General features: G+C 29.4%; 52 protein-coding genes and 1 tRNA gene (1 of these 53 running past the window's edge). 27 read left to right on the top strand and 26 right to left on the bottom strand.

The window, feature by feature from the left end; genetic code table 11:
• On the bottom strand, window positions 1–193 hold the 5' end (the start) of the coding sequence (locus L8X38_RS06105; RefSeq protein WP_263660591.1) for a phosphatidylserine decarboxylase. It extends 617 nt beyond the left edge of the window; only the first 193 of its 810 coding nucleotides appear in the window; its start codon is at window positions 191–193; its stop codon lies beyond the left edge, outside the window.
• Window positions 194–1,324 carry a metallophosphoesterase gene (locus L8X38_RS06110; RefSeq protein WP_263661563.1) on the bottom strand — a complete coding sequence of 377 codons (1,131 nt, stop codon included), beginning with the start codon at window positions 1,322–1,324 and terminating at the stop codon, window positions 194–196.
• A 70-nt stretch (window positions 1,325–1,394) separates the two neighbouring features.
• Here L8X38_RS06110 and L8X38_RS06115 point away from each other — a divergent pair, with 70 nt between their 5' ends.
• Genes L8X38_RS06115 through L8X38_RS06145 form a run of 7 tightly spaced genes read left to right on the top strand, consistent with a single transcriptional unit; the run spans window position 1,395 to window position 8,134 of the window.
• Window positions 1,395–3,332 carry an ABC-F family ATP-binding cassette domain-containing protein gene (locus L8X38_RS06115; protein WP_263661564.1) on the top strand — a complete coding sequence of 646 codons (1,938 nt, stop codon included), beginning with the start codon at window positions 1,395–1,397 and terminating at the stop codon, window positions 3,330–3,332.
• Window positions 3,333–3,385: 53 nt separating this feature from the next.
• Window positions 3,386–4,573: a M48 family metallopeptidase gene (locus L8X38_RS06120; protein ID WP_263661565.1), complete on the top strand. Its 1,188-nt coding sequence runs from the start codon at window positions 3,386–3,388 to the stop codon at window positions 4,571–4,573.
• Window positions 4,573–5,373 (top strand): HemK/PrmC family methyltransferase, encoded by an 801-nt coding sequence (locus tag L8X38_RS06125; protein ID WP_165955269.1) that lies wholly within the window; start codon window positions 4,573–4,575, stop codon window positions 5,371–5,373. The genes L8X38_RS06120 and L8X38_RS06125 overlap by 1 nt, the downstream gene beginning before the upstream one ends.
• A gap of 30 nt (window positions 5,374–5,403) precedes the next feature.
• Window positions 5,404–5,871: a DUF4149 domain-containing protein gene (locus tag L8X38_RS06130; protein WP_263661566.1), complete on the top strand. Its 468-nt coding sequence runs from the start codon at window positions 5,404–5,406 to the stop codon at window positions 5,869–5,871.
• A gap of 33 nt (window positions 5,872–5,904) precedes the next feature.
• Window positions 5,905–6,654, top strand: a complete 750-nt coding sequence (locus L8X38_RS06135) for a flagellin (RefSeq protein WP_263660586.1) — start codon at window positions 5,905–5,907, stop codon at window positions 6,652–6,654.
• A 38-nt stretch (window positions 6,655–6,692) separates the two neighbouring features.
• Window positions 6,693–7,568 (top strand): tRNA 5-methoxyuridine(34)/uridine 5-oxyacetic acid(34) synthase CmoB, encoded by an 876-nt coding sequence (gene cmoB, locus L8X38_RS06140; protein ID WP_263660585.1) that lies wholly within the window; start codon window positions 6,693–6,695, stop codon window positions 7,566–7,568.
• A 2-nt stretch (window positions 7,569–7,570) separates the two neighbouring features.
• Window positions 7,571–8,134, top strand: coding sequence for a hypothetical protein (locus tag L8X38_RS06145; RefSeq protein ID WP_133319302.1), 564 nt, complete (start codon window positions 7,571–7,573; stop codon window positions 8,132–8,134).
• Here the strand turns inward: L8X38_RS06145 and L8X38_RS06150 are convergent.
• Both L8X38_RS06150 and L8X38_RS06155 read right to left on the bottom strand, forming a co-directional pair.
• Complete coding sequence (locus L8X38_RS06150; protein ID WP_263659349.1) at window positions 8,114–8,299, bottom strand: hypothetical protein; 186 nt, start codon at window positions 8,297–8,299, stop codon at window positions 8,114–8,116. The genes L8X38_RS06145 and L8X38_RS06150 overlap by 21 nt on opposite strands.
• 8 nt (window positions 8,300–8,307) lie before the next feature.
• Window positions 8,308–8,832, bottom strand: coding sequence for a thermonuclease family protein (locus L8X38_RS06155; protein ID WP_263659348.1), 525 nt, complete (start codon window positions 8,830–8,832; stop codon window positions 8,308–8,310).
• Window positions 8,833–8,885: 53 nt separating this feature from the next.
• Between L8X38_RS06155 and L8X38_RS06160 the strand changes: the two genes are divergently transcribed.
• Entirely contained in the window at window positions 8,886–10,154 is a 1,269-nt protein-coding gene (locus L8X38_RS06160) for a M20/M25/M40 family metallo-hydrolase (RefSeq protein WP_263661567.1), read from the top strand.
• A 134-nt stretch (window positions 10,155–10,288) separates the two neighbouring features.
• A complete protein-coding gene (locus L8X38_RS06165; protein ID WP_263661568.1) occupies window positions 10,289–11,683 on the top strand; it encodes an anaerobic C4-dicarboxylate transporter in 1,395 nt (464 codons plus the stop codon).
• 33 nt (window positions 11,684–11,716) lie between these two features.
• Here the strand turns inward: L8X38_RS06165 and L8X38_RS06170 are convergent, their stop codons facing one another.
• From L8X38_RS06170 to L8X38_RS06185, 4 genes are all read right to left on the bottom strand, one after another.
• Complete coding sequence (locus tag L8X38_RS06170; RefSeq protein ID WP_263661569.1) at window positions 11,717–13,573, bottom strand: aryl-sulfate sulfotransferase; 1,857 nt, start codon at window positions 13,571–13,573, stop codon at window positions 11,717–11,719.
• A gap of 21 nt (window positions 13,574–13,594) precedes the next feature.
• The gene (dsbI, locus tag L8X38_RS06175; RefSeq protein ID WP_263659343.1) at window positions 13,595–14,332 is read right to left on the bottom strand and encodes a protein-disulfide oxidoreductase DsbI; all 738 of its coding nucleotides are present in this window, start codon (window positions 14,330–14,332) and stop codon (window positions 13,595–13,597) included.
• Between the two features lie 13 nt (window positions 14,333–14,345).
• Window positions 14,346–15,008: a thiol:disulfide interchange protein DsbA/DsbL gene (locus L8X38_RS06180; protein ID WP_039663243.1), complete on the bottom strand. Its 663-nt coding sequence runs from the start codon at window positions 15,006–15,008 to the stop codon at window positions 14,346–14,348.
• 196 nt (window positions 15,009–15,204) lie between these two features.
• A complete protein-coding gene (locus L8X38_RS06185) occupies window positions 15,205–15,855 on the bottom strand; it encodes a thiol:disulfide interchange protein DsbA/DsbL (protein WP_133319309.1) in 651 nt (216 codons plus the stop codon).
• Between the two features lie 174 nt (window positions 15,856–16,029).
• Here L8X38_RS06185 and L8X38_RS06190 point away from each other — a divergent pair, with 174 nt between their 5' ends.
• The gene (locus L8X38_RS06190; RefSeq protein ID WP_087699453.1) at window positions 16,030–16,410 is read left to right on the top strand and encodes a YbgC/FadM family acyl-CoA thioesterase; all 381 of its coding nucleotides are present in this window, start codon (window positions 16,030–16,032) and stop codon (window positions 16,408–16,410) included.
• Here L8X38_RS06190 and L8X38_RS06195 read toward each other — a convergent pair.
• From L8X38_RS06195 to L8X38_RS06205, 3 genes are read right to left on the bottom strand one after another with little or no spacing between them, the layout of a single operon-like run.
• A complete protein-coding gene (locus tag L8X38_RS06195; protein ID WP_263661570.1) occupies window positions 16,388–17,605 on the bottom strand; it encodes a hypothetical protein in 1,218 nt (405 codons plus the stop codon). The two genes, L8X38_RS06190 and L8X38_RS06195, sit on opposite strands and share 23 nt — an antisense overlap.
• Window positions 17,602–18,213 carry a uracil-DNA glycosylase family protein gene (locus L8X38_RS06200; protein ID WP_263661571.1) on the bottom strand — a complete coding sequence of 204 codons (612 nt, stop codon included), beginning with the start codon at window positions 18,211–18,213 and terminating at the stop codon, window positions 17,602–17,604. Before L8X38_RS06200 ends, L8X38_RS06195 begins: the two co-directional genes overlap by 4 nt.
• On the bottom strand, window positions 18,213–18,686 hold the full coding sequence (locus L8X38_RS06205) for a GNAT family N-acetyltransferase (protein ID WP_263660624.1): 474 nt from the start codon (window positions 18,684–18,686) through the stop codon (window positions 18,213–18,215). Before L8X38_RS06205 ends, L8X38_RS06200 begins: the two co-directional genes overlap by 1 nt.
• Before the next feature lie 141 nt (window positions 18,687–18,827).
• Between L8X38_RS06205 and rpmH the strand changes: the two genes are divergently transcribed.
• Genes rpmH through L8X38_RS06260 form a run of 11 tightly spaced genes read left to right on the top strand, consistent with a single transcriptional unit; the run spans window position 18,828 to window position 29,889 of the window.
• A complete protein-coding gene (gene rpmH / locus L8X38_RS06210) occupies window positions 18,828–18,962 on the top strand; it encodes a 50S ribosomal protein L34 (RefSeq protein ID WP_012661270.1) in 135 nt (44 codons plus the stop codon).
• The gene (gene rnpA, locus L8X38_RS06215) at window positions 18,959–19,285 is read left to right on the top strand and encodes a ribonuclease P protein component (RefSeq protein ID WP_082018444.1); all 327 of its coding nucleotides are present in this window, start codon (window positions 18,959–18,961) and stop codon (window positions 19,283–19,285) included. The genes rpmH and rnpA overlap by 4 nt, the downstream gene beginning before the upstream one ends.
• Entirely contained in the window at window positions 19,273–19,656 is a 384-nt protein-coding gene (yidD, locus tag L8X38_RS06220) for a membrane protein insertion efficiency factor YidD (RefSeq protein ID WP_039664776.1), read from the top strand. The genes rnpA and yidD overlap by 13 nt, the downstream gene beginning before the upstream one ends.
• On the top strand, window positions 19,620–21,203 hold the full coding sequence (yidC, locus tag L8X38_RS06225) for a membrane protein insertase YidC (protein WP_263661572.1): 1,584 nt from the start codon (window positions 19,620–19,622) through the stop codon (window positions 21,201–21,203). Before yidD ends, yidC begins: the two co-directional genes overlap by 37 nt.
• The gene (locus L8X38_RS06230; RefSeq protein WP_263661573.1) at window positions 21,187–22,032 is read left to right on the top strand and encodes a Jag N-terminal domain-containing protein; all 846 of its coding nucleotides are present in this window, start codon (window positions 21,187–21,189) and stop codon (window positions 22,030–22,032) included. The genes yidC and L8X38_RS06230 overlap by 17 nt, the downstream gene beginning before the upstream one ends.
• Window positions 22,029–23,357, top strand: coding sequence for a tRNA uridine-5-carboxymethylaminomethyl(34) synthesis GTPase MnmE (gene mnmE, locus L8X38_RS06235; protein ID WP_263661574.1), 1,329 nt, complete (start codon window positions 22,029–22,031; stop codon window positions 23,355–23,357). The genes L8X38_RS06230 and mnmE overlap by 4 nt, the downstream gene beginning before the upstream one ends.
• 13 nt (window positions 23,358–23,370) lie before the next feature.
• Entirely contained in the window at window positions 23,371–25,548 is a 2,178-nt protein-coding gene (purL, locus tag L8X38_RS06240) for a phosphoribosylformylglycinamidine synthase subunit PurL (RefSeq protein WP_263661575.1), read from the top strand.
• Between the two features lie 2 nt (window positions 25,549–25,550).
• Window positions 25,551–26,318: a DnaJ domain-containing protein gene (locus L8X38_RS06245; RefSeq protein ID WP_133319317.1), complete on the top strand. Its 768-nt coding sequence runs from the start codon at window positions 25,551–25,553 to the stop codon at window positions 26,316–26,318.
• Window positions 26,318–27,850, top strand: a complete 1,533-nt coding sequence (gene purH / locus L8X38_RS06250; protein ID WP_133319318.1) for a bifunctional phosphoribosylaminoimidazolecarboxamide formyltransferase/IMP cyclohydrolase — start codon at window positions 26,318–26,320, stop codon at window positions 27,848–27,850. The genes L8X38_RS06245 and purH overlap by 1 nt, the downstream gene beginning before the upstream one ends.
• Window positions 27,851–27,865: 15 nt before the next feature.
• Window positions 27,866–29,458 (top strand): methyl-accepting chemotaxis protein, encoded by a 1,593-nt coding sequence (locus L8X38_RS06255; RefSeq protein WP_263661576.1) that lies wholly within the window; start codon window positions 27,866–27,868, stop codon window positions 29,456–29,458.
• Window positions 29,459–29,475: 17 nt separating this feature from the next.
• Window positions 29,476–29,889, top strand: a complete 414-nt coding sequence (locus L8X38_RS06260) for an META domain-containing protein (RefSeq protein WP_133319320.1) — start codon at window positions 29,476–29,478, stop codon at window positions 29,887–29,889.
• Between the two features lie 10 nt (window positions 29,890–29,899).
• Here the strand turns inward: L8X38_RS06260 and pyrF are convergent, their stop codons facing one another.
• Genes pyrF through L8X38_RS06290 form a run of 6 tightly spaced genes read right to left on the bottom strand, consistent with a single transcriptional unit; the run spans window position 29,900 to window position 34,568 of the window.
• Window positions 29,900–30,583, bottom strand: coding sequence for an orotidine-5'-phosphate decarboxylase (gene pyrF, locus L8X38_RS06265; RefSeq protein ID WP_263661577.1), 684 nt, complete (start codon window positions 30,581–30,583; stop codon window positions 29,900–29,902).
• Entirely contained in the window at window positions 30,580–30,978 is a 399-nt protein-coding gene (gene nusB / locus L8X38_RS06270) for a transcription antitermination factor NusB (protein WP_133319322.1), read from the bottom strand. The genes pyrF and nusB overlap by 4 nt, the downstream gene beginning before the upstream one ends.
• A 1-nt stretch (window position 30,979) precedes the next feature.
• Window positions 30,980–31,450, bottom strand: a complete 471-nt coding sequence (ribE, locus tag L8X38_RS06275) for a 6,7-dimethyl-8-ribityllumazine synthase (RefSeq protein ID WP_012661257.1) — start codon at window positions 31,448–31,450, stop codon at window positions 30,980–30,982.
• Window positions 31,451–31,462: 12 nt separating this feature from the next.
• Window positions 31,463–32,266, bottom strand: coding sequence for a 3-deoxy-8-phosphooctulonate synthase (gene kdsA, locus L8X38_RS06280; RefSeq protein WP_263661578.1), 804 nt, complete (start codon window positions 32,264–32,266; stop codon window positions 31,463–31,465).
• An 18-nt stretch (window positions 32,267–32,284) separates the two neighbouring features.
• A complete protein-coding gene (locus L8X38_RS06285) occupies window positions 32,285–33,646 on the bottom strand; it encodes a uracil-xanthine permease family protein (protein WP_263659331.1) in 1,362 nt (453 codons plus the stop codon).
• The gene (locus tag L8X38_RS06290; RefSeq protein WP_263661579.1) at window positions 33,636–34,568 is read right to left on the bottom strand and encodes a DMT family transporter; all 933 of its coding nucleotides are present in this window, start codon (window positions 34,566–34,568) and stop codon (window positions 33,636–33,638) included. The genes L8X38_RS06285 and L8X38_RS06290 overlap by 11 nt, the downstream gene beginning before the upstream one ends.
• Window positions 34,569–34,667: 99 nt before the next feature.
• Here L8X38_RS06290 and der point away from each other — a divergent pair, with 99 nt between their 5' ends.
• From der to L8X38_RS06315, 5 genes are read left to right on the top strand one after another with little or no spacing between them, the layout of a single operon-like run.
• Window positions 34,668–36,053, top strand: a complete 1,386-nt coding sequence (gene der / locus L8X38_RS06295; RefSeq protein WP_263661580.1) for a ribosome biogenesis GTPase Der — start codon at window positions 34,668–34,670, stop codon at window positions 36,051–36,053.
• Window positions 36,037–36,534, top strand: a complete 498-nt coding sequence (locus tag L8X38_RS06300; RefSeq protein WP_263659328.1) for a shikimate kinase — start codon at window positions 36,037–36,039, stop codon at window positions 36,532–36,534. Before der ends, L8X38_RS06300 begins: the two co-directional genes overlap by 17 nt.
• Window positions 36,531–37,490 carry a tryptophan--tRNA ligase gene (gene trpS / locus L8X38_RS06305; protein WP_263659327.1) on the top strand — a complete coding sequence of 320 codons (960 nt, stop codon included), beginning with the start codon at window positions 36,531–36,533 and terminating at the stop codon, window positions 37,488–37,490. The genes L8X38_RS06300 and trpS overlap by 4 nt, the downstream gene beginning before the upstream one ends.
• A gap of 11 nt (window positions 37,491–37,501) precedes the next feature.
• On the top strand, window positions 37,502–38,737 hold the full coding sequence (gene serS, locus L8X38_RS06310) for a serine--tRNA ligase (RefSeq protein WP_263661581.1): 1,236 nt from the start codon (window positions 37,502–37,504) through the stop codon (window positions 38,735–38,737).
• A gap of 8 nt (window positions 38,738–38,745) precedes the next feature.
• The gene (locus tag L8X38_RS06315) at window positions 38,746–41,148 is read left to right on the top strand and encodes a tetratricopeptide repeat protein (RefSeq protein WP_263661582.1); all 2,403 of its coding nucleotides are present in this window, start codon (window positions 38,746–38,748) and stop codon (window positions 41,146–41,148) included.
• A 102-nt stretch (window positions 41,149–41,250) separates the two neighbouring features.
• Here the strand turns inward: L8X38_RS06315 and L8X38_RS06320 are convergent.
• From L8X38_RS06320 to secA, 7 genes are all read right to left on the bottom strand, one after another.
• Window positions 41,251–41,325 (bottom strand) — tRNA-Asn (locus tag L8X38_RS06320).
• Window positions 41,326–41,392: 67 nt separating this feature from the next.
• Window positions 41,393–42,301, bottom strand: a complete 909-nt coding sequence (locus L8X38_RS06325; RefSeq protein ID WP_263661583.1) for a radical SAM protein — start codon at window positions 42,299–42,301, stop codon at window positions 41,393–41,395.
• Complete coding sequence (hemE, locus tag L8X38_RS06330) at window positions 42,298–43,320, bottom strand: uroporphyrinogen decarboxylase (protein WP_263661584.1); 1,023 nt, start codon at window positions 43,318–43,320, stop codon at window positions 42,298–42,300. Before hemE ends, L8X38_RS06325 begins: the two co-directional genes overlap by 4 nt.
• 14 nt (window positions 43,321–43,334) lie before the next feature.
• Window positions 43,335–43,841, bottom strand: a complete 507-nt coding sequence (locus tag L8X38_RS06335; RefSeq protein WP_087699510.1) for a YqhA family protein — start codon at window positions 43,839–43,841, stop codon at window positions 43,335–43,337.
• A gap of 11 nt (window positions 43,842–43,852) precedes the next feature.
• On the bottom strand, window positions 43,853–44,869 hold the full coding sequence (locus L8X38_RS06340) for an aspartate-semialdehyde dehydrogenase (RefSeq protein WP_263661585.1): 1,017 nt from the start codon (window positions 44,867–44,869) through the stop codon (window positions 43,853–43,855).
• 12 nt (window positions 44,870–44,881) lie between these two features.
• Window positions 44,882–46,171: a sigma-54-dependent transcriptional regulator gene (locus tag L8X38_RS06345; protein ID WP_263661586.1), complete on the bottom strand. Its 1,290-nt coding sequence runs from the start codon at window positions 46,169–46,171 to the stop codon at window positions 44,882–44,884.
• Window positions 46,172–46,179: 8 nt separating this feature from the next.
• Window positions 46,180–48,771 (bottom strand): preprotein translocase subunit SecA, encoded by a 2,592-nt coding sequence (secA, locus tag L8X38_RS06350; protein WP_263661587.1) that lies wholly within the window; start codon window positions 48,769–48,771, stop codon window positions 46,180–46,182.
• Between the two features lie 119 nt (window positions 48,772–48,890).
• Between secA and lolA the strand changes: the two genes are divergently transcribed.
• Window positions 48,891–49,397, top strand: a complete 507-nt coding sequence (lolA, locus tag L8X38_RS06355; protein ID WP_263661588.1) for a LolA-like outer membrane lipoprotein chaperone — start codon at window positions 48,891–48,893, stop codon at window positions 49,395–49,397.
• On the opposite strand, the gene L8X38_RS06360 is transcribed toward lolA, so the two are convergent.
• Together L8X38_RS06360 and L8X38_RS06365 are read right to left on the bottom strand one after the other, a co-directional pair.
• Window positions 49,398–50,048 (bottom strand): flagellar basal body-associated FliL family protein, encoded by a 651-nt coding sequence (locus tag L8X38_RS06360; RefSeq protein ID WP_263659318.1) that lies wholly within the window; start codon window positions 50,046–50,048, stop codon window positions 49,398–49,400. It lies immediately after the preceding gene.
• A complete protein-coding gene (locus L8X38_RS06365) occupies window positions 50,045–51,391 on the bottom strand; it encodes an ATP-dependent DNA helicase (protein WP_263661589.1) in 1,347 nt (448 codons plus the stop codon). Before L8X38_RS06365 ends, L8X38_RS06360 begins: the two co-directional genes overlap by 4 nt.
• Window positions 51,392–51,430: the final 39 nt, after the last annotated feature.

Genomic DNA, 51,430 nt, shown 5'->3' on the forward strand with positions numbered 1-51,430 from the left:
ATTCTCGCTCATTTAATAAAGTTCTTGTAAATAAAGCATTTAAACTCTCATATTCTTCTAAAGGTTTAAATTCACTCATATTGATATTAAAAGCATTTACATAAGCTTTATTAATATTTTTTTGTATAATTTTTGGAAATTTATATTTTGCTATGATTCCAAACATTTTTGAAGCACTATTGCTAAATCCCACTCATTCTCCTTTTAATCTAATCAAAGCTATCTCACTAGGGGCTAAAAATCTCACAGCAGGCCCCCAAAATCCAGCTCCACTACTTACATAAAGCAAACTATCTTTGCTTAATTTATAAAGCCCATACACAAAACCTTGTTCTAAATATACTAGCAAAGAAAAAGGGAAAATTTGTCCTGCATGTGTATGTCCTGATAAAATCAAATCAAACCCACTTACATCATAAGTTTTTACATACTTTGGTTGATGAGTGATTAAAATATTAACCTTTTCTTGATTGATTTGAGTTTTGATTTTTTCTATATTGCTTTCTTTAAAGCCCAAACGCTTGGCAGCCAAATCCAAAGTCCCACTTAAAGTAAAATCCCCAAAATCAATACTTTCATCTTCCAAAACTTTGAAATTTTTAAGAGTTTTAAGCTTTTTGCTTATTGCATTTATATCATTATAATACTCATGATTTCCATAAACAAAATAAGTACCATATTTTGATTTAAAATTTTCTAATAAATTAATATAAGGCATACTAGCAATATCTGCATCGATTAAATCCCCAGCTATAATGACTATATCAGCATTTAAAATATTAACTTCATCGATTAAAGTTTTTAAAAAATCTTCTCCTAAATTTTTTCCCAAATGCACATCAGAAAGTAAAACTATATTTAAATCTTCTTTTAAATTTTTAACTTTAATATCTACCTCATTAACCTTAGGTGTGCTAATAGCATTTACAAAACCTTTAAATACCATACTAACGCTAAGTATAATAAGCCAAGAATCAAAAATTAATTTTAAAAACTTTCTTCTTTGGACATTGAAAATTTGCTCTTTTTTATTTTCATTAAAAAAAATCCAAGAGCCAATTTCAAAAATCACTCCAAAAAGCAAGAAAAAGCAAGTAATAGTAGGAAAAATAGCTAAAATATAATAAAGCTTTTCATGTAAAAAGTCCCCGCGCATATTTATAAAAAAGATTAATTCACATGCAAAAACTATTAAAATAAAAGCTAATACAAACTTCTTATAAGGTTTTAAAAAATCAACCCTACTTAAAAATCTTTTATAAATATACCAATTTGCCAAAGCAAAAAATAAAACTAATAAAGTAAAAAAAACAAATGCTCTCATGGCGTAATTTTATTTAAGCAAAATTAATACTTTTTAAAGTAAAATCGTAAAAAACATTTGGGAAAGAAATTTGGCTTTAATAGATTTAATCGACGCAAATAAGAAATTTAATACAAAAATAGTTTTAGAAAATGCAAATTTTAGTGCAAATTTAGGAGAAAAAATCGCCATTATAGGCAAAAATGGTGAAGGAAAATCAAGCTTTTTAAAAGCCCTTATGGGGACTTTAAGATTAGACAGTGGTAGAGTAATTAAACAAAATAACACTAGTATAGGTATGCTAAGCCAACAAGTAAGCTTTGAAAGCACCTTAAGCGTAAGCGAAGCCATCAAAAAAGAACTTGAAGAAATTTACCAAGCCTTGAAAGAATTTGAAAGCTATAATGAAAAACTAGCTTTTGATCCTGAAAATAAAGAATATTTAAAAAAAGTAGATGAATTAAGTTTATTTATAGATTCAAAAGACGCATGGAATTTAGACCAAAAAATACAAAGAATATTAGAAGAATTTAAACTATTAGAATACAAAGACAGAACACTTTGCTCTTTAAGCGGGGGCGAAATAAGACGCGTAGGGCTTTGCACACTTTTGCTAAAAAATCCTGATATATTATTGCTTGATGAACCAACTAATCATCTAGATGTATATATGAGTAACTTTTTAGAAGAAAGGTTAAAAACCTCTAAAATGTGTGTTATTTTCATCTCTCATGATAGGTATTTTATCGATGCTATAGCGCAAAAATGCGTAGAAATAGAAGCGGGAAAATTAAGCATTTTTGAGGGTGGATATACGCAATATCTAGAAAAAAAAGTAGCTATTTTAGCTTCCTTAGCTAAAAGCCATGAAACCTTGCTTAAGCAACTAAAAAGTGAGGAAGAATGGCTAAGAAGAGGAGTCAAAGCTAGGCTTAAACGCAACGAAGGACGCAAAGAACGCATTTTTAAAATGCGTGAAGAAGCTAAGAAAAACCCAGGAGCTATCAAGCGCTTACAACTTGAAATCAAAAGAGCAAGTAAAAATTTTAACCAAACTCAAAGCCAAAACCGCAAAAAAATGCTTTTTGAACTTAAAAATATCTCAAAGTCTATTGCCAACAAGACACTTTTTAAAGACTTTAATGCACGAATTTTACAAGGTGAACGCATAGCCATAGTAGGTAAAAATGGCTGTGGAAAATCTACTTTCTTAAAGATTTTACTTGATCAAATTCCGCTTGATAGCGGAGAGATTAAAAGAGGTGAAGTTAAAATAGGCTATTTTGATCAAAGCAGGAGCTTATTAAATACTGATAAAAAACTTTTAGAAATTTTTTGCCCAAATGGTGGCGATCACATTCAAGTGCGTGGTAAAAATATGCATGTTTATGGGTATTTAAAACAATTTTTATTTCCAAAAGAATTTTTAGAGCAAAGTGTGAGTGTACTAAGTGGGGGCGAGAAAAACAGAGTTGCTCTTGCCTTGCTTTTTACTAAAGAATATGATGTATTAATCTTAGATGAACCAACAAATGATTTAGATATAGCTACAATAAATATCTTAGAAGAATATTTACTTTCTTTTGAAGGTGCGATTTTGCTTGTATCACATGATAGATATTTTGTTGATAAAATAGCAACTAAACTTTATGCTTTTGAAGATAATGCAAATATTAACATAGAAGTTCTTTCTTATAGTGAATATTTAGAAAATGAAAAAGAATACAAGGACTTTGAAGAATTTTCTAAAAGTTTAGAAACAAACACTACAACAAGTGTAAAAACAAAAGAAAAATCAAGTAAAAAACTAAGCTATAAAGAAAATGAAATTTTAAACTCATATCCTGATAAAATTCATAAATTAGAAGAAGAAATCAAAGAAATCAAAAATGCTCTAAGCAATCCTGCAATCTATCAAGAACTAGGTATAAATACCCTTTATGAAAAGCTAAACTCTTTAGAAAATGAACTTAGTATTTTAGAAGAAGCTTATTTTGAGGTTTTGGAAAAAAGTGAAAATATTGATTAACTTTATATATTTTAAATAAGATAAAATTACTCAAATTTATTTAAGGAAAAACTATGACTTTGATAACTATTTTATGTATTTACACAGCTTTTTTGGTTTTTATATCTTGTGTGCAAATTTCTTTTTTAAAAAAAGAAAGAGAAAAACAAGCAATTATTTTAAATGAACAAGATTATAAAAATGCTGCAAATATCGCCATAGAAAATGAAAAATACAAAATCTTTTCTAATCTTTATAATCTGATGATTAACATTTCTTGGATTAGCTTTGGCTTTTTGTATTTAAAAGAAATTTTTATAAAAGAAAATTCTACCTTAGAAAATACTTTATTTTTGCTTGCATTTTTATTTATTATTAGTATTTTAAATTTACCACTTAGCTATTATGAAAGCTTTATAAAAGATAAAAAACACGGCTTTTCAAATATGACTTTAGCACTTTTTGTTAAAGACAGCATTAAATCTTTAGCTCTAATGCTTGTTTTTGGCTTTTTAATCATCTATGCCTTAGTATTTTGCTTTGAATTTTTTAACACATACTGGTGGGTAGTGGCTTTTGCTCTAAGTTTTATAATTATACTTATTATAAATCTCATCTACCCTACACTTATTGCACCTATGTTTAACAAAATGAAAAAACTTGAAGATGAAAATTTATTAGAAAAAATCACTAATTTAATGCAAAAATGTGGCTTTAGTGCAAATGGTGTTTATGTTATTGATGCAAGCAAAAGAGATAAAAGATTAAATGCTTATTTTGGTGGCTTATTTAAAAGCAAAAGAGTAGTACTTTTTGATACACTTTTAAATGCTTTAAAAGAAAAAGAACTCATTGCTGTTTTGGGTCATGAGCTAGGACATTTTGTGCATAAAGATTTGCTAAAAATGTTATTTGCTAGTGCTTTGATGCTTTTTGCTTTATTTTTCATCTTTGCACATTTACCAAGCTTTTTTTATATTGAAAGTCATTTAAATGGAGTGAATGCTGGAGTTTTTGTACTTTTATTGATTTTTGGAAATATTTTTACTTTTATTATTTCTCCACTGCTTAATAAAATGAGTCAAAAAAATGAATTTAATGCTGACTTACACGGAGCAAAACTAAGCTCTAAAGAAGATATGAAAAATGCTCTCATAGCTTTAGCAAAAGAAAACAAAGCCTTTGTTAAAACAAGTAAAATTTATACTTTCTTTCATCTAAGTCATCCTTGTATTTATGATAGAATCAAAGCTTTGCAATGATTTCAATCAAACAAGCTTTAAAGCAAGCTTACGCAAAAGATCCTACTCACAAAGAATATATACTTTTTATTCTTTGTGAGCTTTTGCAAAAAGATAAAGCTTGGATTTTTTTAAATCCTGAATTTCAAATCAATGAGAAAGTTTTTTTAGAATATATAGATAGATTTTTAAATGGTGAGCCTTTTGAGTATTTATTTCAAAAAACACAATTTTATGGTTTTGATTTTTTTACTAAAAAAGGGGTTTTGATACCGCGTTTTGATAGTGAAATATTACTTGAAAGATGTTTAGAAATTTTAGATCATAACTCTTTTAAAAATATACTTGAAATTGGCTTTGGAAGTGGAATTTTAAGTATTTGCTTAGCAAAGTTAAAACAAATTTTTATACAAGCTTGCGATATTAATCCAAAAGCATTAGAGCTTGCTAAAAAAAATGCAGATTTTCATAATGTTTCAAATTTAATCAATTTTCAACTTTGTGATTTTAAAAATATACAAGGAAATTTTGACTTTATTTTTTCTAATCCTCCTTACATAAAAAATGACTATCCTTTAGATAAATGGGTTCAAAACGAACCACACAATGCTTTGTTTGGTGGAGATAAAGGTTGGGAAATTTTACATGAAATTATTCTTTTTGCCAAAAATCACAACACAAAAGTCTTAGCATGTGAGTTTGGCTATGATCAAAAAACAATTTTAAATAAAATTTTAAAAGAAAATGATTTTAAAGCTACTTTTTATCAAGATTATAATGGATTTGATAGAGCCTTTGTTGCATGGAATTTAAAAAATTAGACTATAATTATCTTTATTATAGGAGAAAATATGAAATCAATATATTTATTTTTACTAGCAAGCTTAATTGGGATTGAAATTAGCATAGGTGTATTTTTAGCTCCGACTATATTTTATCCTGCTAAATTCATAGGTGAAGGGGTTTTAACTCATTTTCAAAGTGGGCTTTTAATGACACACATTTTTGTACAATTTGGCTATGTTTTGTTAAGTGTGAGTGTTTTGTCTATTTTAATAGAAATTTTTTCATTTAAAGACAAAAATTTAACTTTTAAAATAAATTTTTCAAAATTTATGCTTTCTTTGATCATTTTGGCACTAAGTTTGCTTTTTATATTTTACTTCACTGCTTATGTTTTAGAAGCACAAAGTTTAGGAGAAGAAGCAACTAAAACTCAAGAATTTATAAAAATTCATGGTGCAAGTGAAGTTGTGATGAAAATTATCATGTTATCACAAGTAATTTTGTTTTTCTTAAATTTTAAAACAAAAAAATGATATAATAAAATAAGTCTTTAAAAGGAGTCAAAGATGAAAATAGGCGATATAGGAACAACTCAACAAAATCACTACTTAAATCAAGCTCAAAAAAGCCAAGAAAAAGCTTTAGAAAACATAGCTGCAATCCGTGCTATAGATGGGAGCGATGGAGCAAATTTAGCCATAGCTGATTCTTTAAGAAGTCAATATAGCACTATAGATCAAGGTATTTTAAATGCCTATGATTCCATAGGAGTTTTACAAATTGCTGATTCAACTTTAAATAACATTTCAGCTACTGCAGACAAACTCAATGAACTTTCAGTGCGCTCAAACAATGCTGCTTTAAATGACAGACAAAAAAGTATGCTAAATTCTGAAGCAAGCAAACTTGTAACTTCAATCAATGATGCTTTTTCTAATGCGACTTTTAATGGAAAAAATGTATTTCAGAGTATGGATTTTGTTGTTGGTACTGGGGTTGAAAGTATTAATTTAAATCAACCAAGCACAGCAAATTTAAGCCTTGAAAATCAAGACGGAATTCGTGATTTTCAAGATCAAGTAGGTTCTTTACGCGCAGATATTGGTGCTGGAATTAACGCTATCCATTCTAATATCAACTCATCTTTGCAAACTAGTATTAACACTAAAGAAGCTGAAAGCAAATTACAAAATAATGACTTAGCTCAAAATATCAATGATTTTAATGCAAATTACCTAAAAGAAAATGCATTTTTATTTGCAAATGCTCATTCAAATGTAATGTTACAAACTAAACTGGCAAGCCTACTTCAATAATAAAAACTCCCAAATAAGGGAGTTTTTCAAGGAAAAATATGCAAAATAATGCTTTATTTAAGCAAGTTTTAAAACATCCTTTATATGAAAAAATTCAAAAACTTAGTGAAAAAATTCAAAATTCAAATTACCTTATAAATGAAAGTTTTGATATTTTTTGTGATAAAAGTTTAGATGATGAGATTAAGAATATCACTTTAGAATTAAAACCTTGGCGTAAAGGACCTTTTAAAATTAATGATTTATTTATAGATACAGAATGGCAAAGTTTTATCAAATTTAATATTTTAAAGCCTTATATGCAAGAAATAAAAGGCAAAATAGTAGCAGATATTGGCTGCAACAATGGTTATTATATGTTTAAAATGCTTGAATTTAATCCTTCAAAGCTCATAGGTTTTGATCCTTCTATTAAGTATTATTTGCAATTTTTACTTTTAAACTCCATTGCAAAAACTCCTATACAATATGAGCTTTTAGGCGTAGCTGATGTACCAAATTATGGCATAAAATTTGATGTGATTTTTTGTCTTGGAGTGATTTATCATCGTAGTGATCCCATAGCCATGCTAAAACAACTCAAACAATCTTTAAATAAAGATGGCATAGTCTTTTTAGACACTATGTATATAGAAGATGAAAGAGAAATAGCACTTATTCCTCAAAAAACTTACTCAAAAATACCAAATATTTTTTTCATTCCGTCGATATTAGGTTTAAGAAATTGGTGTTATAGGGCTGGATTTAGTGAATTTGAAGTTATAACAACTAAACAAACCGATCTTTTAGAACAAAGAAAAACACAATGGATTGATTCTTATTCTTTAGATCAATTTTTAGATAAAAATGATTCAAATTTAACTTGCGAAGGCTATGAAGCACCAAAAAGAGTTTATGTTAAATTAAAGGTGTAAAAATGGCAAGAACAGTAAGTGCTGTTACTATAGAAGAATTAATAGACCCAGAAGAGTTAAATCGTATTAAATCAGAACTTATCACTTGTCCAGGGATAAACAATACTTTAGCAGGAAGTATTTCTCATATAGAAAAAAATTTCGCCAAAGGTATTTTAATCACAACCCATGATATGGCAGTAGATGAACTAGGATTAGTGCATAGTGGCTTTGTATTTAATGCAGCAAATTACATAGCACAAGCTGCAATTAATAAAGAATTTAGCGTCTTAATAGGCTCAAGAAGCTTTTTTTATGCTCCTTTAAAAGTGGGAGATATTTTAAATCTTGAAGCGAGTGCTTTATTTAGCGATGACTCAAGAAAAAGAGAGGTTAAAGTAGCTGGTTTTGTAAATGAGATTAAAATTTTTGACGCATCTTTTCAAGTTATTACTACAGATGATCATATATTTAAACTTAAACAAAATCAAGCCGCTACAAATAATAATCAAAATCAGCAAGAAACAACTAAACAAGAATCAATGCAAGAAGAACTTAATGCAGTCTTAAAAGGAATCGGGGGTTAAAGGTAAATCCACCCAATTCTTTGGACATTCTTTATGATAAGTCCCGCTTGCATCATAATATTCTTTACAATCATCATAAAAGCGATTTGAAACCCCTCTTTCATTTACAAAACAACCGCTAAAAAATAATGCTAAAAATCCAAACAATAATATTTTTTTAAACATCTTATATCCTATTTTAATCTTATTTGTTTACGCCATTTATAAGGCTCTATAGGATTTTCACTTTCCCATAATCCTTTTTTATTTATCTTGGCATAATTTTGCTCATTTATATACAAATCACTATAATGCTCATATGCCCAAGCAAAACCATTTTTAACCATAACTTGATTAATATCTTTATCATTTAAATATACAATGGCTAAAATTCTACCATATTTATCCTCATCTTTTACATTCAAAACTACTTCTTTATTTAATACAATAGCTTTTAGAAATTGCGTAGCCATCTTTCCATAAGCTTGATCACTCTCAGGTGCATCTATACCAAAAAGTCTGATTTTAAGTTTTTCATTTTCGAATTTAGCCTCAATAGTATCTCCATCTACTACACGACTTACTTTAGCATTGATATATGAACCACTATCATAGTTTAAAACATAAGCAAAAGCAACTAAAAAAAATGCGATTAAAAATTTCTTCGGATCTTTTAATAAGTTTATAAATAATTTAATTTGTTTCCTAGAAAATTTCATTTAAACCTCATCTATATAAAAATATGCCATAATTACAATAAAAAGGAGAATTTATGCAAGAAATTATACAAAATTTTAAACAAATTGCTCAAATACCTCATTGTAGTTTCAAAACCGAAGAATTGAAAAATTTTCTCATTGATTTTGCTAAAAGTCAAAATTGCCAAGTAAGCGTTGATGAAGCAGGTAATATCCACGCACACAAAGGAAATCCTAAAATTTGTTTACAAAGTCATTATGATATGGTTTGCATGGGAGAAGCTCCAAATATACAAATATATGAAGAAAACGGATATTTAAAGGCTAAAAATTCAAGCTTAGGTGCAGATAATGGCATAGGAGTATCACTAATGATGCAAACTTTAAAAGATTTTGAAAATATAGAATGTCTTTTTACTAATGATGAAGAAGTTGGACTTTGTGGAGCAAACAATCTCACCCATACTTTGATCTCAAGCAAGCTTTTAAATTTAGACCACGAAAGCGATGATGAAGTTGTTATAGGTTGTGCTGGTGGGGTAGATATTTTTGCTAGTTTAAACTTAGAAATAGATGAAAAAGAAGAAAATTGTTATGAGATAGAAGCAATTGATTTTAAAGGTGGGCACTCGGGAATTGATATTGTTAAAAATATTAAATCTTCTATTAAAGAAGTGAGCTATTTTATCACTCAAAATCAAGGAGAACTTTGCGAATTTAAAGCAGGTGAAAGAATAAATTCTATACCAAAACATGCTAAAGTTATAGCATTTTTTAAAAATCCTCCAAAAGAAAATGATCATTTTAAAGTAAATTATATAGGTAAAATCAAAAGAACATATTATAAAAATTCTCAAGTTATTTTAAATCTCATTAATGCTTTTGCACAAGGAGTTAGAACTTTTAATCATCAATTAAAATTAGTTCAAACAAGTATCAATCTTTCACTAGCTTATGAAAAAGATAGCAAATTTCATTTTGAGCTTTTTGCAAGATCTAATGATTTACAAGAACTTAAAAACATAGAATTTGAAACCTTAACTTATTTTAAGATGCAAAACTGCGAAGTTTCAAGTGCAAATTTTTATCCACCGTGGGCTAATAAAGATACTAAATTTGGAGAAGAAATTCTAAGTTATTTTAAAAAAGAAAACCCAAATGCCAAGCTTTACACTATACATGCTGGTTTAGAATGTGGTATTATAAGTGAAAAACAACCTTTAGAATGTTGCTCAATAGGACCAAATATCCATAGCCCTCACTCAACAGATGAAAAATGTGAAATAGCTTCTATTGAAAAAATCAGTAAAATTCTTTATGCAATCTTAAAATATTATCAATAAATATAAAATAACCAATATTTTGATAAATAAATTCAAAATATTAGTAAATATTTATTTAAATAATAAAAAATTTTATTTACTATTAATAAAACTTGGATTATACTCTCACATATTTCAAAAAATAAGGAGAGAGTATGGAAATACTAACTAGCCTTAGCGAAGGTGTTCAATTTAGTATCCAACTAATTGTTGTTCTTATTTGTCTTTTTTATGGGGCAAAAAAAGGCGGTATCGCTCTAGGCTTATTAGGCGGTATAGGTTTATTAGTTTTAAGTTTTGGTTTTGCTGTAGCACCTGGAAAACCTTCTATTGATGTTATGCTTACCATTTTAGCTGTTGTTGTTGCTAGTGCAACTTTGCAAGCTAGTGGTGGTTTGGATGTAATGTTGCAAATTGCAGAAAAAGTTCTAAGAAAAAATCCTAAATTCTTAACTATTTTGGCGCCATTTGTAACTTGCATTCTTACCATGCTTTGTGGAACTGGGCATGTTGTCTATACTATGATGCCTATTATTTATGACATTGCTATTAAAAATGGTATTCGCCCAGAAAGACCAATGGCTGCTTCTAGTATTTCTTCACAACTTGGTATTATCGCAAGTCCTGTTTCAGTTGCAGTTGTAAGCTTAACAGCCCTACTTTTAAATCCAGAAATTAATAAACATCCTTTAGCAGGATTTGATGGCTATGTAGATTTACTTGCTATTACTATACCTTCTACCTTAGTAGGTGTTTTGGCTATAGGAATTTTTTCTTGGTTTAGGGGAAAAGATCTTGATAAAGATAAGGATTTTCAAGCTAAGATTAAAAATCCAGAACAAAGAGAATATATCTATGGCGATAGTAAAACTCTTCTTGGACAAAAACTTCCAACTATCCAATGGGTAGCTATGTGGATTTTCCTAGGTGCTATTGCTATAGTAGCTATACTTGGAGCTTTTCCAGAGCTTAGACCACAATTTACCTCAAAAGGCGTTACCAAACCTATGAATATGGTAGCAACTATTCAAATGTTTATGCTTTTAGCAGGTGCAGCGCTAATCATTTTTACCAAACTTGATGCAAGCAAAATTGCAAAAAATGAAATTTTTAAATCCGGTATGATAGCCTTAGTAGCTGTTTTTGGAATTTCTTGGATGGCAGATACAATGTTTGCAGTGCATACTCCTATGATGAAAGAATCTTTAGGTAATATCGTTATAGAACATCCTTGGACTTATGCTATTATGCTTTTACTTATTTCTAAATTTGTTAATTCTCAAGCAGCAGCAATTGCAGCTTTTGTGCCACTTGCACTAGGAATTGGTGTTGAACCAGGTATTATCATTGCTTTTGCAGCAGCTTGCTATGGATACTACATTTTACCAACTTATCCAAGCGATCTTGCAACTATACAATTTGATAGATCAGGTACTACAAAAATAGGTAAATTTGTTATCAATCATAGCTTTATCTTACCAGGATTAATTGGTGTGATTGTTTCTTGTATAGTAGGTTATTTTTTAGCTTTAGGTGCAGGATATTTATAAAAATTAAAAGGGCTTTAAAAAAGCCCTTTTTTCTTATTTAAATGCTTTTTCTAAATCAATAGGCATAGCTTGATAACCAGTACTTGCTCCGCTAAAGCGAATTTGTACTGAAGGTTCTTTAGCTCCCCATTTAAATTCATCTATTTCAGGTTTTGGCTCACCTACAGCAGCACCCTTGCTTAAGTCAAATGACATTCCAGCAGTAGCACTATAAACCATGATGGAATTTTTATCTTTATGGTATTCTGCTAAAGAAGTGACAGGTGAAAACCATTCATTGCCTCTTTGCTTTCCATACTCCCAAATTTGTTCTACGGTTTTATTTTTTTGATCTATTTTATACACAACTGCTCTTGAGTATTTCATTGAAGCAAAAGCAGGTTGCTCTATACCTCTTGCATCGCCATTATCAAAAGCTGTGATATAAATATATCTTTTGTCAGATTTTTCATCTATTCTAAAAGCAGTATGCTGTGTCCATGTAAAATCAAAACCACCTTCTTCGTTTTCATATCCTGGACATTTGCTATACTCATCTTCACAAACTATCTTTTTACCATTTTTATCAACAGGTTGCAAAAGTGTTTTTTTATATTTTTCTCCCCATCCTTTGTGTGCTCCTAATATCCATTTTACTTTTTTATCGCGTCCTATTTTTATAATAGCACTTTGATGACGACTTGAAATAATAATACTATCATCACTTGGATCATAATCTACGCTATTTACATGAGCCCAGTTACGCCCTACTCCAGTGCCTGCTATATCGCCAAAAGAATCACTTGCATCCATTTTAGCTAAATCCTCATCACTTAAAGTAACCCCTGCTTTACTCGCATCAATATTTAAACAAACAGCACCTTGATCTAATGCTTTGATTACATTTGCTCTATATGGATCTAAAATTTCAAACAATCTCCACTCATCTACTACATTACCATTTTTATCAACTTCTACTATCACATCGCGCACTGAACGCACATTTTTACCATCAGGACGCTTAACATTGGCAGAAGCCACCCTTAAAAGATAATTTCCATTTTGCATATTATCCATAGAATGAGAAAAATCTATATAAGAAGAAGGTAAAAGACGATTGAAAATTTCTCTACCCATTAAATCATATTTAACATATCTTTGTCCAAAACCCCAAGTTAAAGCCCCATCAGTATTTTGCCTAAATCCCATCATAATACCACGGTTGTAAATATTATTCCAATCCATTAATTTATCATTGTCAAAATACCAACGAATTTCACCTTTTGTATCAATGATAAATGCATTTGAATTCTCATCCCATTCCATTGCACCACCTGCTGGGTTATTCCAAACAGATTGAGAGCCTTTTCCACTTTGTTTCCCTGGAGCATTATTAACCAAATACAACCTATCTTCAAAACCTTTATCTACTTTAATCACTTCTACTTTTTCAAAAGGCACACCTCTTTGCATAATACTTCCACTTGGCTCTATATTAACTCCACCAGTTGCTATTTTATATACCTCATCTACTACTTTTTCACTCTTTCCAAAAGCAGTTTTGGTATAACTTACTTTTACTGTATTAAAATATGATGGATAAAGTCCAAAAACAGGAATTCCTCCATAAGTTTTAATTTTACTAGGGCTAACCTTATAAGATATAGTTTGCCCATTTGGTTTTGGAACTATAGTTACGCTTACATCACTTAGTTTATATCCACCATCCATAATTACAGCACTAAGCGGAGATAAACCATAAGGATTCATCTTTACTGCGCCAATTTTGCCTTGAATTTCCCAATCAATTTTAGCACCACTAGGTCCACCCATAGCCAAAGAAACACTAGGTACTACCATAACAACACTGCTAGCAAGCAAAATACTACTTACAATTTTACTAATCTTCATTTTTTCTCCTTTTTTATATTATTAAGCTATTTGCACACTTGGCTCACCTAAAATTTTTAGCAAAACTACTAATATCAAAACAATCAAAGCATAAAATTTAGCCTTAGAATGTGAAAATGTATAAGAAACAAACATGCTTCCTAAAATCACCAAACAAACAACAAAAGCCAACAAACAACAAATCGCCATATTCATAAATTCCATACTAGGAATCAAATACCAACCATTACTATACAAACCATCTTCAAAATTTGGAGGATTTCCAACAAAAAATTTCTGAAAAGCATTTAAACTACCATAAACATCTTCAGGCACTATAGGTGTATCCATACCACACTCACCTGTTGGTAAAAACCATCCTGGTGCCCATTCATGCAATGGTAAATTAAAAGGATATATAGGAATTTCTCTACACCCATCAACACCAGCAAAAGGATTTTCTGAATGTACTACCTCATGGATATGATTAAGAGTAATACAATACTCTATACCAAGCCATATACCCCAAAATACAAAAGTATAAGCAAAAATTTTTAGATAATCATTTTTAGGATCTATCAAGGCTAAAATACCACCAAAAGCCATAGTTAACATAGCAAATCTTATATAAACACACTGCTCACAAGGCTCCATATAAAGGTATTCTTGAAACAAAAAGTGTGCTATAAAAGTTAAGCCTACCATAGCTATAACCATTATCAACCAAGGAACTCTTGTATTTTGCCAAGTGGTGATTTTACTAATAGGACAAGAACTCATAAAATACCTCAAATCACATCTTGCTTAATTCTTCTGTTATTTCTATTAAAGCTTGTGGAGATGTGATAGCTTGTGGTATGATTTGGTATTTACCATTTACCACAAATGCAGGTGTACCATAGTTTTTAGAGATATCATTAGCATTTTCATAAGATTTTAAAATTTCACTAGCCTCAGGAGTTTTTAAAAAGTTATCTAAATCTTCTTTGCTTGCTGAAATTGCTTTTAATCCTACTTCATAAAACGCTTCAGGATTGGCTCCATTTCCCCATCTTTGTTTTTTCTTAAAATAAGCATTAAAATATGCTTCAGAAGCTTTATGAGTTAAACTATTTTTATCGCTTTGACTTACTTTATTTTGCTCATCTTTAAAAGCAGCAAAAGCAAAAATTTCATTAGCTTGCTTACCATAATCACCCATAGAGCTAACAGGATAAAATTTATAAGTTAATTGTGGTAATTTTTCTTTGACTTTTGACATGGTATTAAACTTATGATGATCATAACAATGTGTGCAACGATAAGAAAATACTTCTATTAAAGAATTTTGAGCATTTGGGATAGGTGTTTTTAAAACCACATACTCTTTACCCTCACTAAGTGCATTTGCACTCACACCAAGAACAAAAGCAGCTGCCGCCATTGCTTTTGACAAATTATTTAAGTTGAATTTCATTTTATTTCTCCTATTTGTATTTTATATATAATAAATATTTGCAATTTATTATAAACATGCTTAAGTTATATTAATATAACTTAAATATTAATTAAACAATAAGAAAAAATTTCAAAATGAAAATATAATTATTAAAAAAATAAAAAATAATAATACTTTATCACAAAAATTACAAAAAGTAATGCTTAAAAAAGCATTACTTGGTAGAAAGTTCTTTAACTATACGGATTAGTTCTTCTAAAGAAGTGATATACTCAGGATTGATTTGATATTTGCCATTTACTACAAAAGCAGGCGTGCCATAATTTCTTGAAATTTCATTAGCTACATCATAAGCAACTAAAAGCTCTTTGGCTTCTTTAGTTTGTAAAAATTTTTGCAATTCTTCTTTACTAGCACCAATGGCATTTAAACCTATTTTATAAAACAAATCAAGATTATTTAAATTTAATTTTTTTTCAAAATGACTTACAAAATACACATCAGCAAGCTTATAAGTAAGACTTTTTTCACTAGTAACATCTAAACCTAAAGCTTTTTCTTTAAAAGAAGCTAAAGCAAACATCTCATTTAAAGCACCACCGTACTCGAGCATAGAACTTACCGAGAAAAGATCATATTTTAAATTTGGTAAAGCTTGTTTAACTTTTGCTAGAGTGTGAAATTGATGATGATTATAGCAATGAATACAACGATAAGAAAATACCTCTATTAGAGAATTTTGTGCATTTGGGATAGGTGTTTTTAAAGTAATATACTCTTTACCCTCACTAAGTGCATTTGCACTCACACTAAAAACAAAAGCCATAATAGCTAGCAATTTAAACATTTTTTGCAAAACTTGCATGATTTTCCTTTTTTCAATGATATAAAATACAATTTTAACATAAGATATAAAATCAAGAATGTTTTATGCTTTTCTTATGACATTTTAAGTAGAATTTCAACAAATTTATCAATAAAAAAAGTTGATTGTAAGCGATATTTTCCGATCAATATATAATAAAATAAAAGGTCTAAAATGCAAATACGAATTTATTATGAAGATACCGATGCAGGTGGAGTGGTATACCATAGCAACTACTTAAAATTTTGCGAAAGAGCAAGAAGTGAGATATTTTTTCAAAAAAATGCAAAAATTTTTGATAAAAATACAGGACATTTTCTACTTACAAAAGCAAATTGTAACTTTTTAAAACCCGCTAAACTTGGAGATCTTATAGAAGTAAAAACATTTATCACAAAGCTTAAAAAAGCCTCAGTTTGTATAAAACAAGAGATTTATAAAGAAAATACCAAGCTTTTTGAAGCTGAATTTACCCTAGCTTTTTTAAAAAATGAAAAAGTAGCCCCTATAGATGAGACTATAACTAAGGTTTTTACTGATCTTGCAAAGGAGTAAAACCTAAGCCTTGCGAGCGAATGATTTTAACCTTATAGTCAAATTGATTATCATTTAAACCCTCATCAAAAATTCTTTGAGAATCTTTATCTAAAAACTGCGTATAAAAATAATCAAGGCCCACGCTAGTTGCATAAGCTATCCAGTTGTAATTAATATTTTGCGAAAAAAGCTCATTAAGATAGCTTAGAGTTTGATCCTCATTAGAAATGGAATTTGCTAGCAAAAGTTTTTTTCTATCATTAATTTGCGTTAAACTTAGCAAAATAGGATTATAATTAATCTGGGTTGATAATAATACAAAAGGCTCTATATCATAAGTTCTTATTTGTGAGCTTATGAGTGCTGTTTTAATCAAAGAAGTATTTAAAATAATACTAGAATCTTGAAAACTTCTATTTTGATTTAAAATACTTCTAAAATCAAATTTAGAACTATTAATAGTATAAATTTTCTCACTACCATTACCTGCGTTTAAAACATTCTCATCTAAGCGATTTGCCAAAGGTGTTCCATCTGAAAAAATAATATTTTTACCATTGGAGTATTCCAAAAGTTTTTGGATTTGTTTTTGATAATCTATACTTCCAAAATACACATTTTCATTTTGCGTATCAAAATTTCTTTTGTGTGCAGTAGGAATAAAAACTTTTACATTAGAATCAAGGCTTTCTTTTAATAAATTTTTCACACCTTTATCTGTAAAACCTGCGATAATATAATTAAATTTCTCATCTTGAGCTTGTTTAAAAGCTTTAGTTATCTTGCTCTCATCTTCTGTACCTATTAAAAACACCTTTACTTTTATTTGCGCTCTTTGTCTTAATAAATACGCTATGCTTGAATTTATAATAGTATTAGAATAACTTTTAATCGTTTGCTCAGGTATAATAATAGCTAGTTTTATGCTAGCATTTTTTTGAATTCTTTTTTCAAAATCTATAATAGAATTTAAAAGTTTGGTATAGATATTGACTAAAAGCTCATTTGCATTATCATTATTAAATCTTGATAAAAAATTAAAATAAAGTCCTGTTTCCAACAAAGTAAATAAACAATCATTATCACAATTTTGAAATTCTAAATTAGGATAAAAAGACTCACTAGGTTCTATGGGCGATGGCTTTTGCTCTTTTGCAAAAACACTTAAAGTTAAAACAAAACTCATCATCAAACAAACTAAACTTTTTCTCATAAATAACCTTTTATTTTTTTAATATCTTCTATAAATTCAGCATAAAAGCTAGGATTTTTACTCAAAAAATTCAAATCATAGCTTGGCAAAAGTAAGGCATTATTATAATACATACATTGTCCTTTATATTTTTGAAAATTCTCAAAACCCAAACTTGTAAAAGCTTCTTGGCCAAGACATAAAATAATCTTTACTTTTATAAAATCAAGCTCATTATAAAAATACGGCAAGCATAATTTTAATGCTTGATCGTCTATTTTAAAATTACTAAAACATTTAAACATATAAGAAAAATATATCTCATCATCTTTTAAATTTAAAAGCTCCTTGCATAATTTCAAAAGTTCTTGTTTATTTTTAGAAGCAAAAAACTTTCCACTTTCATTCTCTTCCTTGTCAATAAAGGTCTGATAAATCAAAATTTTAGCATTTTTGGCTTCTTTTTCCATTAAACTATGCTTTCTTAGTCTAGAAAAATGACAAAGATTGCAGGTTTTTACCCTTTCGTTTAATTCTTTAAAACTTAAATTAAAATGCCTAATTTGTTTTTGCTCGTTAAAATATTCATAGCCAAAAGCTTTTAAATAATACAAATTACGCTTATTCATTACATCAATGCTTCTAAATTTTCACCCTCTAAACGATAAGTTCTCCACTCATTCATATGCTTTGCATTTAATTTAGTATAAAACTCAATCCCTAAATCATTATCATTCAAACATACCCATTCTAATCTTTTAAGATTTTTTTCTTTACAAATTTGTGCTAAATATTTAAAAACAGCTTTTGCATAGCCTTTTTTTCTATGTTTTGCTTGTATATAAATATCTTCTAGATATAACCCACCTAAACCCCAAAAAGACGAAAAAGTAAAATAATACATTGCATAACCTATGATTTTACCATCAACTTTTAGACTTAAAGCCTTAGCATATTTATTTTCAAAAAAAGATTCTTCAAGTTCTTTAGTTGTGCATTTTACATCTTCAAGCATATTTTCATGGATAGCAAGCTCTTTAATTAATTCTAAAATTTTTTCTAAATCTTCTTTTTTACTCTCACAAATTTCAAAACTCATGATTTTTCCTTAAAATACATAAAAATAAAACAAAAATTTAGCAAAAACTTTTAAAATAACTCTTAATTAAAAGCAGATTTAAGTAAGATTTTGATAAAATACACGCTTATTATTTTGTTTTTTATTTTAAGTTAAGGAAAGAATATGAAAAGAACATATCAACCACACAAAACTCCTAAAAAAAGAACTCATGGCTTCCGTGTGCGTATGAAAAGCAAAAATGGTCGCAAGGTAATCAATGCTAGACGCGCTAAAGGTAGAAAAAGATTAGCGGTATAAAAGATTTTCTAAGTATTAACGACTTAGGAGAGTTTGCAACAATTTATAAAGAAGGTAAAAAGTGGCACTGTGAAGGTGTAATCATCTTTTATACTTTAAGTAAAGAAAAAAAATTTGCTGTTGTTGCTAGTAAAAAAGTTGGAAAAGCTGTCGTTAGAAATAGAGCCAAAAGGCTCTTAAGATCAGCTTTTTTTCAGGTTAAAAATCAAGTCGAAAACGGGAAATACATACTTGTAGCTAAGACAAGTATTACTGAAATTCCTTTTTTAAAATTAGAAAAAAACTTGAAATGGGGTTTGAAAAAAATAGGATGTATAAAATAGCTTGTTTAAAACTTATTAGATTTTACCAGCTCTTTATCAGCCCTTTTAAGCCACAATGCTGCAGGTATTATCCAAGTTGTTCTGAATATGCCTTATGGCAATTTAAAAAAAATAATATTTTTAAAGCATTTGGTGCAGTTTTTTTAAGAATTTTAAAATGCAATCCGTTTTTTAAAGGTGGTATTGATTATCCTAAAATACGCAAGAATACTCTAAACTCAGGTGTATGTTTTAAACCTAGTTTTAATGCTTTAAAACAACTCAATTATTTTTATATCCCTTGCAATGATAATCAATTTTTTTTAATTAAGATTATATTTCCAAAGGACAATCCGTGTCAGAAAATTTATCCCAGCAAAAACGCATATTAATTGCCGTTGTATTATCATTTTTATTTTTTGTAGTTTATGATTATTTTTTTATTCCAAAAGCACCACAAAATGAGCAAAATATCACTCATATAGAACAAAACAATTCAGCTCCACAAACTACAACCGCAAATACAAATACACAAGCTCCAAAGACAGAACTTAGTGTTAATCAAAAAGAAGAAATAGCAGTTGTTAAAAGTGAGCATTTTGAAGCACATATTGACTCTTTAGGTAGAATAGCTAAATTTTATCTAAGCGATGAAAAATATAAAGATGAAAATGGTAAAAGCATTAATCTAGTAGATACTTCTTTATCACCTTTGCCACTAGAAATAAGATTTAGTGATGCAAAGATAAATCAAGAGGCATTCAATACAGTATATACAGCTAGTCAAAAAACTATCAATGTAAATGATGAAAATACAACATTAATTCTTACTCAAAATTTAAATGATCTAATAATAACTAAAAAAATCACTTTTCACAAATATGGAAATTATGATTTAGAAGTAAATCTAAGCAAAGATACAGCTTATTTTATCACTCCAGGTTATCGTCCAAATATAGCAGTTGATAGTTATACAGTACATGGAGTTTTAATCTTAGATAAAGATGATAAAATAACAATGTTAGAAGATGGTGATATAGAAAACGATGAAAGTTTTTCTAATGTAACCCTTATGGCAGCTTCAGATCGCTATTATAGTACTTTCTTTTATAATTTTGAAAAACCTTTAAATGCAGTAGTTACTAAAGATAATCACGAAAATTCTATCGTTTTTGCAAGTGCAACTAATAATTTTAAAGCAACCGGATATATAGGTTCAAAAGAGCATGAAATTTTAAGAAGCATTCATGCGGATTTAGATGATGTGGTAGAATATGGTTGGTTTACTTTTATAGCTAAACCTATGTTTGAATTTTTAAATTTCTTACATGGTTATTTGGGTAATTGGGGTTGGGCTATCGTAGTGATGACTTTAATTGTGCGTATTATTCTTTTCCCACTTACTTACAAATCAATGATTTCTATGAATAAACTCAAAGATTTAGCACCAAAAATGAAAGAAATTAGAGAACGCTACAAAGGTGATCCACAAAAAATGAATTTACATATGATGGAACTTTATAAAAAACATGGTGCAAACCCAATGAGCGGATGTTTACCTATACTCATTCAAATTCCAATTTTCTTTGCAATTTATAGAGTTTTACTAAATGCCATAGAACTTAAAGCTGCACCTTGGGCTTTTTGGATTACAGATTTATCTGTGATGGATCCATGGTTTATTTTACCTATATTTATGGGTCTAACTATGTTTATCCAACAACTTATTACACCAATGGCTATACAAGATCCTATGCAAGAAAAGATTATGAAATTCTTACCATTAATTTTCACTTTCTTTTTCTTAACATTCCCAGCAGGTTTAACTTTATATTGGTGTGTAAATAATATATGCTCACTTATCCAACAAGTAATTGTTAATAAGCTTTTCAAAAACCACAAAAAAGAGGAAATAGCTAAACATGAACATAGAAGCTAAAGACTTACAAACTGCACTCATAGAAGCTTCAAAACAACTTGAGTGCTCTGTGATTGACTTAGAATACGAAGTTATTCAACATGCTAAAGCAGGATTTTTTGGCCTTTTTAAAAAAAATGCGATAATCTGTATTAAAGGACATAAAAAAACTCAAAAAGTCCATAATGAAAAACCTAAAAAAAATCAAAATGAGAAATTTAACAAATATTCTCAAAAAAATTTTGAAAAAAATGAATATAAAAAAGAATATAAAGAAAATTTTCAAAAACCAATTGAAGATATTGCTCAACCTAAAGAACATTACAAAGTAAAAAATGATGCTATTTTTGATTCTTTCCATAAGGAGTCTTCAGAAGAAAAAAACATTGTTTCTTATATAGATGAGATAAAAATTTCACTAGAAAATTTATTAGCAACTTTTGATTTTGATATTAAAGTTGTGCAAGTTAGTGTTTGGGATGAAACCTGTGTTTTAATTAAACTTGATGGAGAAGATGCAGCCTTGCTTATAGGCAAAGAAGCTCACAGATATAAAGCTTTTTCATATTTACTTTATAATTGGCTTAATGCTAAATATAAAATTCAACCAAGACTAGAAATAGCACAATTTTTGGAAAACCAAACCCAAGCTATTGATAGTTATTTAAAAATTCTCATAGAAAAAGTAGAGAACACTGGAAGAGTTCAAACAAAACCACTAGATGGAATTTGGCTAAAACTTGCGTTAGAAAAATTAAGAGAACGCTTTCCTGATAAGTATGTAGCTATCAAACAAAATGACGATCAAAGATATATCGTTGTGAATGATTTTTTGAAGAAAAATGAATGAATGACACGATAGCTGCTATTGCTACAGCTCACGGAGTGGGCTCTATAAGTATTATTAGAGTAAGTGGAAAAAAAGCTTTAGAACTTGCATTGAAAATTACCCACAAAAAAGAACTCACACCACGCTATGCACGCTTGTGCAAACTTTATAAAAACAATAATGACTTTTTAGACGAGGCTTTAGTAATTTATTTTAAAGCACCCTACTCTTTTACAGGAGAAGATATTGTAGAATTTCAACTTCATGGCGGTTTTTCTTTGAGTGAAATTTTACTCGATGAGCTTGTTTTAGCAGGCGCGCGCCTTGCTAATCCTGGAGAATTTAGTAAAAGAGCTTGCTTAAATGGCAAAATGGATCTTTTAAAAGCTTTAAGCATACAAGATGCTATCATGTCAAAATCAACAAGTGCTGCAAATATCATAGCAAAAAATATTAAAGGTGATTTAAGTAAATTTTTAAACGCCATTCGAATAGACCTTGTTCAAACTCTTGCTTTTGTAGAAACTAGCATTGACTATGCAGATGATGATTTACCACAAGATCTACTTGATCAAATCATTACCATGTGTGAAAGAAATTCAAAACTTTTAAGCGATATAGTAGATATTTCTTTAAGTAAAAAAGGTCTTATAGATGGCTTTAAAGTTGCTATTATAGGTAAGCCAAATGCCGGAAAAAGCTCATTGTTAAATTCGCTTTTAGCATTTAATAGAGCCATTGTTTCTGATATTGCAGGCACCACAAGAGATCGTATCGAGGAAAGTTTAAAAATAGGCTCACATTTAATTAAAATCATCGACACAGCAGGTATAAGAAACGCAGATGATGAGATAGAAAAAATCGGAGTCAACTTAAGTTATGAAAGCATTAAAGAAGCAGATATCATTATAGCTGTTTTTGACGGATCTAAAGAATTTGAAGAAGAAGATGAACATATTTTACAAGCTTTAAAAGATTGTGATAAAAAAATCATTTATGTTTTAAATAAAAGTGATTTGGCTACCAAATTTAAACATGAAATTAGCACTTCTTGTATACGCATTTGCGCCCAAAAAAACACTCAAGCCATTAAGGAAAGTTTAAATGAATACTTAAATACTTTAGATGGCGATGGAATGCTAATTAGCAATACCTTAATACTCAATGCTTGTAAAAATGCTAGTGAAGCTATTTTGCGTGCAAGGGATTTATTAAAGGAAAGTTCTTTAGAACTTTTTGCTTTTGAATTAAATTTAGCCATAGGAGAAATAGCTCAATTTACCAAAAATTTTGAAAGAGATGAAATTTTAGATGCAATGTTTAGTAATTTTTGTTTAGGAAAATAAAAAGGAGATAATTATGGATAAAGAAGTTATAAAACAACACAAAATTAGCGATGAGGAATATCAAGAAATTTTAAATATACTAGGTAGAGAACCTAATTTATTAGAACTTGGAGTAATTTCTGCAATGTGGAGTGAACATTGCTCATATAAATCAAGTAAAAAATACCTTAATGGCTTTCCAACTAAAGCTCCTTGGGTAATCCAAGGTCCTGGTGAAAATGCTGGAGTAATAGATATAGGCAAAGGAATGGCTGCTGTATTTAAAGTAGAAAGTCATAATCACCCAAGTTTTATAGAGCCATTTGCAGGTGCAGCTACTGGTGTGGGTGGAATTTTACGCGATGTTTTTACCATGGGCGCTAGAGTTGTTGCAGGTATGAATTCTTTAAAATTTGGTAATATCCATGATGAAAAAATAGGCAAACATCAAAAATATTTAGTTAAGGGTGTAGTAAGTGGAATTTCACACTATGGTAATTGTATGGGTGTTCCTACTATAGGTGGAGAATGTGCTTTTGATGAGTGCTTTAATGGAAATATCTTAGTTAATGCTTTTGCACTTGGAACTTGCAAAATCGAAGATATTTTTTATGCAAAGGCTGAAGGTATAGGAAATCCTGTAATTTATGTAGGCTCAAAAACTGGTCGTGATGGACTTGGTGGAGCTGTAATGGCAAGCGATAGTTTTAATGAATCTAGCAAAAGCTTAAGACCAACTGTTCAAATTGGTGATCCATTTGCAGAAAAATTATTAATGGAAGCTTGTTTAGAACTTTTCAAAACTGATTATATAGTTGGAATTCAAGATATGGGTGCAGCAGGACTTACTTCAAGCTCTTTTGAAATGGCAGGACGCAGTGGTAGCGGGATGAAACTTTACCTTGATAAAACTCCTATGAGAGAAGAAGGTATGACTCCTTATGAGTTAATGCTAAGTGAATCTCAAGAAAGAATGCTAATTTGTGCTAAAAAAGGCTATGAAGAAAAAGTTATTGAGATTTTTAATAAGTGGGGGCTTGATGCAGCCATTATAGGCGAAGTTACAGATACTGGCAAAATGGAATTATTTTGGCATGATGAATTAGCTGGTCTAATCCCTATTGAACCACTAAGCGAAAAAGCACCTATACTTGATAGACCTGTGGCTAAGCCAAAATACTTAGATGAAATAAAAAACTATCAATTTAAACTTAGCATTCCCACTCAAGAAGCCTTTGAAAAACTTCTTGCAAATGAAAATATCAGCAATAAAGCTTATATTTATGAGCAGTTTGACTCAAGCGTACAAACTAACACCTTAAAAAGCGATGGGGCTTTAGGAGCAAATAGTATTAGAATTAAAGAAAATAATTGCTTGCTTTCTATGGCCATTGAGTGCAACTCAAGATTAAACTATGTAAATCCAAAAATCGGTGCAGCAGCAGCCGTTGTAAGTGCAGGAAGAAAAATAGCATGCTCGGGAGCTAGACCTTTGGCAATTAGTGATTGTTTAAACTATGGCAACCCACAAAACCCTGAAGTAATGTGGCAATTTGCTCAAGGCTGCGAAGGTATTAAACTAGCTTGTAAAGAACTCAATACCCCTGTGGTAAGCGGAAATGTTTCTTTATATAATGAAACCGATGGAGTAAGTATTTTTCCAAGTCCAACCATAGCTTGCGTTGGTATTCACGAAAAAGCAGAAAATGTTTTAAAATCATACTTTAGTAAAGAAACGCAAGCTATTTATTTAATAGGAAAAAGCAAAGGTAGTTTTGGTGGATCTTTGATTGCTAAAGTACTAGATCAAAAAGTCGCAGGAGAGCTTGAAGATATAGATTTTAAAGCAGAATTAAAACTATGGGATTTCTTACTAAAAGCAAACGAAGCAAAGTTACTTGATTGTGCTAATAGCATAGGCATAGGTGGTCTTGCTATGACTTTAGCCAAAATGAGCGCAAAGGCGAATTTGGGTGTAAATGTAAAAACAAATTTTAAAAACAGAAGTTTTATTTTTGAAGAAAGTCCAACTAGAGTTGTAATTGGTGTTAAAAATGAAGAAAATTTTATTGAATTTGCAAACAAAATGAAAATTAATTTTGCAAAACTTGGAATTTTAAATGAAAAAGATTTCGTTTTAGATGATATTAAGATATCTTTAGTAAAACTACAAAAAATTTATTTTGATAAATTTAAAGAATATTTAGGATAGAAATGCTTTTTGTTTTATTAGTATTAGCAATTCTTGCATTTTATTGGTATTATAAAACTTGGGGTAAAGATGATCTTTTAGGCTCTTTCAAAAAAGGAGCTAAAAGCTTCTCTCAAGGCTTTAAACAAGGCTATCATGAAGAAAGGATTGATGGCTTTAAAAGGAGATTAAACTATTATGTTATAGCGCTTTTAGCAAAAATAGCAAAAAGTGATGGTAGAGTTAGCGAGAATGAAGCAAACATGATCTCACAAATTCTTGATTATAATGCTAAAGATAAAAAAGAAAGAGATTTTTTAAAACAATGTTTTAATGAACATAAAAACACTTTAAATGATACTTTTGATATAGCCAAAGAGTTTATCAAAGAAGTGCCTTTACCACAACAAGAAAGAATTAATATTTTAAATGTCTTAGTAGCAATGGCTTTGATTGATGGAGAACTTAACAATACCAAAAAAGATGTCTTAAGAGCTATCATTAGAGCTTTTGAACTTGATGTAAATATACTTGAAAAACTTTTAAACTCTATGCAAACACAAAATACAGGTATGAATTTACAAAAGGCTTGTGAAATTTTAGGCTTAAATGAAAATGCAAACTTGCAAGAGCTTAAAAAACGCTATAGAGAACTTGCCAAAAAATACCACCCTGATATTTTAAACGCAAACAATAGCGATGAAGAAAAAATCAAAGAAGGTGTTAAAAAATTTCAAGAAATTAATGAATCATATGAATTTTTAAAACAATATATAGAAAGGAAAAATTAATGAAAGCACTAATTAGTGTGAGCGATAAAGAAGGTGTTGTAGAATTTGCTAGCGAACTTACTAAATTAGGTTATGAGCTTTTATCCACCGGAGGTACTTATAAGCTTTTAAAAGAAAATAATTTACAAGTACAAGAAGTTAGTGAATTTACTCAAAGCCCTGAAATGTTTGAAGGGCGTGTTAAAACATTGCACCCAAAAATTCATGGTGGAATTTTATACAAAAGAGAAAATGAAGATCATCAAAAACAAGCCAAAGATTACAACATCGAAAGCATAGACTTACTTTGTGTGAATTTATATCCTTTCAAAAAAACTACAATTTTGACCCAAGATTTTGATGAGATTGTAGAAAATATCGACATTGGCGGTCCTGCTATGATACGCAGTGGTGCAAAAAACTTTAAAAATGTCATTGTCGTTTGTGATATTTTAGACTATGATAAAATCATACAAGCTTTAAAAGATAATACCTTAGATCTTGATTTTAGAAGAGCATTGATGATCAAAGCTTATGAGCATACAGCAAATTATGATGCTTACATAGCAAATTATATGAATGAGCGTTTTAATGGTGGCTTTGGTGCAAGTAAATTTATCGTAGGTCAAAAAGTGTTTGACACAAGATATGGAGAAAACCCTCATCAAAAAGGTGCTTTATATGAATTTGATGACTTTTTCACACACAATTTTACAACCTTAAAAGGTGAAGCAAGTTTTAACAATCTAACCGATATTAACGCGGCTTTAAATTTAGCAAGTGCTTTTGATAAAGCTCCGGCAGTAGCCATAGTCAAACATGCAAATGCTTGCGGATTTGCCATAAAAGAAAACTTACTCCAAAGCTATATCCATGCTCTTAAATGCGATACCTTGAGTGCTTATGGAGGAGTTGTTGCTATCAATGGAACTTTAGATAAAGAATTAGCGCAAAAAATCAATGAAATTTATATAGAAGTAATCATTGCAGCAAATGTAGACGATGATGCTTTGGAAGTTTTTAAAGATAAAAAGCGTATTAAAATCTTTACACAAAAAGCGCCATTTTTAACTAGAGCTTATGATAAATATGATTTTAAGCACATAGATGGTGGTTTTGTATATCAAGATAGTGATGAAGTTAAAGAAGATGAATTAAAAAATGCGATTTTAAAAAGCGAAAGAAAAGCTAATGAACAAGAATTAAAAGATCTTGAAATAGCTATGAAAATTGCTGCATTTACTAAATCAAACAATGTAGTTTATGTAAAAAATGGAGCTATGGTAGCCATTGGTATGGGTATGACAAGTCGTATCGATGCAGCTAAAGCAGCTATTAATAAAGCCAAGGAAATGGGGCTTGATCTAAATGGTTGTGTTTTAGCAAGCGAAGCTTTCTTTCCATTTAGAGATAGTATAGATGAGGCTAGCAAAATAGGAGTAAAAGCCATCATTGAACCGGGTGGAAGCATAAGAGATGAGGATATCATCCAAGCTGCTAATGAGTATGGTATCGCATTATACTTTAGCGGCATAAGACACTTTTTACACTAATAAAAGGAGTTTTAAATGTTTAAAAGCATAGGTACAAAAATATCTTTAGCAATGATTTCTACATTGCTAATTAGTTTTATTATCATGCAGATTATCTTACAAAAAGATTCTCAACAAACTACAGATAGAATCAGCCGTGCACATTTAGATACTTTAAGTACTTCTGTTTTTCAAACATTAAGAATGGCAATGAATTTGGGCGATCCTGCTATTATAGAACAAGCTATAAAAGATGCTGGTGAAATAGAAGGTATAAAAGATATTAAAATTTATCCTTCAAAAAGCACAGTTGAGCTCTTTGAAATACAACATTTTACAAAAAGTGATGAGAGTATTATCAACGAGCAATTTAACAAGCCAGAAATTAAAGCCGTTGAAATCAATAACGAACAAGGACATTATCTAAGACTTATACGCCCACTTATCGCCAATAAAGGTTGTCTTGCTTGTCATGCTAATGCTAAAGAAGGTGATGTTTTGGGTGTTATGGATATGTACAATGATTTAAAACATGTAGATGATGATTTGGCAAGTTCAGCTAGAACCTATATTATAATCTTTAGTGTTGCTTTACTTTTTACCGTTTTTGCTGTACTTTATATTTTAAAAATAGTTGTAGGTAATCCTGTTTTAGATCTTTTAAAACATGCCAAAGAACTAGCTAGCGGCGATGGAGATTTACGCGCAAGAATTAATATAAAAAGCACCGATGAAATAGGTAAAGCTTGCACCTACATCAACCAATTTATTGAAAAAATTCAAAATACAGTGATTTCTACTAATGAAAATTCTCAAATGGTAGATAAACAATCTAAACTTTTAAATGCTAATGCACTTGATCTAGCAAATAGAACTAAAGAAGGTCATACAAAAACTGATGAATCTTATCATTTAAGTGAGCAAATTCATACAGAATTACAAGATCTTGCTGAACTTTCAAATAACGCAAATAAAGCCAATACAAAATCTTTTGAAGTTTTAAACACTATGCTTGACTCATTAAATCAAGTAGTAGATAAGGTAAAAGTTGTAGCTGAAAATGAAGATATATTATCTCAAAAAGTAGAAGTTATGGAAAAACAAGCAGAAGAGATTAAAAAAGCTTCTGACATGATGGGAGAAATTGCTGATAAAACCAATCTATTATCTTTAAATGCAGGTATTGAAGCTGCGCGTGCTGGAGAATTTGGTCGTGGCTTTTCAGTTATTGCTGAAGATGTAAGAAATCTTGCTCAAAATTCAGAAGAATTTTTAAAAAATATTGCCATCGTAACCAAACAATTAGTAGATAGTATCAATGAAGTTTCTAAAGAGTTAAAACACAATGCTAACGAAATTAACTCTTTAAATCAAGATGCAAAAGAACTTGTAGAAGGAACCAATGAAGTAAAAGTTTGCAATGAAAATGCAAGAGATTTAGCAAATGCTTGCATGCAAAAAATTTCAAGCACACAAGAAACTTTGCAATCTTTGCTTGATAAAATGCAAGAAACGGTAAAATTAAGTGATAAAAATGAAGAAATTTCAAAAATTTTATTAGATGTTGCTCATGAGTTAAATATAGTTTGTCAAAATTTAGAGGATGAATTAAAACATTTTCATGTATAAATCAAAGGAGTATAAAAATGAAAAAAATAATCACATTAAGTATAGCGAGCTTAGCTATTTTTAGTGGGTGTTCTGTGGCAAATTTAAGTGTTGATGATTTACAAAATAAAGAATTTACTATAAGTTCTTATGAAGCTAATGGAAAAAATCATGAACTTCCTCAAAATACTAAAGCAAGCATTAGTTTTGATAATAAAGATAAAAGAGTTTTTGGTGTATCAGGATGTAATAGATTTTTTGGAAACTATAAAGATCAAGGAAGTAGTATCAAAATAGAAGATAATCTTGCTTCGACAAAAATGCTTTGCGATCAAGAATCTATGAAATTTGAAAACGACTTCTTAAGATATTTTAATGGAGAATTTCAAATTATTAGTGATGATGATGGAATTATTTTAGAAAATAAGAAAATGAAAATTTATTTAAAATAAGCCTCTAGGCTTATTTTAAATGCTCTAATATATTCTCACAAACCATTCTAGGTTCTTTTGCCTTATAAATAGGTCTTCCAACCACGATAAAATCTGACAGATTATCCTTAGCACACTGTATATCAGCTACTCTTTTTTGATCATCTAAATTTTCTTTAAAAGGACGAATTCCAGGAGTTAGTGTAATAAAATTTGTATTTGTATTTTCTTTAATCAATAAGCTCTCATATACCGAACAAACCATACCATCAAGACCGCTTTCATAGCTAATTTTAGAAAATTCCTTAACGGCTTGTTTGATATTTTGTCTATATATACTAAAAAATTCTTGCTCATCAAAACTAGTTAAAGCAGATACAGCAAGCACCAAAGGTCTTTTGCTTAAAGCACTTAAACGCTCCATAATCATACACATAGCACTTTTACCTGCACTTGCGTGGATATTAAACATATCCACATCAAGTTTAGCAAGCTCTTCGCAAGCATCTGCCATGGTATTTGGTATATCATAAAGCTTTAAATCTAAAAAGATTTTAAAATCATCCACTTTTTTAATCGCCTCTAAAAGCTTTGCTCCATCTCTTAAATATGATCTAAGCCCTATTTTAACCCAAAGATCTAAACCTTTTAATTCTTTAGCCAAACTAATACACTCATCATAACTTGACACATCAAAAGCCACACAAAGTTTCATTGCTTTTCCTTGTTGATTTTATCCAACACCCCGTTGATAAATTTAGGAGCATTATCTCCTGCCATTTCTTTTGCAAGCTCTATAGCCTCATTAATGATAATCGCTTTTTGTGTAGAAGTAAATAAAATCTCATAAGTACCCAAACGCAAAATGGCCTTTTCTATACTAGCTACTCCATCTAATTTGTGCTCTTTTAAACACTCATTGATTTTCTCATCAAGCAAAGTAAGTTGCTCATTAATACCATTATATAAATCTAGAGTGAATTTTCTTTGGTCATTGCGAATTTTTTTCTCATCCAAAAATTCATTGATAAAATCTTTATTTTCTTGATTTAACTGTGCTGCATAAAGCAAAGAAACTATACTTTGTCTTACTTGGTGTCTAGTAGCCATTTTAAGCCTTAATTTTTTGGATTAAATTAAGCATTTCAACCACAGTAAGCATAGCTTCAAAACCCTTATTACCTGCTTTACTACCTGCTCTTTCTATGGCTTGCTCTAAGGTATCAGTTGTTAAAACTCCAAAACTCACAGGCACATTAGCTCCAAGCCCTACACTTGCTATACCTTTGGTAGTTTCAGCTGCTACATAATCAAAATGTGGTGTACTTCCACGAATTACTGCTCCAACACAACAAATTCCATCAAATTTTTTACTCTCACAAGCTTGTTTTAATGCAAAAGGAATTTCAAAAGCACCTGGCACTAAGATAAGACTTAAGTTTTCTTCCTTGCCCCCATGTCTTAAAAAAGCATCTTTAGCACCTTCAACTAAACGATCTGTGATGATATGATTAAATCTTGCATTGATAATCGCAATTTTCTCATCACCTTTTAAACTTAAATTTCCCTCTATTATCTTCATAATTTTCCTTTTTTAAATGATTTCTTGAATTTTTAAAAGCGTATTTACGCAGTTTTTAAGTCTTGAAAGATCAAGCATATTTGGTCCATCGCATAAAGCTTTGCAAGGATCAATGTGCGTTTCAAAGAAAAATCCATCTACGCCTACACTAGCAGCAGCTCTTGCTAATGGCTCTACAAATTCACTTTTGCCTCCACTACTGCCACCATTTGCTCCTGGCATTTGCACACTATGAGTAGCATCAAAAATAACCGGAGCATATTTTCTCATGATAACCAAACTTCTCATATCTACAACCAAATTTCCATAGCCAAAACTCGAACCCCTCTCAGCTACAAAAACTCCATTTTCTTTGGCTATTTCAAAACCTTCTTCATTAATGCCTCTAGTTTGTAAAATTTTAGCTACACTGTATTTAATATCTTCAGGGTTTAAAAATTGCCCTTTTTTTACATTTACTTTGGCTTTTGTTTTAGCAGCAGCTACTAATAAATCAGTTTGCCTGCATAAAAAGGCAGGAATTTGTAAAACATCTACAACCTCAGCCGCAACACTCGCTTGAGAACTCTCATGAATATCAGTAAGAATTTGCATGCCAAATTTATCTTTCACTTTTTGCAAAATTTCCAAGCCTTTTTCAAGACCTGGCCCTCTAAAACTATTAATACTAGTTCTATTTGCTTTATCAAAACTTGATTTAAAATAAAAATGAATTCTATCATCTTTTAAAAAGCATTCAAGCTCTTGTGCAACTTTAAAAACAAGTTCTTCATTTTCTATTACACAAGGACCTGCTATTAGTATCATTTTTTTCATTATTTTTCCTTATTTTTATTATTTTACTTTATTTTTTTCATTTTCTTCAAGCGGAAAAACGCAATTTAAAATAATAGCCGTAATCCCACCTGCTGCAATCCCTGAAGAAAATAAAGTTTTAAACCACATTGGCATAAATTCTAAAATATCAGGATTATTAGAAACTCCAAGCCCTATACCCAAACTCATAGCTATGATGATAATAGAACGACGATTTAGATTTTCCTTAGAAATAATCCTAACTCCCGTTGCAGCTATAGTACCAAACATTACTAAAGTTGCTCCACCTAAAATAGGCTCTGGAATTTGTAAAGTAATATCAGCCACAATAGGAAATAAACCCAAAATCATCAACATAAAAGCTACAATAAATCCAACATATCGACTTGCAACACCTGTTAAAGCTATAACGCCATTATTTTGCCCAAAACATGAATTTGGAAAAGTATTAAAAAAGGCTGAAACAAAGGAATTAAAACCATTAGCCAAAACCCCGCCTTTTAATCTTTTTGCATAAAGTTCGCCTTTAACTGGCTGATTTGAAACTTCACTAGTAGCACTAATATCGCCGATAGTTTCTAAAGAAGTTACCATAAAAACTAAAATCAAAGGTAAAATAAGATTATAATCAATACTCAAACCATAATGTAAAGGATCGGGTAAAAACACTAAAGGTAAATTTTCATTAAAATTAAAACTAAAATTTTCAAAAGTCATAGCTACTAAAAGCCCTATTATCATAGCTATAAATAAAGAAGAAATTCTTATATAGGCATTATTAAAACGATTTAAAACAATAATACTTAAAATCACAACTCCAGCTAATAATAAATTTTGCAAAGAACCAAATTCACCACTTACCTTAGCCGCAAATCCACCTCCTGCACTCACAAGGCCAACATTAATCAAACTAAGACCTATAATCATCACAACTATACCTGAAACCAAAGGCGAAATCACTCTTCTAATAAAAGGTAAAATTTGTGAAATAATCATTTCAGTAGTAGAACAAAGCATTAAAGTGCCAAAAATGGCTCCAAGCATTGCTTCTTGCGATAAACCATTATTTTTTAAAACAAGCCCACCTAAAATAATAGGTGCAACAAAGTTAAAACTAGTCCCCTGAATAGATAAAAGTCCACTCCCTATAGGACCCCAAGTTTTAATCTGCAAAAGCGAAGCAACACCTGAAGCAAAAAGCGACATACAAATAATTCTAGCCGTATTAGTATCATCTATCCCAAGACCTTTGCAAATTAACAAAGCAGGTGTAATCACAGCAACAAACATAGCCATTAAATGCACTAATGCAGCAAAAAATGCCTTAGCAAAAGGTGGTCTATCTTCTAAACCATAAATTAAATCTGTTTTATTTTCCATTTTTCTTTCCTTTTGTTTGCTTACTAACCAAAATAATTCCTCCTAAAATAATGCTAAAAATTCCTATAAAAACCATTAAGCTAGGAAATTTATCTCCTAATAATATGCCCAAAAATAAAGTAAAAACTACATCTATATAGCTAACTCCCGCAACAACTCCTGCCTTTTTTGCTACCCCATAAGCTTTAGTAACATGAATTTGATACATTGCTCCAAAAATTCCCATCAAAACAATAAAAATCCAAGCTTTAAGACTAGGCATAACAAAAGGAGCAATTAAAAAATCAAGCTCTTTTATTTCATAAAAAGAACCTACAATCATAGACATTAAAGGCATAAGAGTACCAATTAAAACAAAAGATAAAGCTATAAATGGCGCTGGGTATGATTTTCTAAGCTCTCTTACGCTAGTTAGCGCCAAGGCTGCACAAAAACCGCTTAAAATTCCTAAAATACTATTTTTTAAATCAAAACCTGAATGCGTAGTGCTATCTGCAAAAGGCTGACAGATTAATAATACTCCTATAAAAGCAATCAAAATCCCAAAACAAGCTTTTAATCCTAAACTTTCTTTAAAAAACAAAAAAGCAATCAAAGCTATAAAAATAGGTGCTGTTTTTTGAAAAGCAAAAGCCCCACCTAATGAAATATTAGAAACATTATAAAAAAAAAGATATAAAGCGATCGTTCCTATAATACCTCTAAAAATAAGCAGTCCAAGATGTCCGCCACTTTTATGAAAATTTAATTTTGAAAGCGCATAAAGCATAAAAGCTGTGCCTATAATATTTCTAAAAAACATAATTTCAATCGATGATAATTCTTCACTAAGAATTTTTGCACAAGCACCTACAAATGCAAATTCTATAGAAGCAATAATCATAAAATATATACCTAAATTCTTTTTAACTATTCTTAACATATAAATTCCATATAAAATTCCTGTTATTTTAGTCTTTTTTGCTTAATTTTAAGGCAATTTTTATATAATCACAAATAAAAATTTAAAAAATGAGTATTAATGCAAAGTATTATTTTAATAGGAAAACCAAATGTTGGCAAATCAAGTCTTTTTAATAGACTTGCAAGAAAGCGCATTGCAATAACTAGTGACATAAGTGGAACTACAAGAGATACTAATAAAATAGAAGTAGAAATTGATGGCAAAAAAGCTTTATTGATAGATAGCGGCGGGCTTGATGAGAGTAATGAGCTTTTTAAAAATGTCAAAGCAAATTCGCTTAAAGCTGCTAAAAATAGTGATATTATCTTTTATATGGTGGATGGAAAATTTTTACCTGATGATGAAGATAAAGCTTTTTTTTATGAAATGAAAAAACTCAACAAACCCATAGCTTTAGTAATCAATAAAGTCGATAACAAAAAAGACGAGGAAAGATCTTGGGAATTTTCTAATTTTGGAGTAAAAGAAGTTTTTAATATCTCTGTAACACATAATATAGGCATTGATGAGCTTTGTATGTGGGCTAGTAAGTTTTTAGATGAAAGTTATTTAAATGCAGATGAAGAAGAAGACTTTGAAAGTTATTTAGAAAATTTTGATGAAAATAGCGGAGATTTTAAGCTAAAAACTATTAATGAAAATCATATTAAAGTGGGAATTATCGGCAGGGTTAATGTAGGAAAATCAAGTCTTTTAAATGCTTTAGTAAAAGAAGAACGTAGCGTGGTAAGCGATATAGCAGGCACTACAATTGATCCTGTTAATGAAAGCATTATGCATAAAGATAAAATCATCGAATTTGTAGATACTGCGGGTATTAGAAAACGCGGGAAAATACAGGGCTTAGAGCGTTATGCACTTAATAGAACTGAATATGCCCTAGCCAATGCTCAAATTGCACTTTTAGTACTTGACGCAGCTGAAGGCTTTAACGAACTTGATGAGCGTATTGCAGGACTTGCTGCTAAACATTGTTTAGGTGTGATTATTGTACTTAATAAATGGGATAAAAGCGAGCTTGATTTTGATAAAACTTTAAAAGAATTAAAACTAGATCGTTTTAAATTTCTAGCTTATGCGCCCGTTGTAAGCGTATCAGCTTTAAGTGGAAAAAGAATACATGTGCTTTTGGATAAAATTTTAGAAGTTTTTGCAAATTTCACCCAAAAAATTCCAACAGCAAAATTAAATGCTTTGGTAGAAGAAGCCACAAGAGCCCACCCGCTACCACATGATTATGGTAAATTAGTGAAAATTTATTATGCGGTTCAATACGACTTAGCACCTCCAAAAATAGCTCTAATTATGAATAGACCAAAAGCTTTACATTTTAGTTATAAACGATATTTACAAAATCAAATTAGAAAACAATTTAACTTTGAAGGTGTACCTTTAATTTTAGCTCCAAGAAAAAAAGGTAGCAAAGATGAGCAAGAAAACTAACCTCCTTTTTGTAGGATTTATGGGCTGTGGTAAAACAACTATAGCAAGGACTTATGCAAAAAAATATGATAAATTCTTTTTAGATACAGATGTTTTAATCAAAGAAAAATTTAATCTTGAAATTAGTGAATTTTTTAAAACATATGGAGAAAAAAAATTTCGCAAAGAAGAAAAAAAACTTGTTTCGTTTTTAACTTATGTGCAAAATTGTTCTATTGCAAGCGGTGGTGGCTTCATAGAACAAAAAAAATTAAAAAATATTGGTACTATCGTTTACTTAAAAGCAAGTTTTGATTATCTCTTACAAAGACTAAATAAAGAAGAATTGGCCGCAAGACCCTTATTTTCAAACACAAACAATGCTAAAATACTATTTGATCAAAGAATTAAAAAATATGAAAAAAAAGCAAATATCATTATAAATATTGAAAACAAAAATATCCAAGAAATAATTAAAGAAATCAAAAAAGAGGTAAAATGAGAATTATTACAGGATTACAGCCAAGTGGGGATTTACATATAGGAAATTATTTTGGCTCTATAAAACAAATGCTAAATATGCAAGAAGAAAATCAAATGTATATGTTTATAGCAAACTATCATGCTATGACTTCAAATTTTAATGGAGAAAAACTTAAACAAAATTCACTCAAAGCTGCGGCAGCTTTTTTAAGTTTAGGAATTGATCCACAAAAAAGCGTATTTTGGTTACAAAGTGATGTAAAAGAAGTGATGGAGCTTTATTGGATTCTTTCTCAATTTACCCCAATGGGACTTTTAGAAAGAGCACATAGCTATAAAGATAAAATTACCAAAGGTTTAAATGCCAACCATGGGCTTTTTTCTTACCCTGTTTTAATGGCTGCAGATATTTTACTTTTTAATGCTCAAGTAGTTCCTGTAGGTAAAGATCAAATTCAACATGTTGAAATAGCAAGAGATATAGCTTTAAAAGTAAATAATGAATGGGGTGAAATTTTTACCCTACCTCAAGCTAAAATTAATGATGAAGTTGCAGTAGTACCTGGTACTGATGGAGCTAAAATGAGCAAGTCTTATCAAAACACAATCGATATTTTTAATACACCAAAAGCTATTAAAAAACAAATTTCTTCCATTATCACAGATAGTACAGCTTTAGAAGATCCAAAAGATTGGCAAAATTGTAATGTATTTAAAATCGCAAAATTGTTTTTAGACAAAACAAAACAAGAAACTTTAAAAAGTCGTTATGAAAAAGGTGGCGAAGGTTATGGGCATTTTAAAATGTATTTAAATGAAATCATTAGTGAGTATTTTGCCTCGGCTAAGGAAGAATATGAAAAATTACTAGCTAATCCTTCTAAAATCGATGAGATTTTAGAATTTGGAGCAAGCAAAGCAAAAAAACAAGCCCGAGAAACAATGGAAAAAATTTATGCTAAAATAGGACTATAAAAGGAGTTAGAATGTTAGATTTAAAACTTTTGCAAAATAATTTTGATGAAATTGCGCAAAAACTAAAAGCTAAAAAAGTAGATGAAAATTTACTCAAAGAACTTAGCGACTTATTTATAAATTTAAAAAAAGAAAAAGCACTTTTGGAAGAATTTCAAGCTTTTCAAAATAAATTTAGTAAAGAGCTTGCAACAGCACAAGATAAAGAAAGCTTAAAAGCGCAACTAAGCCAAAATAAAGAAAAAATCAATACTCAGTCAAAAATCGTTAGCACGCTAGAAGAAAAACTAGAACAAATTGCCCTAGCAATACCAAATATCCCTGATGATTGCGTGCCTTTTGGAGGAGATGAAGATGAAAATATAGAATTAAAAAAAGTTCTGACACCTCCTAGTTTTGATTTTGAAATCAAAGAACATCATGATTTGGGAGAAAAATTAAACTGGCTTGATTTTACAAGAGGGGTTAAAATCTCACAAAGTCGTTTTTGTGTACTTAAAAATGAAGGAGCTTTACTAAGTAGAGCCTTGGTAAATTATATGATTGATTTTAATAGAAGTAGAGGTTTTGAGCTAGTCAATGTACCATTTTTAGTAAATAGCGCAACCATGTATGGCACAGGACAGCTTCCTAAATTTAAAGATGATATGTATAAGGTAGAAAATGATGATTTATATCTCATCTCAACTTCTGAAATTCCTGTAACTAATCTTTATTCTAATGAAATTTTAACTCAAGAAGAACTACCCTTAAAAATGACCTGCTATAGTGCTTGTTTTAGACAAGAAGCAGGAAGCGCGGGTAGAGACACAAGAGGTATTATAAGACAACATCAATTTGAAAAAGTAGAGCTTGTTAGTATATGCAAACCTGATCAAAGTGAATTGATGTTTGAAGAAATGTTAAATTGCGCCAGTGATTTACTAAGCTCTTTGGGTCTAGCACATAGGCATTTAATGCTTTGCACGGGAGATTTGGGCTTTTCTGCTGCTAAAACAGTAGACTTAGAAGTATGGCTTCCATCGCAAAACAAATACCGTGAAATTAGCTCTGTGTCAAATTGTAAAGATTTTCAAGCAAGACGCGCAAAGATCCGTTTTAAAAACGATAAGGGCAAAAATGAATTAGTTCACACACTTAATGGTTCTTCACTAGCTGTTGGTAGAACCTTGGTAGCTATTATGGAAAATTATCAAGAAAAAGATGGAAATATAAGAATTCCTGATGCATTAAGAAAATACTTTTAAGAGAAAATATGGCCGAAGAAGTAACACCTAAAGAACAAGATAATCAAGAAAAAGCTTTTTCAGAGATTGATGAAAATCCAGGAGTGGAAGAACAAACTATCCCTCCTGGCACAATACCTCCTGAATTAGAGGAAGAAGAAAGTACTTTTCAAAGAGTAGAGGAAGAACCTCAAGCATCACAACCTGAAGAAAAGAAAAAGCTTTTTGATAAAAAATTTCTTATTTTGATTTCAACACTTGGTGCTCTTGCTCTAATTTTACTTATTATTTTAGTTTTACTTCTTGTTTTTAAAGAAGATAAAAAAGTAATCACAAATAATCCAATTTTAGAAGATAATGTTAGTACAAGTATCACAAAGGTGAAACAATCTGCTTTAGATCTTGTAGTACAAAAGGCAAATTTATTATATGAAAAAGGTGATATAGAAAGTGCTTTAGAGCTTTATAATAATATTAATATTTTCAATCAATCTTTATCAAGTTATAATCTTGGTGTAGCTCAAATGAAACAAAAAGATTATATTAGTGCTGTTGAGAATTTCAAACAATCTTTAGAATTAGAAGAACACAAAGTTGCAGCAGCTATTAATATAGCTGTGTGTTATTTTAATCTGGGCGATAAAGAGAAATTTAAATATTATCTTGATTTAGCAAGAGTACATTTACCACAAGATTCTAAATCTTCTTTGTATGATTATTATCTAGGATTAATTAATTACTATCAAGGATTTTATCCAGAGGCTTTACAAATGTTCATGCGTTCAAGTAATATCAACAGCTATCAAGGAGAGTCTTATTACCTTGGGGCAAAAATTTACGCATTATTAAAATCTGATCAAAACGCCATTAATCTTCTGCAAAAGCAACAAGATTATGAAGCAAGCTTACCCTTAGGTTTATTATATGCAAAACTGGGAGAATATAAAAAAGCTAAAGAATATCTTGAAAAAGCATCAAAAATAGAAAATCAAGCCATAAGAAGCAAAATGGCTCTAGCTTTAGTAGAATTAAAAACAGGTCAATTTGACAATGGTGCACAAATTTTAAAAACTTTATATGTAAAAGATAGAGCTATTGGCTCAAAATACTATAACATAAAAACAAGACTAAAAAGAAATTTTTCAAATATTGATATAGCGCAGCAACATTTTGCCAAAAGTTTAATCACAGGAAAACAACAAATTTATGATTTACTTTTTTATTTTTCACCTTATCGCGTTTTTGATATAAAACAAAGCATGGAACTCATCACAAAAGCTGATTTGGGAAATTTCATACAAGGGTATGAGTATGAAAATGAATTGCTTGTTAAAAGCAAAGCTTTATCAGGCGTTAATGTGGAATTATCTCATGCTATCAATCTAGCTTTTAATTTTCATCTAAGAGAAGCAAATCAAGAATTTAAAAATTTAAGTGAAATTTATCATGCTCACGATGTAATTCATTACAATCTTGCTTTAACTTATGCACAACTGCAAGATTATAATAATGCATATAAACATTTTTCAACTGCTTATCATTTAAATCCAAAAAATTATATTGCAGGTATTTTTGCCATATATTGCATGGATTTAGTAAAAAAAGATTATACCAAACTTGCTAATGAACTTTTGGAAAATTTACAAGCAGATAATAATATCGATCAAAATCATAATATCTATAAATATTTACTACATCTAGTTAAAAGTGACTTTACTGCTATGATTCCTTATTTAGACAACCTTTCAAATAGCAAAAATACTCCTTTAGAACTAATGTTTGCTATAGTAGCTGCTAATGGCAATAATCTTGAAATTTTAAGAAATCAAAAAATAAAAGAATTAAAAGATTTGCTCGGTGAGGATATTATTAGCAATATTTTATATTTTAATTCTAAAAACACAAATCTTGATATTAAAGAGTATGCCAAACAAGCACAAATGTATTTTTTAACAACCAAGCTTGATTATAATTCTTTATTTGGTGGAGCTGGTATAGTTAAAGACAGCTATGTGACACTTATGCAAATTACAGGCTTGTTAAATCATGTTAGAAATGACATAAAAAAAAGACTTGCTATGAGTAATAAAAATTCCATCGGACTGATTTTTGCTCTAGCTTATGTTGATATTTTTGCTAAAGAATACCAAGAAGCATATACGCTTTACAATATCTTAATAGATGATTATAAAATCAAAGATGCGCAAACTTTATTTTTAGCCGCAGTAGCAGCGATAGGTTCTAATAATCCAAATTCAGCCATAGCTTTACTAGAGCTTGCAAAATTAGAAAATGAAGAAACCTTAGAAGCAAGACTTGCACTAGGACTATTATATCATGAAGTTCAAAATTTAGAACCTGCTATGTTTCAATATGAAAAAGTAGGGAATAATTTTGAAAGTAAATTTTTTACTTTTGATATTAAAAATTAGTATTTTCATAAAATAAGAAAATACTAATTAACTATCAAAAAATATAATTATAAATTACAAATTAGATTATTATAAAATATACATGAGGTTAACTTTATGAAGTGGCTCCGGATGTAGGATTCGAACCTACGACCAATCGGTTAACAGCCGACTACTCTACCGCTGAGCTAATCCGGAACATCAATAAATAAGAAATGATATTATATAAGAAAAAAACTTTTTTGTCAAGATTTTTTATAAAAAATTACGCTTTTTTGTAAAATTTTACTCCTGCTAAATTTTCTACAACAACTTTTCGTTCTTTAATTAATTTTTCTAATATATCTTTACTATGCTGACTAAATTTGTTTTCTATATCAAATTCACTTTGCGCTCTAAGCTGCAGCATCTTCAAGAGCTCTTGGATATTAAAATCAATTTTTTCACCTTTGTAATAATGTTTAGCAAGAACAACAGGCACACTAGTGATATACATACTTAATTCTTCCAACTTTTCCAAAGATATACCTTTAACAGGATACGCAGGCGGTCTATCTATAGTGCTAAAATCCACTCTTGATGGTCTTATCTTGTCAAATGCCTCATTTAAAGCCAACATCTCATCTTTGTTATCATTCAATCCCTTGACAATTAAAACTTCCATAACAAGCTCACCCAAAAATTTCTCTCTAAAGGTGATCATTTGTTCTATCATTGTTTCAAGTTTTATTTGCTTTAAAGCCCTATCAACTCTATAAAAAGTTTTTTCCATTGCACTATCAAGACTAAATTTAACCACATCAATATACATTAAAGCATCAAAAATATCCAAATTTAAAACTCCACTACCATTGCTTAGGATTAAGAGTTTTTTATCTTGTTTTATTTTATTTAACTCATAAACTAATTCTTTTAAATGAGGATATAAAGTAGGCTCACCATTTGCAGTTAATGTTAAAAAATCAAATTGCACATTACTTTTAAATACACTTTGTACTTCATCGATAATATTTTTTATTTTAGGATAAATTAAAGATTTTTCCAAAGGTTTTGCAGCTTGTAATTCACAATAAACGCAGTCAAAATTACATTGTTTTTGATTTGGACTTAAATCAATTCCCAATGAAAGTCCAAATCTTCTTGAACTTATAGGCCCAAAAGTTATTTTACTCACTTTTTAGATTTCTCTTGAACTAGCTTGATAAAATATTTAGCATTATCAACAGGAATATCAGGTAAAATTCCATGTCCGAGATTAAAAATATGTGCACTATCTTGCATAATATTTAAAATTTTATCCACACCTTGTTCAATAGCTTTTTTATCATAGAGTCTGCAAGGCTCCATATTACCCTGCAAAGTATATTTAGCGCCTAGTTTTTCCTTAGCCAACTCTAAAGGGGTACTCCAATCTACTCCAAAGACATCAAAATTTCCATTTATATCATCTAAGAACCCACTTACCCCTTTAGGAAATAAAATCACAGGAATATGCGGATATTTTTCCTTTATAAAATCAGCAATTTCAAGCATATATTTAAAAGAAAACTCAAAAAACATTTCTTTTTCTAAAGCACTTGCCCAACTATCAAATACCTGTATAGCATTAGCACCTGCTCTAATTTGCTCTTGAATATAATACTTTAAAACAAAAGTAAGTTTAGATAAAATTTGATGTAAAAATTCAGGATTTTGATAGACTAATTTTTTACACTTTGCATAATTTTTACTACTACCACCCTCTATCATATAAGTAGCAATAGTCCAAGGACTTCCACAAAAACCAATCAAAGCTTTATCTTGTGTAAGTTTTTCTCTAGTAAATGCTAGTGCATCATAAACATAAGAAAGATTTTTAATGCTTTTTTCAACATCTAATCTTTCCAATTCTTCTTTTGTTTTAATAGGATTTGAAAATATAGGGCCCTCGCCTTTTTCAAATTTTAAATCCATACCCATTTCTAAAGGTACTACCAAAATATCTGAAAAAATAATAGCTGCATCAACACCCAAAATATCTACTGGTTGTAAGGTAACTTCACTCGCTTTTTTATAATCTTTACAAAGCGATAAAAAATCTCCAGCACTTGCTCTAACCTGCATATATTCAGGTAAATATCTTCCTGCTTGGCGCATCATCCAAACTGGAGTATAAGGGGTTGACTTTTTAAAACATGCATCAATAAAAATCATTTTTATTCCTTATTTTAATGATCACTTTTGTGTAAAAAATAAAGTCCTATACAAAGAGCTAAAATAGAACCTGCAAGATAAGTCATATCCAAAACCGTATTTAGTTGCATTTGCAAAATTCTTTGGAAAAAATTTACAACTAAAACCATAATAATAACTTTTGCAAGTTTATCTTTTAGTTGATCTAAACTGTGCACTTCTAAAACTTTTGATTGTTTAGTTTGTTTAAATTCTTCTATTTCACTAATAAAAAGTTCATAAATTCCAAAAGAAAATATAAATAAAACTAAAGCCATTAAATATAAATCTACAGCCCCTATAATCAAACCAACAATATCCTCATGCAAATCTACCGTAGAATTAGGCAACATAAAATACTCAAATACATATTTTAAAACTTTAATCACATCATAACTTGCAATAAAAAATAAAACAAAAGCTCCTATAAGGCCAAAAATTACAGGCAAAATAGTGACTAAACGACTTTTAACTAATAAATTTTCAAAAAATCTTTCTAACATTTTTCTCCTTTTTAAACCAATTCTAACCATTTTTGCGCAATACGCACTGCATTTGTAGCAGCTCCTACACGAATTTGATCAGCCACGCACCATAAGTGTAAAATATTTTTATGATTAATATCACGTCTAATTCTTCCTACATAAGTTTCATTAGTATCGCTTGTAAAAAGTGGCATAGGATATTTTTTATTTTCTACATCATCAATCACAACAACACTTGGTGCTTTAGAAAGTATCTCTCTAACCTTAACAACATCAACATCTTTTTCAAAATGCATAGTAATAGCTTCACTATGACTTCTAAGCACAGGAACTCTTACGCAAGTTGCTGAAATTTCAAGTTTTTTATGCAATATTTTTTGCGTTTCATTTACCATTTTTAATTCTTCTTTAGTGTAGCCATTTTCACTAAAAACATCAATTTGAGGAATTAAATTTAAAGCTAAGGTATATGGAAAAGTTTTTGCCTCAAATTCATCTAATTTAAAAGCAAAAAAACTTTGTATTCCTTGAACTAATTCTTCCATACCTTCTTTACCTGCACCACTTGCTGCTTGATAAGTACTTACATCTACTCTTTTTAGATTAAATACATCATCAAGTGGTTTTAAAACATGCACCATTTGTATAGTAGAGCAATTTGGATTAGCAATAATTCCTGTTTTTTCCCAATCTTTAATATCTTCGCTATTGCATTCAGGAACTACCAAAGGAACATTTTCATCCATTCTAAAATGACTAGTATTATCAATCACTACAGCACCACACTCTACTGCGTATTTTGCATACTCAGCACTTATGTTTCCTCCGGCACTAAAAAAAGCAATATCTACAGGATTTTCTTTAAAAACATTTGGAGTTAATTCTTTTACTTTATAACTTTTTCCTCTAAATTCTACTTCACTACCTGCGCTTTTTGCGCTTGCTAATGGTAAAATACTTTCAACCGGGAAATCAAGCTCATCTAAAACATTTAAAAGTTCTTCGCCAACCGCTCCTGTTGCACCTACAATGGCTATTTTTTTCATCATCCATCCTTTTTAAGTAATATTGTATTTTTTCATTTTTTCACTAAAAATTTTTTCACTCATCCCTATAAGCTTAGCTGCTTCTGCAATATCTTGCGAATTTTTTAAAGCTTCTAAAATCAATTCTTTTTCAAGATTTTTAATATCTTTACTTTTTCTACTTTCTAAAAATAAATCTTGAGCGCTAATCTCATCATTTTCACTTAAAATACAAGCTCTTTGTATAATAGAAATCAATTCTCTAATATTACCTGGAAAATCATAAGCTAGCAAAGTACCTTGTGCTTCTTGACTTAAAGTTTTTTCATTAAAATCGTATTCTTTACATGTATCAAGTAATACCTTTTGTGCAATTTGCAAAATTTCTTCTTGACGCTCTCTTAGTGGTGGTATATTAATAGGAATAGTATTAAGCCTATAATATAAATCTTGTCTGAATTCATTATCTGTAATCTTTTTTTCTATATGAGCATTAGTTGCACTAATAATTCTTACATCAATCTTTATACTTTTAGTACTTCCTAATCTTGTAATTTCTTTTTCTTGCAAGGCTCTTAATAATTTTGCTTGAATTTCATAAGGCATTTCACCTATTTCATCTAAAAACAAAGTGCCTTCATTAGCAAGCTCAAACAACCCTATTTTAGTAGTATTAGCATCGGTAAATGCACCTTTTTCAAAACCAAAAAGCTCACTTTCTATCAAATTTGATGGAATTGCTGCCATATTAATAGCCACAAAAGGTTTTTGTGCTCTTTTTGAATTTTTATGCACAAAATTTGCAAAAACTTCTTTACCTACCCCACTTTCTCCAAAAAAAAGCACACTTGCATCTGTCTTAGCAGCCTTAGTAGCCAATTTTAAACAATCTTCCAAAGCTTTAGAAGTGCCATAAAAATCTTGATTTTCTTCTTTTTTGATAATCTTTTTGTTTGTTTTTTTAGAAGTCTTTTCTTGAATTATTTTTGCGCGTTTTATCGCAGTTACTAAAGTATTAATATCAAATGGTTTTACTAGAAAATCTTTTACTCCAAGTCTTACTGCTTCTATGGCACGATTTAGCGTTGCATTACCTGTAATAATAATAAAATCATATTTATTCTCACAAGCTTGCACAAATTCAATACCATCCATACCCGGCATATTAATATCTGTAATAATCAAATCAACATCATCATTTAGTTTTTTTAAAGCTTCAGTTGCTGATTTATAAGATTTTATAGCAAATTCTTCATACTCACTCAAAGCAATTTCGAGTGATTTTCTCATATTTATATCATCTTCAACTATAACTAAATTCATTTCAAACCTTAAGCTAAAATACCCTTTTTAGGACCACTTTTACCATGACATTCTTTATATTTTTTACCACTACCGCAAGGACAAGGTGAATTTCTAGGTACTTTAGTAATTTGTGCTTCACCATTTTCATCAACACCACTTTCTGTGGTATTAGCTAAAAACTGCTCGTTTTGTTCGTGGCTTTTTTCTTCAAAATTTTGTGCTTCTTTTTGAGTGAAAACTACATTAAATAGTAATTTCAAACTATCAAATTTAACACGCTCAACAAGCTCCATGAAAAGATTATAACTTTCTTTTTTATATTCTACTAAAGGATCTTTTTGATTATAACTTCTTAAACCTATACCAGTTTTCAAAATATCCATTTGATATAAATGCTCTCTCCATAGATTATCCAAAATTTGAAGATATAGAATTCTTTCAATTCTTCTAGCTTCCTTATCTTCAATAATATTCATTTTATCTTTGTAAGCTTTTTCTAAAATTTCACTTAATTTATTTTCTACTTCAATTACACCTAAATCTTTAAAATCAGCTTCGCTAAGCTCAAGATTACACTCATAATTTACTTTTTGCTTTAAGCTTTCAAAATGCTTAACATCATCTTCAAGTTCTGCATTTAGATAAATTTGGCTTACTAAGTAATTACTATACTCAGCAATATTTTTTAAAATTTTATCTTGCAAGTCAAATTCTTCATCTAACAATTCATTTCTATAATTATAAATAGTCTTTCTTTGTTCATTTGCCACATCATCATATTCAAGCAAATGTTTTCTGCTCTCAAAATGCAAGCTTTCAACTTTTTTTTGCGCATTCTCAACAGCTCTTGTAACAATACGACTTTCTATATGCTCGCCCTCTTCTATACCCAATCTTTCCATGATATTTTTTATGCGATCGCCACCAAAAATTCTCAAAAGATTATCCTCTAAACTTAAGTAAAATCTACTTACACCAGGATCACCTTGACGCCCTGCACGACCACGAAGTTGATTATCTATTCTTCTGCTTTCATGACGCTCAGTTCCTATAATATAAAGCCCGCCTAAAGCTCTTATTTCATCATCTATTTTTATATCAACCCCACGACCTGCCATATTAGTAGCTATAGTCACTGCACCTTTTTTACCTGCATCTTGGATAATCAAAGCTTCTTGCTCGTGATTTTTAGCATTAAGCACATGATGAGGAATGCGTTCTTTTACAAGCATATTATGAAATACTTCACTTCTTTCAATACTTGCAGTTCCCACTAAAACTGGCTGACCCTTTGCATTTGCTTTTTTTATCTCTTCAATAACTGCTTTAAATTTTTCTTCTTGAGTTTTATAAATCAAATCATCTTTATCTATTCTTGCAATTGGTATATTTGTAGGTATAGAAACTACATCTAAATTATAAATTTGAGAAAATTCCGTTGCCTCAGTTTGTGCAGTACCTGTCATGCCTGCTAACTTTTTATACATTCTAAAATAATTTTGGAAAGTAATATCTGCTAAAGTTTGACTTTCTTCCTGAATTTTTACCCCTTCTTTAGCTTCTAATGCTTGGTGTAAACCATCACTAAAGCGTCTTCCCTCGCTTAATCTTCCCGTGAATTCATCAACAATTACAACTTCTTTATCTCTTAATACATAATGCACATCTTTTTCAAATAAATTATGCGCTTTTAAAGCCTGATCAAGCTGATGGGCCAATATTGCATTATCTAAGCTATATAAATTTTCTACTCCAAATAATTTTTCAGCCTTAGAAATTCCAGCCTCTGTAATCATAATAGTTCTATTTTTCTCATCAACAACAAAATCACCACTTGGCAATTCTTGAGGAGTAGCAGCTACTTGGCCTTTTTGCATTTGTTTTGCTACTTCATTTGCTTTAATATAGCCGTCTAAAGTTCTATTTGTAGGCCCACTTATAATAAGCGGAGTTCTTGCTTCATCTATTAAAATACTATCTACTTCATCAACTATAACAAAATTATGCTCTCTTTGTACTTTTTCAAGCTTTGAAAATTTCATGTTATCGCGTAAATAATCAAAGCCAAATTCATTATTTGTACCATAAGTTATATCACACTCATAAGCTTTTTTATGCGCCTCATCACTATTTTGTTCTGAAAGTATCACACCTACACTAAAACCTAAAAAATTATAAATAGCACTCATTTGCTCTGCATCTCTTTTAGCCAAATAATCATTTACGGTAACCACATGCACACCCTTACCACTCATAGCATTTAATACAACAGGTAAAGTTGCAACCAAGGTTTTACCTTCCCCAGTTTTCATTTCAGCAATTTTTCCATCATGTAAAACCATACCACCAATTAATTGCACATCAAAATGACGCATATTAAGAGTTCTTTTTCCTACTTCTCTAACTATCGCAAAAACATCATTCAATATTTGGTCTAAAGTTTGTTCTTCTTTTTGAATTTGTGTTTTAAATTCTATAAATACTTGTTTTAATTCATCATCGCTTAAATTTTGGTATTTTGATTCTAAAGCATTAATTTGTGCAACCCTCTTTAAATATTTTTTTACTTCTCGATCATTTTTTGTGCCAAATATTGCTTTAAATACACTAGAAAACATTTTTTTACCTTTAATTACAAAAATATATGCTAGATTATACCTTGAATTTAATTAGAACTATATAAAAAGTTTTGTTTGGATAAATTTTATATAATTTACAAAATTTTTAAAGGATAATTATGAGATATTTTATATTTTTAATGTTATTTGTTTGTAGTATTTTTGCTTTTGATATAAATTTTAAAAATTTTAGTAGTGATTTTGAACAAAAGGTGCAAAGCAATAATTCTTCGCTAAATTATAAAGGAAATTTTATCATTACTCAAAATAAAGCCTTTTGGAATTATACTAAACCAAATAAAAAACAAATTTATATCAATCACAAAGAAGTTATTATCATAGAGCCTGAGTTAGAACAAGCTATTTATACTCAATTGCAAAATTTACCAAATCTTCAAGAAATTTTTAAAAATGCAAAATTAATATCTCATGAAAATTATGAAGCAAAATACGAAAATATCACATATAATATCAAACTAAAAAATGATAATCTTAGTAATATTTCTTATAAAGATGAGTTGGGAAACTTAGTTAGTATTTATTTTTATAATCAGAAATTTGATCAAATTATCAACGAAAATATTTTTATACCAAAAATCCCAAGCCATTTTGATATTATTCAATAATCAAAATGGTATTTCATTAAACAAATCTTGCTGTTCTTTACTTGGAGCTAACATTTGCATTTGAGTTTTTTCCATGGTTTTTAAAATCATATCCATAGCCTCTTTACTTGTGTTAGTATCTTGATTAAAACTTTTATTATCATCTTTATCATTGTTGTTTATTTGATCGGTATTTATATCTTTTGATTGAGTATTATTTTGATCCGTATTTTTTGCAACTTTGGAATTATCTTGAATTTCCTTTTGTTTGATAGTTTTTATTGTATTGTCATCTTTTTTTTCCAAATCATTTATAAAACGCTTAAATTCTTCCAAGTCAAACTTAGCTACCGAATTAATTTTTAAAATATAAATATTTTTAATTTGAGTTTTATATTTTTTATTACTAAATTTAAGCAAGGTTTCTTTAAAATTATTTTTACCAACTTCTGTAAATAAATCTTCATAAAAATAACTAGATACAATGGTATTTAAAGCATCTATAATTTTCTTTTGATCTAAATTTTCTCCTTCAAAATCTAAATTCATTTCAATTTTTTTTAAAGTATTATTTCCAACCTTTGAATACAAATCAGTTCTAAAATTTTCTATACTCAAGGAACTAGCATGGATATTAAAAAACATTAAAAGCAAAACTATAATCCATTTCATATTATCTCCTCATCTTCTTCTAAATCTATAAATTTTTCTTGTAAATAAAATTTTTTCACTTCTTTATCGGTTTTTAAAATTCTTAAAAAATAATCCTCAAAAGGCATTTTATAATTATATATGATTTTTAAATTACAAGGATTAATGGCCCTTGATAAACATACATATAATTGTCCTTTTTCAAAAATTCCATCAATGTCACATATTAATTTATCAATACTCATACCTTGAGATTTATGGATTGTTATAGCATAAGCTAGTTTTATAGGAAATTGAACAAATTTAGCTTTTATCTTAACTTCTAGTTTTTCATCTTTGTCTAACTCATACTCTTCTAAGGTATATTCATATGGTTTTAATTTCAATCTTTCACCATTATTTTTCTCTATCAGAATATATTCTTGCTCTTTATCTTTTATAAAATCTAAAATAATTCCTTGTTCTCCATTGTAATAATTTTCCTCTTTATTATTTACACAAAAAATAATCTTAGAACCTATTTTTAATTTTAACTCCTCTAAAGAATTTAATCCTTTAATCCACTGCTCATAAATTTTATCATCTAAAGTATGATCTAATTTTTCCATTCTTGATTTAAATATTTTTTCTTTACCTTGCAAAAGATTTAATTTTTTAGCATTTATACAATTAGCTTTTTTATTTGTAGCACACAATAGGGTATATTCATCCATATACTCAAGCAAATCTTTTGGATAAATTAACATTTTTTTAAAAAAACTTAGTATTTCTTGATTTACTTTGCCAATTCTAAGAAAAAATAAATATTCATAAAATTGTTTATCTAAAGTTCTTTTAGTAATACTAAGCTTTAAATTGACAAATTTTAAATCATTCCAAGCTTGAGAAGAAAAAGCATATAGAGTATTTTGAAATAAAGTGTTTTGATTCTCTTTGTAGTTTATTACAGGTGGAAGTTGAAAAAAATCACCGACTAATAAAATTTTACCACTAAAGTCACTTCTTGTTAATCTATAATAAATCATTTCCATCAAAGATGCACTTATCATAGAAATTTCATCAATAATTAATAAATCACATTGTTTTAAAATTCTTTTTAATTTTTCTAACTTATTTCTTTGTTTTCGATCTTCATAATACAATTCATCATAATTTTGACATCTTTTAAAGGCAAAAAAACCATGTAAAGTAACTCCTCCTATATTAAATGCACTTAATCCAGTAGAACCTAATACAACAACAATTCTACCTTGTTTTCTATATAATTTAACAAGTTCTGTAGTTAAGAATGATTTACCAACTCCAGCAGAACCACTTAGAAATATATTATTATCTTTTAAGAAAAAATCTAACTTATTTAACATCATCCTAATATTATATTATAATCTACTAAAACTCAACTA

Origin of the sequence: Campylobacter sp. CNRCH_2014_2452 (assembly GCF_025772865.1) — a bacterium.
Lineage (GTDB): Bacteria > Campylobacterota > Campylobacteria > Campylobacterales > Campylobacteraceae > Campylobacter_D > Campylobacter_D lari_D.

Bases quoted from the DNA above. Each gene is read 5' to 3' on its own strand.
- L8X38_RS06110 (WP_263661563.1), bottom strand. From the start codon at position 1,324: ATGAGAGCATTTGTTTTTTTTACTTTATTAGTTTTATTTTTTGCTTTG.
- L8X38_RS06120 (WP_263661565.1), top strand. From the start codon at position 3,386: ATGACTTTGATAACTATTTTATGTATTTACACAGCTTTTTTGGTTTTT.
- L8X38_RS06130 (WP_263661566.1), top strand. From the start codon at position 5,404: ATGAAATCAATATATTTATTTTTACTAGCAAGCTTAATTGGGATTGAA.
- L8X38_RS06135 (WP_263660586.1), top strand. From the start codon at position 5,905: ATGAAAATAGGCGATATAGGAACAACTCAACAAAATCACTACTTAAAT.
- cmoB (WP_263660585.1), top strand. From the start codon at position 6,693: ATGCAAAATAATGCTTTATTTAAGCAAGTTTTAAAACATCCTTTATAT.
- L8X38_RS06145 (WP_133319302.1), top strand. From the start codon at position 7,571: ATGGCAAGAACAGTAAGTGCTGTTACTATAGAAGAATTAATAGACCCA.
- L8X38_RS06150 (WP_263659349.1), bottom strand. From the start codon at position 8,299: ATGTTTAAAAAAATATTATTGTTTGGATTTTTAGCATTATTTTTTAGC.
- L8X38_RS06155 (WP_263659348.1), bottom strand. From the start codon at position 8,832: ATGAAATTTTCTAGGAAACAAATTAAATTATTTATAAACTTATTAAAA.
- L8X38_RS06160 (WP_263661567.1), top strand. From the start codon at position 8,886: ATGCAAGAAATTATACAAAATTTTAAACAAATTGCTCAAATACCTCAT.
- L8X38_RS06165 (WP_263661568.1), top strand. From the start codon at position 10,289: ATGGAAATACTAACTAGCCTTAGCGAAGGTGTTCAATTTAGTATCCAA.
- L8X38_RS06170 (WP_263661569.1), bottom strand. From the start codon at position 13,573: ATGAAGATTAGTAAAATTGTAAGTAGTATTTTGCTTGCTAGCAGTGTT.
- dsbI (WP_263659343.1), bottom strand. From the start codon at position 14,332: ATGAGTTCTTGTCCTATTAGTAAAATCACCACTTGGCAAAATACAAGA.
- L8X38_RS06180 (WP_039663243.1), bottom strand. From the start codon at position 15,008: ATGAAATTCAACTTAAATAATTTGTCAAAAGCAATGGCGGCAGCTGCT.
- L8X38_RS06185 (WP_133319309.1), bottom strand. From the start codon at position 15,855: ATGCAAGTTTTGCAAAAAATGTTTAAATTGCTAGCTATTATGGCTTTT.
- L8X38_RS06190 (WP_087699453.1), top strand. From the start codon at position 16,030: ATGCAAATACGAATTTATTATGAAGATACCGATGCAGGTGGAGTGGTA.
- L8X38_RS06195 (WP_263661570.1), bottom strand. From the start codon at position 17,605: ATGAGAAAAAGTTTAGTTTGTTTGATGATGAGTTTTGTTTTAACTTTA.
- L8X38_RS06200 (WP_263661571.1), bottom strand. From the start codon at position 18,213: ATGAATAAGCGTAATTTGTATTATTTAAAAGCTTTTGGCTATGAATAT.
- rpmH (WP_012661270.1), top strand. From the start codon at position 18,828: ATGAAAAGAACATATCAACCACACAAAACTCCTAAAAAAAGAACTCAT.
- yidD (WP_039664776.1), top strand. From the start codon at position 19,273: ATGTATAAAATAGCTTGTTTAAAACTTATTAGATTTTACCAGCTCTTT.
- L8X38_RS06230 (WP_263661573.1), top strand. From the start codon at position 21,187: ATGAACATAGAAGCTAAAGACTTACAAACTGCACTCATAGAAGCTTCA.
- mnmE (WP_263661574.1), top strand. From the start codon at position 22,029: ATGAATGACACGATAGCTGCTATTGCTACAGCTCACGGAGTGGGCTCT.
- purL (WP_263661575.1), top strand. From the start codon at position 23,371: ATGGATAAAGAAGTTATAAAACAACACAAAATTAGCGATGAGGAATAT.
- L8X38_RS06245 (WP_133319317.1), top strand. From the start codon at position 25,551: ATGCTTTTTGTTTTATTAGTATTAGCAATTCTTGCATTTTATTGGTAT.
- purH (WP_133319318.1), top strand. From the start codon at position 26,318: ATGAAAGCACTAATTAGTGTGAGCGATAAAGAAGGTGTTGTAGAATTT.
- L8X38_RS06255 (WP_263661576.1), top strand. From the start codon at position 27,866: ATGTTTAAAAGCATAGGTACAAAAATATCTTTAGCAATGATTTCTACA.
- L8X38_RS06260 (WP_133319320.1), top strand. From the start codon at position 29,476: ATGAAAAAAATAATCACATTAAGTATAGCGAGCTTAGCTATTTTTAGT.
- pyrF (WP_263661577.1), bottom strand. From the start codon at position 30,583: ATGAAACTTTGTGTGGCTTTTGATGTGTCAAGTTATGATGAGTGTATT.
- nusB (WP_133319322.1), bottom strand. From the start codon at position 30,978: ATGGCTACTAGACACCAAGTAAGACAAAGTATAGTTTCTTTGCTTTAT.
- ribE (WP_012661257.1), bottom strand. From the start codon at position 31,450: ATGAAGATAATAGAGGGAAATTTAAGTTTAAAAGGTGATGAGAAAATT.
- kdsA (WP_263661578.1), bottom strand. From the start codon at position 32,266: ATGAAAAAAATGATACTAATAGCAGGTCCTTGTGTAATAGAAAATGAA.
- L8X38_RS06285 (WP_263659331.1), bottom strand. From the start codon at position 33,646: ATGGAAAATAAAACAGATTTAATTTATGGTTTAGAAGATAGACCACCT.
- L8X38_RS06290 (WP_263661579.1), bottom strand. From the start codon at position 34,568: ATGTTAAGAATAGTTAAAAAGAATTTAGGTATATATTTTATGATTATT.
- der (WP_263661580.1), top strand. From the start codon at position 34,668: ATGCAAAGTATTATTTTAATAGGAAAACCAAATGTTGGCAAATCAAGT.
- L8X38_RS06300 (WP_263659328.1), top strand. From the start codon at position 36,037: ATGAGCAAGAAAACTAACCTCCTTTTTGTAGGATTTATGGGCTGTGGT.
- trpS (WP_263659327.1), top strand. From the start codon at position 36,531: ATGAGAATTATTACAGGATTACAGCCAAGTGGGGATTTACATATAGGA.
- serS (WP_263661581.1), top strand. From the start codon at position 37,502: ATGTTAGATTTAAAACTTTTGCAAAATAATTTTGATGAAATTGCGCAA.
- L8X38_RS06315 (WP_263661582.1), top strand. From the start codon at position 38,746: ATGGCCGAAGAAGTAACACCTAAAGAACAAGATAATCAAGAAAAAGCT.
- hemE (WP_263661584.1), bottom strand. From the start codon at position 43,320: ATGATTTTTATTGATGCATGTTTTAAAAAGTCAACCCCTTATACTCCA.
- L8X38_RS06335 (WP_087699510.1), bottom strand. From the start codon at position 43,841: ATGTTAGAAAGATTTTTTGAAAATTTATTAGTTAAAAGTCGTTTAGTC.
- L8X38_RS06340 (WP_263661585.1), bottom strand. From the start codon at position 44,869: ATGAAAAAAATAGCCATTGTAGGTGCAACAGGAGCGGTTGGCGAAGAA.
- L8X38_RS06345 (WP_263661586.1), bottom strand. From the start codon at position 46,171: ATGAATTTAGTTATAGTTGAAGATGATATAAATATGAGAAAATCACTC.
- secA (WP_263661587.1), bottom strand. From the start codon at position 48,771: ATGTTTTCTAGTGTATTTAAAGCAATATTTGGCACAAAAAATGATCGA.
- lolA (WP_263661588.1), top strand. From the start codon at position 48,891: ATGAGATATTTTATATTTTTAATGTTATTTGTTTGTAGTATTTTTGCT.
- L8X38_RS06360 (WP_263659318.1), bottom strand. From the start codon at position 50,048: ATGAAATGGATTATAGTTTTGCTTTTAATGTTTTTTAATATCCATGCT.
- L8X38_RS06365 (WP_263661589.1), bottom strand. From the start codon at position 51,391: ATGTTAAATAAGTTAGATTTTTTCTTAAAAGATAATAATATATTTCTA.